This is a genomic window from Ruegeria sp. BHSA191 (assembly GCF_059613325.1).
Genome location: NZ_JBXWSH010000004.1, coordinates 112,859 through 166,356 on the forward strand (window position 1 = coordinate 112,859; position 53,498 = coordinate 166,356).

Annotated in this window: 57 protein-coding genes, 1 tRNA gene and 1 riboswitch (2 of these 59 running past the window's edge); of the genes, 21 read left to right on the plus strand and 37 right to left on the minus strand. The window is 62.4% G+C overall.

From position 1 onward, the window contains the following. From cobG to AC2FNS_RS05890, 5 genes are all read right to left on the minus strand, one after another. On the minus strand, nucleotides 1-564 hold the 5' portion of the coding sequence (gene cobG, locus AC2FNS_RS05870) for a precorrin-3B synthase (protein ID WP_496742097.1). 564 nt of this gene lie to the left of the window's left edge; only the first 564 of its 1,128 coding nucleotides appear in the window; the start codon lies at nucleotides 562-564; the stop codon falls past the left edge of the window. Further along, on the minus strand, nucleotides 561-3,854 hold the full coding sequence (gene cobN / locus AC2FNS_RS05875; RefSeq protein WP_496711737.1) for a cobaltochelatase subunit CobN: 3,294 nt from the start codon (nucleotides 3,852-3,854) through the stop codon (nucleotides 561-563). The genes cobG and cobN overlap by 4 nt, the downstream gene beginning before the upstream one ends. Before the next feature lie 6 nt (nucleotides 3,855-3,860). Further along, entirely contained in the window at nucleotides 3,861-4,916 is a 1,056-nt protein-coding gene (gene cobW, locus AC2FNS_RS05880) for a cobalamin biosynthesis protein CobW (RefSeq protein ID WP_496797391.1), read from the minus strand. Nucleotides 4,917-4,918: 2 nt separating this feature from the next. Further along, the gene (locus AC2FNS_RS05885; protein WP_496797390.1) at nucleotides 4,919-5,302 is read right to left on the minus strand and encodes a DUF1636 family protein; all 384 of its coding nucleotides are present in this window, start codon (nucleotides 5,300-5,302) and stop codon (nucleotides 4,919-4,921) included. A gap of 82 nt (nucleotides 5,303-5,384) precedes the next feature. Next, nucleotides 5,385-5,589: riboswitch (cobalamin riboswitch) on the minus strand. A 72-nt stretch (nucleotides 5,590-5,661) separates the two neighbouring features. Beyond that, nucleotides 5,662-6,537, minus strand: coding sequence for a LysR family transcriptional regulator (locus tag AC2FNS_RS05890; protein ID WP_496797389.1), 876 nt, complete (start codon nucleotides 6,535-6,537; stop codon nucleotides 5,662-5,664). 108 nt (nucleotides 6,538-6,645) lie between these two features. Here AC2FNS_RS05890 and AC2FNS_RS05895 point away from each other — a divergent pair, with 108 nt between their 5' ends. Beyond that, a complete protein-coding gene (locus AC2FNS_RS05895) occupies nucleotides 6,646-7,602 on the plus strand; it encodes an NAD(P)-dependent oxidoreductase (RefSeq protein WP_496680206.1) in 957 nt (318 codons plus the stop codon). A 283-nt stretch (nucleotides 7,603-7,885) separates the two neighbouring features. Here AC2FNS_RS05895 and AC2FNS_RS05900 read toward each other — a convergent pair whose 3' ends face one another. Together AC2FNS_RS05900 and AC2FNS_RS05905 are read right to left on the minus strand one after the other, a co-directional pair. Further along, on the minus strand, nucleotides 7,886-8,977 hold the full coding sequence (locus tag AC2FNS_RS05900) for a hypothetical protein (protein WP_496797387.1): 1,092 nt from the start codon (nucleotides 8,975-8,977) through the stop codon (nucleotides 7,886-7,888). A gap of 225 nt (nucleotides 8,978-9,202) precedes the next feature. Continuing rightward, nucleotides 9,203-9,276 (minus strand) — tRNA-Cys (locus AC2FNS_RS05905). Nucleotides 9,277-9,502: 226 nt separating this feature from the next. Here AC2FNS_RS05905 and AC2FNS_RS05910 point away from each other — a divergent pair. The 3 genes from AC2FNS_RS05910 (at nucleotide 9,503) to AC2FNS_RS05920 (ending at nucleotide 12,554) form a co-directional block, all read left to right on the plus strand. Continuing rightward, nucleotides 9,503-10,156 (plus strand): protein-L-isoaspartate O-methyltransferase family protein, encoded by a 654-nt coding sequence (locus AC2FNS_RS05910; RefSeq protein WP_496711887.1) that lies wholly within the window; start codon nucleotides 9,503-9,505, stop codon nucleotides 10,154-10,156. 95 nt (nucleotides 10,157-10,251) lie between these two features. Continuing rightward, nucleotides 10,252-11,670: a TolC family outer membrane protein gene (locus AC2FNS_RS05915; protein ID WP_496688960.1), complete on the plus strand. Its 1,419-nt coding sequence runs from the start codon at nucleotides 10,252-10,254 to the stop codon at nucleotides 11,668-11,670. 302 nt (nucleotides 11,671-11,972) lie between these two features. Continuing rightward, on the plus strand, nucleotides 11,973-12,554 hold the full coding sequence (locus tag AC2FNS_RS05920; RefSeq protein WP_496711886.1) for a hypothetical protein: 582 nt from the start codon (nucleotides 11,973-11,975) through the stop codon (nucleotides 12,552-12,554). 3 nt (nucleotides 12,555-12,557) lie between these two features. On the opposite strand, the gene AC2FNS_RS05925 is transcribed toward AC2FNS_RS05920, so the two are convergent. Both AC2FNS_RS05925 and AC2FNS_RS05930 read right to left on the minus strand, forming a co-directional pair. Next, entirely contained in the window at nucleotides 12,558-14,015 is a 1,458-nt protein-coding gene (locus tag AC2FNS_RS05925) for a cobyric acid synthase (protein WP_496797386.1), read from the minus strand. 155 nt (nucleotides 14,016-14,170) lie between these two features. After that, nucleotides 14,171-14,491: a DUF6280 family protein gene (locus AC2FNS_RS05930; protein ID WP_005982071.1), complete on the minus strand. Its 321-nt coding sequence runs from the start codon at nucleotides 14,489-14,491 to the stop codon at nucleotides 14,171-14,173. A gap of 216 nt (nucleotides 14,492-14,707) precedes the next feature. On the opposite strand from AC2FNS_RS05930, the gene efp reads away from it, so the two are divergent. Then, nucleotides 14,708-15,271 carry an elongation factor P gene (gene efp, locus AC2FNS_RS05935; RefSeq protein WP_490361604.1) on the plus strand — a complete coding sequence of 188 codons (564 nt, stop codon included), beginning with the start codon at nucleotides 14,708-14,710 and terminating at the stop codon, nucleotides 15,269-15,271. 55 nt (nucleotides 15,272-15,326) lie between these two features. Here the strand turns inward: efp and AC2FNS_RS05940 are convergent, their stop codons facing one another. From AC2FNS_RS05940 to AC2FNS_RS05965, 6 genes are all read right to left on the minus strand, one after another. Next, a complete protein-coding gene (locus AC2FNS_RS05940) occupies nucleotides 15,327-16,271 on the minus strand; it encodes an ABC transporter transmembrane domain-containing protein (RefSeq protein WP_496711884.1) in 945 nt (314 codons plus the stop codon). A gap of 106 nt (nucleotides 16,272-16,377) precedes the next feature. Next, the gene (gene ygfZ, locus AC2FNS_RS05945) at nucleotides 16,378-17,115 is read right to left on the minus strand and encodes a CAF17-like 4Fe-4S cluster assembly/insertion protein YgfZ (RefSeq protein ID WP_496711883.1); all 738 of its coding nucleotides are present in this window, start codon (nucleotides 17,113-17,115) and stop codon (nucleotides 16,378-16,380) included. An 86-nt stretch (nucleotides 17,116-17,201) separates the two neighbouring features. Then, nucleotides 17,202-17,975 carry a hypothetical protein gene (locus AC2FNS_RS05950; protein ID WP_496803798.1) on the minus strand — a complete coding sequence of 258 codons (774 nt, stop codon included), beginning with the start codon at nucleotides 17,973-17,975 and terminating at the stop codon, nucleotides 17,202-17,204. 200 nt (nucleotides 17,976-18,175) lie between these two features. After that, nucleotides 18,176-18,805, minus strand: a complete 630-nt coding sequence (locus AC2FNS_RS05955; RefSeq protein ID WP_496803799.1) for a hypothetical protein — start codon at nucleotides 18,803-18,805, stop codon at nucleotides 18,176-18,178. A 177-nt stretch (nucleotides 18,806-18,982) separates the two neighbouring features. Then, the gene (gene parE, locus AC2FNS_RS05960; RefSeq protein WP_496688946.1) at nucleotides 18,983-20,941 is read right to left on the minus strand and encodes a DNA topoisomerase IV subunit B; all 1,959 of its coding nucleotides are present in this window, start codon (nucleotides 20,939-20,941) and stop codon (nucleotides 18,983-18,985) included. 166 nt (nucleotides 20,942-21,107) lie between these two features. Continuing rightward, the gene (locus tag AC2FNS_RS05965) at nucleotides 21,108-21,986 is read right to left on the minus strand and encodes an alpha/beta fold hydrolase (RefSeq protein WP_496711880.1); all 879 of its coding nucleotides are present in this window, start codon (nucleotides 21,984-21,986) and stop codon (nucleotides 21,108-21,110) included. 133 nt (nucleotides 21,987-22,119) lie between these two features. Here AC2FNS_RS05965 and ppk2 point away from each other — a divergent pair, with 133 nt between their 5' ends. Next, nucleotides 22,120-23,049 carry a polyphosphate kinase 2 gene (gene ppk2 / locus AC2FNS_RS05970; protein ID WP_496711879.1) on the plus strand — a complete coding sequence of 310 codons (930 nt, stop codon included), beginning with the start codon at nucleotides 22,120-22,122 and terminating at the stop codon, nucleotides 23,047-23,049. 92 nt (nucleotides 23,050-23,141) lie between these two features. Then, nucleotides 23,142-24,494: an MATE family efflux transporter gene (locus tag AC2FNS_RS05975; RefSeq protein ID WP_496799534.1), complete on the plus strand. Its 1,353-nt coding sequence runs from the start codon at nucleotides 23,142-23,144 to the stop codon at nucleotides 24,492-24,494. 4 nt (nucleotides 24,495-24,498) lie between these two features. Here AC2FNS_RS05975 and AC2FNS_RS05980 read toward each other — a convergent pair whose 3' ends face one another. Further along, complete coding sequence (locus tag AC2FNS_RS05980) at nucleotides 24,499-24,900, minus strand: hypothetical protein (protein WP_496680225.1); 402 nt, start codon at nucleotides 24,898-24,900, stop codon at nucleotides 24,499-24,501. Between the two features lie 13 nt (nucleotides 24,901-24,913). Next, nucleotides 24,914-26,116 carry a pyridoxal phosphate-dependent aminotransferase gene (locus AC2FNS_RS05985; RefSeq protein ID WP_496688940.1) on the minus strand — a complete coding sequence of 401 codons (1,203 nt, stop codon included), beginning with the start codon at nucleotides 26,114-26,116 and terminating at the stop codon, nucleotides 24,914-24,916. A 91-nt stretch (nucleotides 26,117-26,207) separates the two neighbouring features. On the opposite strand from AC2FNS_RS05985, the gene AC2FNS_RS05990 reads away from it, so the two are divergent. The 3 genes from AC2FNS_RS05990 (at nucleotide 26,208) to AC2FNS_RS06000 (ending at nucleotide 27,427) form a co-directional block, all read left to right on the plus strand. Next, a complete protein-coding gene (locus AC2FNS_RS05990) occupies nucleotides 26,208-26,597 on the plus strand; it encodes a helix-turn-helix domain-containing protein (RefSeq protein ID WP_496680228.1) in 390 nt (129 codons plus the stop codon). Beyond that, entirely contained in the window at nucleotides 26,594-26,851 is a 258-nt protein-coding gene (locus AC2FNS_RS05995) for a succinate dehydrogenase assembly factor 2 (protein ID WP_496680230.1), read from the plus strand. Before AC2FNS_RS05990 ends, AC2FNS_RS05995 begins: the two co-directional genes overlap by 4 nt. A 78-nt stretch (nucleotides 26,852-26,929) precedes the next feature. After that, nucleotides 26,930-27,427, plus strand: a complete 498-nt coding sequence (locus AC2FNS_RS06000) for a MarR family winged helix-turn-helix transcriptional regulator (protein WP_496688938.1) — start codon at nucleotides 26,930-26,932, stop codon at nucleotides 27,425-27,427. On the opposite strand, the gene AC2FNS_RS06005 is transcribed toward AC2FNS_RS06000, so the two are convergent. From AC2FNS_RS06005 to AC2FNS_RS06015, 3 genes are read right to left on the minus strand one after another with little or no spacing between them, the layout of a single operon-like run. Continuing rightward, nucleotides 27,421-28,146 carry a DUF1194 domain-containing protein gene (locus AC2FNS_RS06005; protein ID WP_496688936.1) on the minus strand — a complete coding sequence of 242 codons (726 nt, stop codon included), beginning with the start codon at nucleotides 28,144-28,146 and terminating at the stop codon, nucleotides 27,421-27,423. The genes AC2FNS_RS06000 and AC2FNS_RS06005 overlap by 7 nt on opposite strands. Next, nucleotides 28,143-28,844, minus strand: a complete 702-nt coding sequence (locus AC2FNS_RS06010) for a DUF1194 domain-containing protein (RefSeq protein ID WP_496680236.1) — start codon at nucleotides 28,842-28,844, stop codon at nucleotides 28,143-28,145. The genes AC2FNS_RS06005 and AC2FNS_RS06010 overlap by 4 nt, the downstream gene beginning before the upstream one ends. Next, on the minus strand, nucleotides 28,841-29,269 hold the full coding sequence (locus AC2FNS_RS06015; protein ID WP_496711878.1) for a VOC family protein: 429 nt from the start codon (nucleotides 29,267-29,269) through the stop codon (nucleotides 28,841-28,843). Before AC2FNS_RS06015 ends, AC2FNS_RS06010 begins: the two co-directional genes overlap by 4 nt. 175 nt (nucleotides 29,270-29,444) lie before the next feature. On the opposite strand from AC2FNS_RS06015, the gene thyX reads away from it, so the two are divergent. Beyond that, nucleotides 29,445-30,356 carry an FAD-dependent thymidylate synthase gene (gene thyX / locus AC2FNS_RS06020; RefSeq protein WP_496688932.1) on the plus strand — a complete coding sequence of 304 codons (912 nt, stop codon included), beginning with the start codon at nucleotides 29,445-29,447 and terminating at the stop codon, nucleotides 30,354-30,356. A gap of 156 nt (nucleotides 30,357-30,512) precedes the next feature. Here thyX and AC2FNS_RS06025 read toward each other — a convergent pair whose 3' ends face one another. After that, the gene (locus tag AC2FNS_RS06025; RefSeq protein WP_496680240.1) at nucleotides 30,513-30,719 is read right to left on the minus strand and encodes a cold-shock protein; all 207 of its coding nucleotides are present in this window, start codon (nucleotides 30,717-30,719) and stop codon (nucleotides 30,513-30,515) included. 214 nt (nucleotides 30,720-30,933) lie between these two features. On the opposite strand from AC2FNS_RS06025, the gene AC2FNS_RS06030 reads away from it, so the two are divergent. Both AC2FNS_RS06030 and AC2FNS_RS06035 read left to right on the plus strand, forming a co-directional pair. After that, nucleotides 30,934-31,251: an ArsC/Spx/MgsR family protein gene (locus AC2FNS_RS06030; protein WP_496711877.1), complete on the plus strand. Its 318-nt coding sequence runs from the start codon at nucleotides 30,934-30,936 to the stop codon at nucleotides 31,249-31,251. 42 nt (nucleotides 31,252-31,293) lie between these two features. Then, entirely contained in the window at nucleotides 31,294-31,662 is a 369-nt protein-coding gene (locus tag AC2FNS_RS06035; protein ID WP_496680243.1) for a hypothetical protein, read from the plus strand. 1 nt (nucleotide 31,663) lies between these two features. Here the strand turns inward: AC2FNS_RS06035 and AC2FNS_RS06040 are convergent, their stop codons facing one another. From AC2FNS_RS06040 to thrS, 5 genes are all read right to left on the minus strand, one after another. Beyond that, complete coding sequence (locus AC2FNS_RS06040) at nucleotides 31,664-32,191, minus strand: DoxX family protein (RefSeq protein ID WP_496711876.1); 528 nt, start codon at nucleotides 32,189-32,191, stop codon at nucleotides 31,664-31,666. Beyond that, nucleotides 32,188-32,952, minus strand: coding sequence for an HvfC/BufC family peptide modification chaperone (locus tag AC2FNS_RS06045; RefSeq protein ID WP_496797383.1), 765 nt, complete (start codon nucleotides 32,950-32,952; stop codon nucleotides 32,188-32,190). Before AC2FNS_RS06045 ends, AC2FNS_RS06040 begins: the two co-directional genes overlap by 4 nt. Next, nucleotides 32,949-33,803, minus strand: a complete 855-nt coding sequence (gene bufB, locus AC2FNS_RS06050) for an MNIO family bufferin maturase (protein WP_496680320.1) — start codon at nucleotides 33,801-33,803, stop codon at nucleotides 32,949-32,951. Before bufB ends, AC2FNS_RS06045 begins: the two co-directional genes overlap by 4 nt. A 77-nt stretch (nucleotides 33,804-33,880) precedes the next feature. Beyond that, complete coding sequence (locus AC2FNS_RS06055) at nucleotides 33,881-34,183, minus strand: BufA1 family periplasmic bufferin-type metallophore (protein WP_496680247.1); 303 nt, start codon at nucleotides 34,181-34,183, stop codon at nucleotides 33,881-33,883. 222 nt (nucleotides 34,184-34,405) lie between these two features. After that, nucleotides 34,406-36,364 (minus strand): threonine--tRNA ligase, encoded by a 1,959-nt coding sequence (gene thrS, locus AC2FNS_RS06060; protein ID WP_496711874.1) that lies wholly within the window; start codon nucleotides 36,362-36,364, stop codon nucleotides 34,406-34,408. A gap of 220 nt (nucleotides 36,365-36,584) precedes the next feature. On the opposite strand from thrS, the gene AC2FNS_RS06065 reads away from it, so the two are divergent. The 4 genes from AC2FNS_RS06065 (at nucleotide 36,585) to AC2FNS_RS06080 (ending at nucleotide 39,779) form a co-directional block, all read left to right on the plus strand. Further along, nucleotides 36,585-37,334 (plus strand): alpha/beta fold hydrolase, encoded by a 750-nt coding sequence (locus AC2FNS_RS06065; protein ID WP_496797382.1) that lies wholly within the window; start codon nucleotides 36,585-36,587, stop codon nucleotides 37,332-37,334. Beyond that, nucleotides 37,334-38,326 (plus strand): alpha/beta hydrolase, encoded by a 993-nt coding sequence (locus AC2FNS_RS06070; protein WP_496711872.1) that lies wholly within the window; start codon nucleotides 37,334-37,336, stop codon nucleotides 38,324-38,326. Before AC2FNS_RS06065 ends, AC2FNS_RS06070 begins: the two co-directional genes overlap by 1 nt. 46 nt (nucleotides 38,327-38,372) lie before the next feature. Further along, complete coding sequence (locus tag AC2FNS_RS06075) at nucleotides 38,373-38,987, plus strand: hypothetical protein (protein ID WP_496711892.1); 615 nt, start codon at nucleotides 38,373-38,375, stop codon at nucleotides 38,985-38,987. 81 nt (nucleotides 38,988-39,068) lie between these two features. Beyond that, entirely contained in the window at nucleotides 39,069-39,779 is a 711-nt protein-coding gene (locus tag AC2FNS_RS06080; protein WP_496711871.1) for an alpha/beta fold hydrolase, read from the plus strand. Here the strand turns inward: AC2FNS_RS06080 and AC2FNS_RS06085 are convergent. Together AC2FNS_RS06085 and phaZ are read right to left on the minus strand one after the other, a co-directional pair. Beyond that, nucleotides 39,776-40,363, minus strand: a complete 588-nt coding sequence (locus AC2FNS_RS06085) for a DUF6151 family protein (protein ID WP_496711870.1) — start codon at nucleotides 40,361-40,363, stop codon at nucleotides 39,776-39,778. The two genes, AC2FNS_RS06080 and AC2FNS_RS06085, sit on opposite strands and share 4 nt — an antisense overlap. Beyond that, nucleotides 40,360-41,631 carry a polyhydroxyalkanoate depolymerase gene (gene phaZ / locus AC2FNS_RS06090; RefSeq protein ID WP_496688913.1) on the minus strand — a complete coding sequence of 424 codons (1,272 nt, stop codon included), beginning with the start codon at nucleotides 41,629-41,631 and terminating at the stop codon, nucleotides 40,360-40,362. Before phaZ ends, AC2FNS_RS06085 begins: the two co-directional genes overlap by 4 nt. Nucleotides 41,632-41,742: 111 nt before the next feature. Between phaZ and AC2FNS_RS06095 the strand changes: the two genes are divergently transcribed. The 3 genes from AC2FNS_RS06095 (at nucleotide 41,743) to phaR (ending at nucleotide 44,812) form a co-directional block, all read left to right on the plus strand. After that, entirely contained in the window at nucleotides 41,743-43,545 is a 1,803-nt protein-coding gene (locus tag AC2FNS_RS06095; protein WP_496711869.1) for a PHA/PHB synthase family protein, read from the plus strand. A gap of 130 nt (nucleotides 43,546-43,675) precedes the next feature. Beyond that, nucleotides 43,676-44,122: a phasin, PhaP gene (locus AC2FNS_RS06100; protein ID WP_490361999.1), complete on the plus strand. Its 447-nt coding sequence runs from the start codon at nucleotides 43,676-43,678 to the stop codon at nucleotides 44,120-44,122. A gap of 135 nt (nucleotides 44,123-44,257) precedes the next feature. Next, nucleotides 44,258-44,812, plus strand: coding sequence for a polyhydroxyalkanoate synthesis repressor PhaR (gene phaR, locus AC2FNS_RS06105; protein WP_496680260.1), 555 nt, complete (start codon nucleotides 44,258-44,260; stop codon nucleotides 44,810-44,812). Nucleotides 44,813-44,860: 48 nt separating this feature from the next. Here the strand turns inward: phaR and AC2FNS_RS06110 are convergent, their stop codons facing one another. The 7 genes from AC2FNS_RS06110 to AC2FNS_RS06140 all read right to left on the minus strand — a co-directional run bounded on the left by AC2FNS_RS06110 (nucleotide 44,861) and on the right by AC2FNS_RS06140 (nucleotide 51,547). Continuing rightward, nucleotides 44,861-46,075, minus strand: a complete 1,215-nt coding sequence (locus AC2FNS_RS06110) for a DegT/DnrJ/EryC1/StrS family aminotransferase (protein ID WP_496711868.1) — start codon at nucleotides 46,073-46,075, stop codon at nucleotides 44,861-44,863. A 111-nt stretch (nucleotides 46,076-46,186) separates the two neighbouring features. Then, complete coding sequence (locus AC2FNS_RS06115) at nucleotides 46,187-47,491, minus strand: NAD(P)/FAD-dependent oxidoreductase (RefSeq protein ID WP_496711867.1); 1,305 nt, start codon at nucleotides 47,489-47,491, stop codon at nucleotides 46,187-46,189. Nucleotides 47,492-47,503: 12 nt separating this feature from the next. Beyond that, nucleotides 47,504-48,862, minus strand: a complete 1,359-nt coding sequence (locus AC2FNS_RS06120; protein WP_496711866.1) for a glutamine synthetase family protein — start codon at nucleotides 48,860-48,862, stop codon at nucleotides 47,504-47,506. Continuing rightward, nucleotides 48,862-49,542 carry a type 1 glutamine amidotransferase gene (locus tag AC2FNS_RS06125; RefSeq protein ID WP_496797380.1) on the minus strand — a complete coding sequence of 227 codons (681 nt, stop codon included), beginning with the start codon at nucleotides 49,540-49,542 and terminating at the stop codon, nucleotides 48,862-48,864. Before AC2FNS_RS06125 ends, AC2FNS_RS06120 begins: the two co-directional genes overlap by 1 nt. Before the next feature lie 58 nt (nucleotides 49,543-49,600). Beyond that, nucleotides 49,601-50,920 (minus strand): glutamine synthetase family protein, encoded by a 1,320-nt coding sequence (locus AC2FNS_RS06130; RefSeq protein ID WP_496711865.1) that lies wholly within the window; start codon nucleotides 50,918-50,920, stop codon nucleotides 49,601-49,603. A 65-nt stretch (nucleotides 50,921-50,985) separates the two neighbouring features. Beyond that, nucleotides 50,986-51,210 carry a GDCCVxC domain-containing (seleno)protein gene (locus AC2FNS_RS06135; RefSeq protein WP_496711864.1) on the minus strand — a complete coding sequence of 75 codons (225 nt, stop codon included), beginning with the start codon at nucleotides 51,208-51,210 and terminating at the stop codon, nucleotides 50,986-50,988. Nucleotides 51,211-51,214: 4 nt separating this feature from the next. Beyond that, the gene (locus AC2FNS_RS06140; RefSeq protein WP_496711863.1) at nucleotides 51,215-51,547 is read right to left on the minus strand and encodes a hypothetical protein; all 333 of its coding nucleotides are present in this window, start codon (nucleotides 51,545-51,547) and stop codon (nucleotides 51,215-51,217) included. Between the two features lie 88 nt (nucleotides 51,548-51,635). Between AC2FNS_RS06140 and AC2FNS_RS06145 the strand changes: the two genes are divergently transcribed. Then, entirely contained in the window at nucleotides 51,636-52,025 is a 390-nt protein-coding gene (locus AC2FNS_RS06145) for a MerR family DNA-binding protein (RefSeq protein WP_496711862.1), read from the plus strand. An 11-nt stretch (nucleotides 52,026-52,036) separates the two neighbouring features. Here AC2FNS_RS06145 and AC2FNS_RS06150 read toward each other — a convergent pair whose 3' ends face one another. After that, the gene (locus AC2FNS_RS06150) at nucleotides 52,037-52,843 is read right to left on the minus strand and encodes an ABC transporter permease (protein ID WP_496680269.1); all 807 of its coding nucleotides are present in this window, start codon (nucleotides 52,841-52,843) and stop codon (nucleotides 52,037-52,039) included. Continuing rightward, nucleotides 52,840-53,498 carry the 3' portion of an ABC transporter permease gene (locus AC2FNS_RS06155; protein ID WP_480633320.1) on the minus strand. The gene runs 229 nt beyond the window's last position, so the window shows 659 of its 888 coding nt (coding positions 230-888); the start codon falls outside the window, past its right edge; it ends in the stop codon at nucleotides 52,840-52,842. Before AC2FNS_RS06155 ends, AC2FNS_RS06150 begins: the two co-directional genes overlap by 4 nt.

Below are 53,498 nucleotides of genomic sequence, written 5' to 3' on the forward strand. Positions count from 1 at the left end.
GGCGAACCACTGGGCCAGTTCGATCACGCAGTCGATCGCCGCGTCCTCGGTCACCAAACGGCCGGTCTCGGCCCCGTCGGCGCGCAGGATCAGGCCCGAAGGTCCCCGCTCCAGCCGAATATCGGCCGAGTCCCCGGCCAGCAGCCGCGCCTGGTCGGTATCCACCGCAAAGCCGAACTTGGCGGGCAGGGCGGGCAGGTCGCCCAGCCGGTCGGCCAATGCCTGTGTCAGGCGCGCGGTCAGGTCGCCCGGCTGGTACAGCGGCGACACAAGGATGTTGCGCCGGGTCTCAAGCCCCGGTTCAGGATCCAGAAGGTTCAGCGCCGACAGCTCGGCCAGCAGCGCATGATGGTCCGTCTCGGCCACGCCGCGCAGTTGCAGGTTGGCGCGGTTGGTCAGGTCGATGGTCCCGTTGCCGAACCGAAGGGCCAGATCACACAGCCCCAGCGTCTGCGCGGCGCTCAGCCGGGCCAGACGCGGGCGCACCCGCACGACCAGCCCGTCTCCGGACATCATCGGGCGATGCGCGCCGGGGCACCAGCCCTGAACGACCGGGGCGCTCATCCCAGCCCCTCCAGATCGGCGCGGATCGAGTTGCGGCGGGTGTTCCACAGCCCGGCCTCGTACAGCGCGCGGAACCGATCCTGCATGGCTTGATGGGCCTGCGGATTGGCCTGCTGCAGGAACGCGTCCACCTCGGGGTTGCCGAGGGTCGCATCGTGGTAGAGGTCGAACAGATGCGGGGCGACGCTGCCTGACAAATGCGCGAAAGACGCCATGTGGTCGAGCGTTGCCGCGATCTCGGCCGCACCGCGGAAGCCGTGGCGCTGCATCCCGGCGATCCAGTCAGGATTGGCGGCGCGCGCATGGACCACGCGGCTGATTTCCTCGGGCAGAGTGCGCGCGCGGGGTGTTTCAGGGCGGGTATTGTCCAGGTGGTACAGCTGCGCCTGCCCGCCGGTCAGCTTCTTGGCGGCGGCAAATCCGGCCTCGTGCGTGGCATAGTCGTTTGCCAACAAAAGGTCGGTCTCGGTCAGGTCCTGCAGATGCACGAAGCTGTCGGCCTGCGCCACACGCTGGGTGATCCCGTCGGGGTCGTGGGCGATGTGCTCGCCCTCGAAGGCAAAGGCGCTGGCGTCCAGCCAGGCCTGACCGGCCTGCGCGCGCGCCTCGTCTGTATAGGTTTCCGACAGGTGGGTCATGTTCAGCCCATAGCTGCCCGGCGCCGGGCCATAGACGCGGGCGGTGGGCGGCTGACCCGCATAGGGGTTCCAGTCGGGCGCCTCGTCGCGTTCCGACAGCGCCCGGACCGCCTGTCCGAACAGCGCCGAGAGGGTGGGGAACACGTCGCGGAACAGGCCCGAGACGCGCAGAGTCACGTCCAGCCGGGGGCGCTCCAGATCGGTGATCGGCAGAACCTCGATCCCGCTCACGCGCTCCGACCCCGGATCCCAGACCGGTTTGACGCCCAGCAGGTGCAGCGCCATGGCGAATTCCTCGCCCGCCGTACGCATCGTGGCAGAGCCCCACAGATCGACGATCAGGCCCTTGGGATAGTCGCCTTCCTCCTGAAGGTGGCGGCGCACCAGTTCTTCGGCCAGTTTCACCCCCTGCGCATAGGCCGCGCGGGTCGGGACGGAGCGCGGATCGGTGGTGAACAGGTTGCGGCCCGTGGGCAGCACGTCGGTGCGCCCGCGATAGGGCGAGCCGGACGGCCCGGCCTCGATCCGCTTGCCGGCCAGCGCATCCAGCAGGGCCTGCCGTTCGGCCTGTGCCGACGCGGCAGTGTCGATATTGCCCGCACTCTGCGGCGCGCGGCCAAAGACATGCAGCCCGTCGCCGAACTGGCTTTCTTTGATGTCACAGACGAAACGGTCGATGCGGGTGATCGCCTCGGCGGTGCTGGTGGCCTGATCCAGCCCAAGATCGGCCTCGAGCCCGATGGCGCGGGCCTCGTCACGGATATCGGCCTGCAGCCGGTCGCGCCGCTTGGGGTCCAGCCCGTCGGCGTTCGAGAACTCGTCCAGCAGCGATTCCAACCGCACCATGCGGTCGGGCGTGCTGCTCTGCTTCATCGGCGGCGGGATGTGGCCCAGCGTGACGGCCCCGATCCGGCGCTTGGCCTGCGCGGCTTCGCCCGGATCGTTCACGATGAACGGGTAGATCACCGGCAGATCGCCGATCAGCGCCTCGGGCCAGCATTCCGCCGAGAGCGCCACCGATTTGCCCGGCAGCCATTCCAACGTTCCGTGTGCGCCGATATGAATCAGCGCATCCGTCCCCAACCCGTGCCTCAGCCACAGGTAAAAGGCCACATATCCGTGCCGGGGCGTGCGCGACAGGTCGTGATATTCGTCGTCCCGCAATTCCGGCGTGCCGCGTTCGGGCTGCAGCGCCACCAGCGCCTTGCCGCGCCGAAGCGCGGTGAAGTGGAAGGCCCCATCGGCGCAGGCCGGGTCATCCTCGGGCGCACCCCAGACGGTTTCCAGATCGGCGCGCAACGCTTCTGGCAGTTGCGCAAGTGCGGCGCGGTAGGCCGAGACCGGCCATGAAATCCGGGCGTCCAGCAGCGTGTCGGCAATCGGCTGGGCGGGGGCGGTGTCATACCCCGCGCCCTGCAGGTCGGACAGGATCGCCTCGGCCGAGGCCAGCGCGTCCAGCCCCACCGCATGGGCCATCTGCCAGTCCTTGCCGGGATAGGTGGACAGGACCAGCGCGGGTACCTGTTGCGCCTTTGGTTTCTCGGCCAGCTCCACCCAGGCCATCGCCCGGTCGACGATGGCGGCAATCCGGTCGGGCTCGGGGCGGTGGGCGAAGCGGGAATATTCCAGGTGTGGGTCGCGCTTGCCCGGTTCCTTGAACGAGGCGACACCGGCCGAGATGCGCCCGTCCACCTCGGGCAGCACAACATGCATGGCCAGATCGGCAGGCGACAGGCCGCGCTCGGCCTCAGCCCAGGCCTTGCGGCGCGAAGTGGCCAGAGCGACCTGAAACACCGGCACGCCCGCCTCGTCCAAGGGCGATGTGCCCGACGCGCCCTTGCCCGAAAACGAGGTGGCATTGATGATGGCCGAGGGCGCCATCGCTGGGATGTTCTCAGCCAGCCATTGCGCCGCCGCAGGCGCTTTGAGCGAGGGTGCGAACAGCCCCACCGCCTGATGACCCCGCGCGCGGATTTCCCGGATCAGGGCCGCGACCGGCGCGGTATCGGCCGAAGTCAGGTAGGCGCGGTAGAAGGTTACGACAATGCGCCGGCCTTCGCCTGCGAAGGCGTCCTCGGGCGCGATTACGCCGCGATCCGGGCACCACGCTCCGCATTCGGGCAGGGTCTTGGCCCCCATCACGGGCCCGGCATAGAGCCCCGCCGCCAGCGCCATCTGCGCCAGTGCGGCTTGGGCCGCGACCTCGCCACCGGTGTCGCACAGATGCGCCAGTCGCCGCAGGGTCGAGACCGGCAGGGTCGAATAATCGTCCAGCCGCGTATCCTCGCGCCCGTCGGCGGGCAGCACCGCCAGCGCGATGCCCTTGGCCTGCGCCAGCGCCAGCACCTGCTGCAACCCGTAGGACCAGTAGGGCACGCCGCCGATCAGCCGGATCAGGATGCCCTTGGCGCCCTCCAGCGTCTGCTCGACATAGGTATCGACCGATAGTGGATGTTTCAGCGCCGTCAGGTTCGCCAGCCGCAACGAGGGCATCCGCCCCTCGGGCCCGCCGCCGCGATGCCAGCCGGCCGCGAAAGCACCCAGATCGCTATCCGAAAAGGACAACACCACCAGATCCGCCGGGCTCTGGCCCAGATCGGTCGGGGTCTCGGTTTCTTCGAGCCCGTGGCTTTCGCGGAAGACGACGTGCATTGGTGCTTACTCGGCGGCCTCGGTGACGCCTGTCAGGATGCCACGGATCGCGGATTCGTCGATGTCGTGATGCTCGGCGATGACCACAAGGCGCGAGCGGCGCTCTTCGTCCGGTTTCCACGGGCGGTCATACTGGTGCCGCACCCGCGCGCCGACCGCCTGGACCAGCAGACGCATCGGCTTGCCCTGAACGGCGGCATAGCCCTTGACCCGCAGGATGTTCAGCTCGTTCGCCAGACGTTCGATATTGGCGACCAACTGCGCCGGGTCGGTCTGTTCGGGCAGTTCGACCACGATGCTTTCGAAATCATCATGTTCGTGGTCGTCATGGCCATCGTGATGCGAGGGGCGGGCGTCCATGTCGTCCTCGGCCGCGGCGCCTAGCCCCAGCACCACGCGCACGTCTACCGCACCTTCGGCCACTTCGACCACGGGCAGGGGGCGGGGCGCCTCGGCGGCGATGATCTCGCGCGCTTTGGCCACGCCTTCGGGGCCGGCCAGGTCGGGCTTGGTCAGCAGGATGATGTCGGCGCACGAGATCTGGTCCTCGAACACCTCGGACAGGGGTGTTTCGTGGTCGATCGAGTCATCGGCCATGCGCTGGGCGTCCACCGCCGCGACATTCGGGGCAAAGCGGCCTGCGGCCACGGCCTCGGCATCGGCCAGGGCGATCACGCCGTCCACGGTGATCTTGGAACGGATATCGGGCCAGTCGAACGCCTTGAGCAGCGGTTTCGGCAGGGCCAGACCGCTGGTTTCGATCAGGATGTGATCGGGGCGCGGGTCCAGCGCCATCAGCGCCTCGATCGTGGGGATGAAGTCATCGGCCACGGTGCAGCAGATGCAACCATTGGCCAGTTCCATGATGTTTTCCGCCGGGCATTCGGGGATGGCGCAGCTCTTCAGGATTTCGCCATCGACACCCACATCGCCGAATTCGTTGACCACCACGGCCAGGCGCTTGCCCTGCGGGTTCTGCATCAGGTGGCGGATCAGCGTGGTCTTGCCCGAGCCGAGAAAGCCGGTGATGACGGTGACGGGAAGTTTTTCGAGGGTGCTCATGCTCAGGCTCCAATCGGGGGAATGCGGGCGGCGCAGTTCTTGCGGAAATGTTCGGGGCGGTCACGCCATCTCACAAGGCCATCTTCGGTGGCCAGGTACTTGGTGGCGCCTTCGACGATGATTTCGACATGGTCGGATTCGTTCAGGTTCTCATAGACGAAGGTCCAGCGAGACGGCCCGCCGCGCAAAACGATCGAGCAGCCCTGATCGCAGTTAGACAGGCATTCGACCGGCTTCAGGGTGATGCCTTCGGGCAGGTCGGCTGCGGCCAGCGCCTTGTGCAGCAGCGTGCCGGGGCGCTGGGCGTCATCCTCGATGGGCAGCCCGCGTCGGCAGGTGGTGCAGACCAGCAGTTCGACTGGTGAGGTCTCGGTCACGTCTCTCATCCCCCCTCAATTGGTTGTCGGGGGACGGGGTATGCGCGGGCCACGTTGCCGACATGGGCCCGACACCGGAACACCCCGTCCGGTTTGTCTTCGGGCGTTGGCAGGTCTCCCGGCTTGCGGATGTCAGAGCGGTGCTCTGTCGGATGTCCCGCCTTCCCGGCCTGCGGCCAGTGGCATTTGGGCACCCTCTCCGGTCACGGTCGCGGGGGCGGCTGCGTTTGACGGAAAACCGCTGACGCATTCCCTTTTCATCTGCTTGCACAGACACCAACGCAAGCGACATGCGGCACGGGCAGGGGGGTTGTCAAGCGCGCGGGGCCAAGTGCCTTGCCTCGGATCGAAAAAGCGACTTGCCAGGATCAATCCGCGGCATCGCTGGCCAGGCAGTCGCGCAGCCAGGCCAGGAACAACTGGGCAGGGATGGACGGAGGCGCCGCGCTGACGCTGCGGATCAGGTAATGCGACTGGGCAAAGGGAATCGCCGGCCCCGCAATCCGGATCGGCGCACCCTGGGCGATGGCGTTGCGCGCGAACCGCTCCAGAACGGTGGCGTAGCCCGCGCCGGCCATCACCAGTTGCAGCGCCGTGACGGTCGTATCCGCCGAATGGCGCGCGGGGCGGTCGGGCAGGTCGATGCCCGTGGCCTCGAAGTACCGCGCCCAGTTGTCCTCGTACCCCAGAATGTGGATCAACGGGCCGTTTTGCAGGTCTGGCGACGAGTCCTGCGCCCGGCAGACGGGCACCAGCCGTTCCGAGCACAGTCGGTCCGCCGCAACACCGGGCCAGTCGCCATAGCCCAGCCGGATTTCCACGTCTACATCCGCGGGCGCGGCCGAGTCGTTCCAGATATGTGACACCAGCCGCACCGGGATCTCGGGGTGCTGAGCGCTGAACGCGGGCAGCTCGGCCGCGATCCAGTAGGTCATCGTCGATATCGCCGCCCGGATGGTCAGCGCCTGCCGCGAGGCGGGGCCGAACAAGCTGTTGGTGGAAAGCGCGATATCCGACAGCGCCCGGCGCACGGTCAGCGCATAGGACTGGCCCAGCTCGGTCAGCGACAGGTGTCGCGCGTTGCGGGCAAAAAGCGGCTGCCCGAGGTCCGCCTCGAGTGAGCGGATATGCAGCGATACCGCCGTCTGGGTCAGGCCCAATTCTTGCGCGGCGGTGGTGAAATTCAGGTGGCGGGCGGCGGCCTCGAAGCTACGCAGCCACGCCGGATTGGGCAGGCGGTCCATTTAGCACCAAAATAATTTTTGTATAGATAGCTTTATTATTCGTTTCTTTTGTCGATGGGCAACGGAAATACTCGGGCCAACGAAAACGCGCCTGCGGGAGGGCAGAACATGAAGGTCGGGTTCATCGGTTTGGGCAATGTGGGGGGCAAGCTGTCGGGGTCGCTGCTGCGCAACGGTATCGACCTGACGGTGTACGACCTGAACCCCGATCTTGTGGCGGAATTCGCGGCCAAGGGGGCCAAGGCCGGCGAAAGCCCGGCCCAGATGATGCGCGATTGCGATGCGGTCATCACCTGCCTGCCGTCGCCCGCTGCCTCGGACGCGGTGATGCAGCAGATGCTGCCCGAGGTGAGCCAGGGCAAGATCTGGATGGAGATGTCCACCACCGATGAGGCCGAGGTCAAACGGCTTGGGGCCATGGTGATCGAACGCGGCGGCGCGGCGGTGGACTGCCCGGTTTCGGGCGGGTGCCACCGGGCGGCCACGGGCAATATCTCGATCTTCGCGGGCTGCGACCGGGCCACGTTCGAGCGGATTCTGCCGTTCCTGACGACGATGGGCCGGCGCATCCTGCATACCGGCGATCTGGGCACTGCCTCGGTTCTGAAGGTGTTGACCAACTATCTGGCCACAGCCAACCTGATCACCTGCGCCGAGGCGCTGGTGACCGCCAAGGCCGCCGGGATGGACCTGAACACCACCTACGAGGCGATCAAGATCTCGTCCGGTACGTCCTTCGTGCATGAGACCGAAAGCCAGGTGATCCTGAACGGCTCGCGCGACATTTCCTTCACCATGGACTTGGTGAAAAAGGATATCGGCCTGTTCCAGGAGGTCGCAGACCGCGCCGGCGTGCCGTTGGAGATGAACCCGTTGATGATCAAGATTTTCGACGACGCCATCGCCCGCTATGGCGCGCGCGAGCTGTCGCCCAACGTCATTCGACGGCTCGAGGATGCAACCGGGCTGAGCATTACCGCGCCCGGTTTTCCGGCCGAGATGCAGGACGATGAACCGGAAGAGCCGGGGTACGAGGTGATTCCGCAAGGCCGAAGCACGGTCTGAACCGACGGTCAGCAAAACGGCGGCCTTCGGGGGGCGTCTTGCGTGAAACCCAAGGTGGCGGTGTCCCCTTGCGCGGCCAAGAACAGTTCGAGCTGGATTTCGACCAATCGGAAGGCAGCGACGCGGAACCAAGTCGGAGCAGTGGAGGCGAGTACCTGTTTTGAAATCGAACCCACTCTGAACTAATGGGTAGTAAAAACCGATACTTAAGCGAATCCCGCATTCTTCGTAACCAAGAAATGTTGCGGGATTTGGTTGCGAACTCTCTCACAACCAAATCGCCTTAACCTTCATCATCTTTTAGTTTTGGTATCCCGAGAATTGGGTCATCATTAGGCTCTGGGAAGATCAACTGGTTTTGCGTTTCCAACAATTGATCGTAGATTTCGGCTTCACTCTCATCAACGGTTTCGTCCGCGTCATCTTCCTCTGTTTCGCTGGGTGGCGCTATCCTCAGTTCGATAGTCAGGCCCCGCTCCATTTTCGCCAACAGAGAGTTAAGTGCCCAAGTCAGTTGCCCTTTTAACTCTCCCTGTTGAGCTTTGGTAGCTTTACCCTCCTTAAGAAGAGATACCACCTTCTTCTCGACTTCTAGTTTGATGGTTTTTTCAATCTTTTTGTCGAAGAACTCCTCGATCTCCTTTGGCGTAAAGGCCTCGATCTGCGCGGTTTCAGCTCGAGTTTTTCTGATTTGCTCGACAGAATACCAGACGCCGATTCCCCAAGTTACGACGCCCCCGAACATGAGAGCTATTTCCTTTGCCATGATAAGGAAAAACAGTGGGTCTGTAGTCGAAATGCTGCCGACAGAAGCTTTTTGATATTGGCCTGTAGCAGTAACAGAAAAGAAGCGAACCATATTTCGGATGTCTGTAAGCTCTCCCAGCATACTTTCGAACTCATTTTCAAAGATTGCGCGCGGTATCTGGAATCCTACTTCGGTCGTACCTTCCGTCGGAGTTGGATAACCGAAACCGAAAAACTTGAGATTTGAGGCAAACTGATTGAGTTGCTGAAAGGTTTGAGTGCGATCAGACGATCGCTTTTGGACGAATTCTCGAGCAACACTTGGCGTCATCGCATTTTCTTGAATTTTTCTGGATATCTCGTCAGCCAGTTCTTGGTCGAAAGTGTCGAACGAAATTTCTAGAACGCGCTCATAGTCTTGCGGAGTGAACTCTGAAACGAATTCTTCGAGTGATTGGCGCAGAGCGGTCAGTTTCTCTGATACTGCGCGCTGGTGCTCCGCGTTCTGTGGTTGGTTCACTAGGTTGTTTAGTGCTCCGTCAAGTTCTTGAAAGCAGCTCTGGGTCGCTACTTGGCTTTCCACTCTCAAAATTTTGTCGACGATTTCACTAAGCTTGTCAGTATTCATTTCGGTCCCGATAGAAACAGATGGATGCAATGGGCATGAAGAAAACAGGAATGGCGCGCAACGTAAAGTGGAAGGAAAGTAGCTAGAATACAGTGTTGCGGGAAATGTTGCGGGATTTTGGGTTTCGCCGCAAGTAAGTTGCTCGAATACTTAATTTAAGCATCTGAAAAGATTAGGTAAATTGTTCTTGACGGGCAGTTTTATGTCAGTGAATTTGACGTTTTCTGGAGGCGAGTACCGGAATCGAACCGGTGTACACGGATTTGCAATCCGCTGCGTCACCACTCCGCCAACTCGCCTTTTCAAGCAATATCAATTACTTGCCGTGGTGCAGCAGCGGTTCTAGCAGCTTTCCCGCGCGGCGTCCAGAGGGCGCGCAAAGAATCTGCACGGGAAATGGCCGTCACCGGTATTCGAGACGCAACGCCAATTGTCGCGGGCCGGAATTTGCGTGCAAGGGCCGTTGCCGGGGCGCGTGCATTGTGGCAAAAGCCATCCGAACCAGGGAAATGATTGAGCGGTCACATGACGGATTTCGCAGCCCGACGCCAAACGATGGTCGATACCCAGATTCGGCCGTCCGATGTCACAAAGTTTCCGATTATCGATGCCATGCTGAAAATCCGGCGGGAAGATTTCGTGCCGGATTCCCAGCGCGAGGTGGCCTATGTCGGCGATTTGATCGATCTGGGGGGCGGTCGGTGCCTGCTGGAGCCGCGGACCCTGGCCAAAATGCTGGACGCGCTGAATATTTCCAATGACGAGGTCGTGCTGGATATCGGTCCGGCCTATGGCTATTCGACGGCCGTCGCCGCGCGCATGGCGCAACTGGTGGTGGGCGTCGAGGAAGACGAGTCAACGGCCGCCGAGGCGCAGGCCAATCTCAGCCAGGCCGATATCGACAATGCAATCATCCATGTCGGCCCATTGGTGCAAGGGGCCGCCGAGCATGGCCCCTATGACGTGATCATGGTTCAGGGCGGGGTTGAACGGGTTCCGGACGCGTTGCTGGAACAGCTCAAGGAACATGGCCGCATTGCCTGCCTGTTCGTTGATGGCAATCTGGGCACCGTCCGGATCGGTCGCAAGGTCGGCGGGCGCGTGACTTGGCGCCACGCGTTCAATGCCGCGGCGCCGGTCTTGCCGGGATTTGCGAAAGAACGGGCATTTTCGCTATAGTTCGGAAACACTTTTCCGTTCCCTATTGATTAGTTGAGAATCTGGCCGCAAACTGTTCCGAAATCAGAACAAATTTTGGTTTACGGGGTTGGATTATGCGTGGGACATCAGCAGCGAAACTGATCAAGGGTTTGGTGTTTTCAGCCTGCCTTGCACTGAATGTAGCGTCCGAGCGGACGGCTTGGGCAGACAACCTGACCGATGCGTTCATCGGGGCCTACAACTCCAGCGGCCTGCTGGAGCAGAACCGCGCGCTGTTGCGGGCCGCTGATGAAGACGTCGCGATCGCGCTTTCGGCCCTGCGCCCGATCATCAACTGGACCGTTCGGGTCAGTCAGGATTACACCAAGAACCGGATCAGAACGACGGTAACATCGGTCGAACCCTCGCGATTCTTTTCGGGGATAACGCTCAGCCAACTGCTGTACGACGGCGGCGCATCCTTGCTGGGCAAGCAGTCGGCGCAGGAAACCGTTCTGGCGACCCGGCAGGCGCTGATCGATATCGAGCAGCAGGTGCTGTTCCGGGCCGCAACGGCCTATCTGGGTGTTTTGCTGGAAGAAGAGCGGGTCCGAATCCGCCAAAACAACGTGAACCTGTCGGGTGAGGAGCTTCGCGCGACCCAGGACCGCTTCGAGGTGGGTGAAGTGACCCGCACGGATGTGGCCCTGTCCGAGTCGCAACTGGCCAGTTCGCAGGCCGATCTCGCCGATGCGCGCGGCAACCTCAGCACGGCGCAGGCTGAATATGTGAATGCGGTGGGCAAGACTCCGGGTCGCACGGCGGGGCAGCCCAGTCTGCCGGCACTGCCGCGATCTGCGGACGAGGCGATCAGCCTGGCCATGCGGAACCACCCGGCCATCCTGTCCGCACAGCATCAGGTGCGCGCCCTCGATCTGGTGGTTCAGCAGCAACGCGCGGGTCTTGGCCCGAATGTCAGCCTGAATGCCGATGTCGGGATTACCGAGAGCTACGACAACGACGACTACACCAACGACGCGTCGATCTCTCTGAATCTGAACCAGCCCATCTATGCGGGCGGCCGTCTGGCGGCAAACGTTCGCCGCGCCATGGCGCAGCGGGATGCCGCGCGGGCCAATCTGCTGAACGTGCAGAAAGACATCACGCAGGGGGTGACCAACGCCTATGTCCGCTTCCAGACCGCGACGGCCAGCCTGCGCGCGTCCGAAGAGCGGGTCCGGGCCTCTCAGGTCGCCTTTGACGGCATCCGCGAAGAGGCCACCTTGGGCGCGCGCACCACGCTGGATGTTCTGACCGCACAGCAAGACCTGCTGGATGCGCAACTGGCCGAGATCGCATCGCGGACCGAACGCTCGCTGGCGGCCTACCAGTTGCTTCAGGCGCAGGGGCTTTTGACCGCCGAACGTCTTGGTTTGGCCGTCCAGATCTATGACCCGACGCTATACTACAACCTGGTCAAGAAAGCGCCGGCGCAGATCAGCAAGCAAAGCCGGGATCTGGATCGTGTGCTCAAGGCGTTGCGTCGCGAGTGATCGCGCGCACTATCTGTTGTTCCGCACCGATTGTTTGGTTACACTTGATCAAAAGGCCAGATCGGTAGAGAGCCATGTCGGATAGCAGTGTCACAGCAGGTGTCGAGGACGTTTTAGCGTCGATCAAGCGACTTGTCGGCGATCAGGGGCGCAAGGCTGAGCCAGGCGCCGGCTCCCGGCCGAAACCGGGGCGGCTGGTTTTGTCCCAGTCGCTGCGAGTCTCGGACGCACCCGATCCGCCTTCGCAGAGTGGGACCGGGTTGTCGAGCCTTGCACGGGACTTCTCGGTTGACGCCTTTCTGATGAAGGACGCCGAGTTCGCGAGCATTCATCCCGCAAACCAGAAGCCCGAGCCGATGGTTCTCAGTGCGTCCGACCGGGTCTATCCGACCGCCACCGAAACGACGGCAGAAAAGGCTGGCGCTCTGCCAAAAGAGAATCAGACCGGTCCACGGGATCTTGCCGGCAGTCTGAGTGCCAAGATTGAAGCCTTGGAGGCGGCAATCGCTCGGACAGAAGATCAATGGGAACCCGATGGAAACAGTGGCGACGAATATGCGGGAACCCGCACTCGGCGCATCCACTGGGATTTCGAAGCCGGCGGGGGCGCCACAATGGCAGCCGAGACCGAACGCGACGAGTCTTTGCAAGCGCAGCAGCCGCAGACGACTGCGCAATTCGTGCGGGATCGCGGGGCGGTCGAGCCCGTCGCGACCGATGCAGAGGCCACCGCGACGATGGAGGTCGATGAACTGAAGGCGTTGATCGCCCAGGTCGTGCGCGAAGAACTGCAAGGCGCACTGGGCGAGCGGATCACCCGAAACATTCGCAAGCTGGTCCGGCGCGAAATCAACCGCGCATTGGATGCAAGAGAGCTCGAGTAGTCCTCAGCCGCGCTGCGGTTTCGCCGCCATGGACAGCAGAAGATCCAGATCCATGTGCTTTTCAAGGTGATCGGCCAGGGCATCGAGGGTCTGTTCGACGCCGTCCTCATAGGCCAGGTGCGATTTGACGCCCAACTGCCGCAGATAGCGCGCCCGAAAGGCATCCGAGGAAAATACCCCATGCAGATAGCTGCCGCGGACCCGGTCGCTGGCGTTGGCTGCGCCTTCGGCACGGCCCTCGACCTCGAGCCAGGCGCGTGCGCAATCGGGGCCGTCGGTGCGCCCCATGTGGATTTCATATCCGCTGACGGGTTCGCCGCCGGGCCGTGCTTTGGCCCTGCGCAGGCGGACTTGCTTGTCCTTGGCCATGACCGTTTCGACATCCAGCAGGCCCAGGCCTTCGACCGTACCCGGCCGCCCGTCGACGCCGTCGGGGTCCGAGATGGTCTTTCCCAGCATCTGATAACCGCCGCACAGGCCCAGAACATGGCCGCCGCGGCGCACATGCGCGTACAGGTCGATATCCCAACCCTGACGGCGCAAGAATGCAAGATCGCCGATGGTGGATTTGCTGCCCGGCAGCAGCACCAGATCGGCATCGCCAGGCAGGGCGCGGCCGGCGGGAACGATTTCGACCGTGACACCGGGTTCGGCTGACAGCGGATCGAGATCGTCGAAATTCGCCATCCGCTCAAGCTGTGGCACGGCCACTTTGACCGCTCCGCCCGGGGCCGAACGGATGTCCATCATGTCCTCGGCGGGCAGTTTCCACGCGTCGTCGAACCAGGGCACCACGCCCAGACAGGGCCACCCGGTGCGGGCCACGATGTCATCGCGGCCATCATCGAACAGGCTGACGTCTCCCTTGAAGCGATTGACCGCAAAGCCCCGGATCATCGCCAGATCGCCCGCTTCCAGAACCGCCTGCGTTCCCACGATCTGCGCGATCACGCCGCCCCGGTGGATGTCGCCCACCAGGATCACGGGAACACCGGCGGCACAGGCAAAGCCCATATTGGCGATGTCGCCACTCCGCAGATTGGTCTCGGCCGGGCTGCCCGCGCCTTCCACCAGAACCAGATCGGCATCGGCGCACAGTCTGTCAAAGCTCTCAAGCGCGGCGGCCAGCAAGCGCGACTTGTCCTTGCGGTAATCCTTGGCCCGCATAGTTCCGGCGCGCTGGCCCTGTACGATGACCTGGGCGCCGGTGTCGGTCTCTGGCTTCAGCAAGATCGGATTCATGTCGGTATGTGGGGCGCGGCCTGCGGCGCGGGCTTGAAGGGCCTGTGCGCGGCCGATTTCGCCGCCGTCTTCGGTGACGGCCGCGTTGTTCGACATGTTCTGCGGCTTGAACGGCGCCACCCGAAGGCCGCGCCGGGCAAAGGCCCGCGCCATGCCGGCCACCAGAACCGATTTCCCGACATTGCTGCCGGTGCCTTGAATCATGATCGCGCGCACCATTCATGCCTCCTGCGGTTGGTGGCAGATGATCGTATTTGAGCGGCCAAGGAAAGCGCGGAACGGGCGAATGGCGCGCTGAATCCGACATCAGGTGTCCGGGCAACAAAAAAGCGCGCCGCAATCGCGGGCGCGCCTTTTTGAGATACCGCAAAGCCTCAGGCGGCTTCGGCCTGCTGTGCAGCGTTGCGACGCTCGCTTTCTTCGCGCGACAGGGCAACCGAGGTCCGCACACCGCGGCCCACGAATTCCATCAGGCCTTTGACGACACGTTCGTTCGGGTCGATACCGGCACAGGTCAGCACCTCACGACCATCGCGCGAGCGGGCCCAGCGGGCAATCTGTTCCGGGCCGTTGCCGTATTTCTTGTCATCGGCAATGGCGTCGTCCAGGGCAGCCAGTACAACAGCCGCGAAAAGTTTGCGGGCACGGTTGCCTTGTTCATTGTTAAAGGCGGTGCCGTCAACGAAATCTCTCATCTCGTCTTCCTTGTTCTTGCTCTTGTAATTTTCGGCGTGGCGGTCCTTATGACCGATTTAGTGCGATTCGGATACACCTATTTTGCATGGTTGCGTTGCGTCATTTGCATAGCTCTCTGCGGGTGCAGCACTAGGTTTCGTTGTCTTGCATGGAATGTTCCCGCCAGATATAGGGACGGCAACGAACGCATCAACCTTGTGTGAAGGATTTATCTCATGCCCAAGATCAACGGGAACGAAATTCGTCCGGGCAACGTGCTGGAGCACAACGGCGGCCTGTGGGCAGCGGTCAAGGTCGAGCATGTCAAACCCGGCAAGGGCGGCGCCTTTGCTCAGGTCGAACTGCGCAACCTGCGCAACGGCACCAAGCTGAACGAACGGTTCCGCTCGGCGGACAAGGTCGAGCGGGTGCGGCTGGAACAGAAGGACCAGCAATTCCTGTACGAGAACGACGGCATGCTGGTATTCATGGATGCCGAAACCTATGAACAGATTGAATTGCCTGCCGATTTGCTGGGCGAGCGCCGGCCGTTTCTACAGGACGGCATGACCATCGTCGTCGAATTTTATGAAAACGAGGCGTTGAACGCGACGCTGCCGCAAAAGGTCACTTGCAAGGTCGTCGAGACCGAGCCGGTCGTCAAGGGCCAGACAGCGGCGAACTCGTTCAAGCCGGCGGTTCTGGACAATGGCGTCAAGGTCATGGTTCCGCCCTTTATCGCGCAGGACGAGATGATCGTGGTGAATACCGAAACCATGGAATATTCCGAGCGCGCGTAACGTCGCGTCACGGATACGGATCAGGGCCGCGCCGGAAGACCCGGGGCGGCCTGTTTCATGCCCGTGCATCGGGCTGGCTGTATCGCTCGCGGTCGGGGCCGAACAGTTCCAGCATCAGTTCGAATTTGATGCGATTGGCGCTGACCTGCCGATAGAAGGCGATCAGGAACGCGGTGGGGCCCTGGATGCGGGCCAGCCCGCTGGTGGCCGCCACCACGGTGCCCACGTCGGTTTTTCCGTTCAGGACAAGCCACCCCCCCAGCATCAGTACGGCCACCGTACCTGCGCCGTTGATCACGCTCAGGGCAAATTTGGCGGACAGTTTCCACAAAAACATGCGGCGCCGCGTCTCATAGATGGCGTCGAACTGGTCGTGGATGTCCTGGGTGACCCGTTGCAGGTCGTCGCTGGTCAGATGGTCGGTGGCGTTTCGCAGGATGCGCACCCGCTCGGCGACGAAGCGGTTTACCTTGCGTTGGGAAATCAGCACGATGGCGATCTGCGGTGCGATCATCGACAAGGCGATCAGACCCAGCCAGGGCTGGGTGGACGAAATGTAGGCGATCACACTGACCAATGTGCCGATCTGCACGACCGGATCGGTGAAGGCGCCGCCGGCAAATTTGCCAAGCTCTTCGGCCTCGGCGGAAATGGCCGTTGTCAGCGTGCCTTTCCCGACATCCTCGTCGGCCTCGTCAACATCTTTTGCGCGCGCCAGAAGCAATCGGCGGATCCGGCGGATCATGTCCTCGCCCAGCGTGCCAGCGCGATATCCAAGCAACCATTTCAGGGCGAGGCTCAGCAGGATGACGCCCATCATGCCGGCACTCATCCAGATCAGTTGGGCCTTTTCGACCGCATCCGAGGTCAGGTGGTTGATGATGTCACGCTGAAATTCCAGCGGCGCAGCGGCCAGCGCAGCAACTGCAAGAGACAGCAGGATCAGTATGACCTGCCGCTTGGCGCTGGCGCGCCAGATGGTTGCGTACAGTCTCAGCATCCCTCGGCCCGTTCAATTCGTGCCTGCCTGTTCTACTCCGGGTACCGCACCGGAGGAATGCCCTGCGCAAGCCCCGTGCAGGGTCGTGCCGGTTGAGCAACAGAGGTCAGTCGATCAGCCACAGCCGCGCATCCGCGGCCTGCATGTCCGCGCCTGCGCGGTCCAGCCGCAGATGAGCGATGGCCTTGCCCCGCGATTGAGTGAACAGGGTGCCCGCCGGTTTGCCTTCGGACGTGATCTGAGTGCCGACCGGGGCGGCGCCTTCGATTCCAACCACCTGCAATCCCTTGCGCAGCTGGGTCTTGTGCTTCATGCGGGCGGTGACTTCCTGTCCGACATAGCAGCCTTTTTTGAAATCCACCCCGTGCAGCCGCTCGAACCCGGCCTCGAGGATATAGGTGTCGGGTGTCAGTTCGATCCCGCTTTCGGGAATGCAATGGGCGACTCGGATCGCGTCCCAGTCGGTTCCGTCATCGGCCTCGGCGGCGGGCGAATAGGCGCGCCATCCCAAATCCGGATGACGCGGGTCGGACAGGGCGCCTTGGGGCGCCGGGCCGGTTCCGCGCTGCAGATGCAGGTCGGTTTCGCCGATCGTCACGTCCGCGCGCAGTTTGTACATGCTCAGCCGTTTGATCAGCATGTCTGCCAGATCCTCGGCCACGTCCAGCAGCACGCCGTCGCCATCGCGTTTCAGGAAAAAGTCCGCGATGTATTTTCCCTGCGGCGTCAGCAACGCGGCATAGACCAGCCCGTTGTCCAGCCCGCGGATGTCATTGGTGACCAGACCTTGCAGAAAGCTGTCGGTATCCGCGCCGGTCAGGCGCACAATGCGGCGGGTGCTCATCTTTGGGTCCTCGTGCAATCGGTGCGGCTGTTCATATAAGCGAATGGACCGGCAAGGCCAGAGGTTTCGCTACGGGGCGCATGCGGTCAGGCACCCAGGCTGCTGCGCAGCTCGACCACCGATTTTCCAAGACGGAACGGGGCGGCAAAACTGACAAGGCACAGCGCGATGATCTGCAGAACCAGAATATGCGCGTTGGCCTGCAGGTATTCCCATTCATCCTTCAGCTTCCCCACCTGTTCGATCAGGTCGTCATAGCTTTGGGCCAGAATGATGTAGTCGCCGGCGATTGCCGGAACCTTGCGGCGCATGTTGTCGATCGCCTCCTGAGTTTTGTCGTCAAGCGTGGTAAAGACGAGGAACTGCTCGATGTCGAAGGCATCGGCCCGGTCGGCCTTTTCGTGCATCTCGTCCATCTGCGCGCGGCTGCGACCGCCCAGCAGGAAATGCAGGCCCTGCAGTGGCGCGACCTCGTTGGTGACCGCGATGAACAGGGGCAGGTCGGCATTGTTGGCGGTCGAGGCCGACAGGAACTCGACCTTTTCGCACAGCACGGCGGTGTCGGGGTCATAGGCCGGGTCGCAGAAGCGCAGCCGGAACCGCGCGGCGTCGCGGTCAAAGGCCCGAGAGGCGGCATAGGCCACGTCGATCTGCCGATCCAGGCGCGAACTGTCGGCGGTATAGAGCCCCGCCAGCACCGCCACCAGCGCGCCCAGCCCGCCCAGCACGACCCAGACCAGATCGGCCAGCTTCCACGCCCGGTGTCCGGCGGGTTTGCGGAACAGAAAGGCGGTGCCCACCAGCCCGGCGGCAAAGAACAGCAACAGCAACAGAAGCTGGTGGTCAGTGATGAAACTCATGCCGGGAGTTTAAGGGGTCGGGGAGCGCAGGCAATGGGGCTCACGAAGATGTAGGGTGGGGTGATTTGGGGGCCGGGCACTCCCATCGGCAGCGCGGGGTTTGTGGTCGAGGTAGGGTGGGGTTTTACCCCACCGTTGCGAGGTGATTTGTCGGAGGGGAGGTGGGTTGGAAGCCCACCCTACGGGTTGCTACCCTACGGTTAGCTTGGTTTGAACAATGCAACGATGGCGGCGCAAGCAATCACCGCCGTCAACCAAACCAGCCTTCTGTTATGTTTGACTTGGTCGTTGTGACGTTGTTGTTCCACCTCGAACTGGGCAATTGTCCTGAGTGACTGGGGTTCCACTCGATAGCTTGAGTTGTCGTTCAGCGAAAGGTCGTTGGAGTCTACAAGTGATTTCAAGATAAGTTCAAACCGTGCAAATGCACTCGTAAACGCCGGGTGGCCCAACGCTCGTTGGCCGTGGATACGCTGGAACAAGTCCCAAGCGCTGATTCCTCCGTCTCCCAGAAAATTCAACGGGTCGTCCTCGACACCTCCGAGATATACTTCGACGAGCTCTTTTAGAACTTCAATTCTATCACTGCGAAAGCGAAGTCTGGAATTGAACCTTTTCTGCGACCACCATTCTTTCAGCAGAACGCGATATCGCAAGAGCGTAAATAGACCCCAAAAATAATCTACAGCACCATCATATCGGGTTCGAAGCTGCCGAAAATGGTGAGTTATCTCCAGCGTCATGTTTTGAAGCTCGGAAATTTCTAGTTCGACTTCTTCCTCGTAGCGCTGACCATTCCAACGAAGTCCGCTAATTGAAGATTGGGTCATATCTAACACAAAAACATCCTGAGGCTGTTCTGCCTCCGACTTCAAAACAACTGAGAAAAAGTTGATGTTTGGCCAATTCTCCCGCTCTAGCGAAAACCTCTGGGGTGTCGGTTTCCGAAGAGCGCTACGGATCGCACACCTTTTTAATATTGAATTCATAGGCTTATCGCTTGCGGATCAAACATCCAACTCCTCCACGAACCGCGCGTTCTCCTGGATGTACTGGAACCGCAGTTCGGGTTTCTTGCCCATCAGGCGCTCGACCAGGTCTCCGGTCTCGCCGGGTTCGTCCTCGTCGATGGTCACGCGGATCAGTTTGCGCGACTTGGGGTCCATCGTGGTCTCTTTCAGGTCCTTGGCGTCCATCTCGCCCAGACCCTTGAAGCGGCTGACGTCGATCTTGCCCTTGCCGCCCAGGCCTTTCTCCAGCCACATGTCGCGTTCGGCCTCGTCCAGGCAATAGACGCGCTTGGCGCCCTGGGTCAGGCGGTAAAGCGGCGGGCAGGCCAGGTACAGGTGGCCCGCGTCGATCATCGGGCGCATCTGGGTGAAGAAGAAGGTCATCAACAGCGAGGCGATATGCGCGCCGTCCACGTCGGCGTCGGTCATGATGATGACCTTGTCATAGCGCAGATCGTCCAGGTTGAACTTGCTGCCCAGCCCGACGCCCAGCGCCTGCGTCAGGTCGTTGATCTCGGCGTTCGAGCCCAGTTTCGAGCTGGCCGCGCCCAGCACGTTCAGGATCTTCCCGCGTAGGGGCAGCAGGGCCTGGGTCTTGCGGTCGCGGGCCATCTTGGCCGAACCACCGGCCGAGTCGCCCTCGACGATGAACAACTCGGTGCCCTCGCGGTTGGTGGCCGAGCAATCGACCAGCTTGCCGGGCAGGCGCAGTTTCTTGGTGGCGGTCTTGCGGGCGGTTTCCTTTTCCTGCCGGCGGCGCAGGCGTTCCTCGGCCCGCAGGATCAGGAAGTCGAGGATGGCGCCGGCCGATTTGGTGTCGGCGGCCAGCCAGTTGTCGAAATGGTCGCGGACCGAGTTTTCGACCAGCCGCTGCGCCTCGACCGTGGCGAGGCGGTCCTTGGTCTGGCCGACGAATTCCGGCTCGCGAATGAAGCACGAGACCAGCGCGCAGCCCCCGGTGATGAGGTCTTCGCGGGTGATCTGGGCGGCCTTCTTGTTGTTGATCAGCTCGCCGTAAGCCTTGATGCCCTTGAGGATCGCGGCCCAGAAGCCGGCGACATGGGTGCCGCCCTCGGGCGTCGGCACGGTGTTGCAGTAGGACTGGATGAACCCGTCGCGCGAGGGCGTCCAGTTGATCGCCCATTCGACCTTGCCGGGGGTGCCGAACTTCTCGTTGAAATCGACGGTTCCGGCGAAGGGCTGGTCGGCATAGGTCGAGGAGCCGTTCATCGTCTCCTTGAGGTAGTCCGACAGGCCGCCGGGGAAGTGGAAGGTGGCCTCGGTGGGGGTTTCGCCGTCGTCGATGGCGGATTTCCAGCGAATCTCGACGCCCGAGAACAGGTAGGCCTTGGAGCGGATCGACTTGAACAGGCGCGCGGGTTTGAACCGGTGGTGGCCGAAGATCTGGTCGTCGGCGTGGAAGGTGACGGTGGTGCCGCGCCGGTTGGGGGCGGCGCCGACTTTCTCGACCGGGCCCAGCGGGATGCCGCGCGAGAATCGCTGTTCATACAGTTCCTTGTTGCGGGCCACCTGCACGACCATCGAATCCGACAGCGCGTTGACCACCGAGGCGCCCACGCCGTGCAGGCCGCCCGAGGTCTGGTAGGCCTTGCCCGAGAACTTGCCGCCCGCGTGCAGGGTGCAGAGGATCACCTCGAGCGCGGATTTGTCGGGGAATTTCGGGTGCGGGTCGATCGGGATGCCGCGGCCGTTGTCGCGGATGGTGACCGCGTAATCCTCGTGCAGTTCCACCTCGATCCGGTTGGCGTGGCCGGCGACGGCTTCGTCCATCGAGTTGTCGAGGATCTCGGCCACCATGTGGTGCAGCGCCCGTTCGTCGGTGCCGCCGATATACATGCCCGGTCGCTTGCGGACGGGCTCCAAACCTTCGAGGACCTCGATCGAGGAGGCGTCGTAGGTGGTGGCGGATTCGGGCGTCAACAGGTCGTCGGGCATGGGGGCTGCTCTTGTTCTTGGGTTTGGGCCCATTATGGCAGGTGATGTGGGTCTGGGAAAGAGGGGGGCGAGGTGTTGTGGGTAAAGTCGGGGGCGGGCGTTGTGCGAGCGAGGGGCGCTGCCCCTCGCGCTCCCCGGGATATTTGAGGCCAGATGAAGGGTCGGGTCAGGTCTTGTCGGCCCAGTCGAGGATGGCTTGCGCGACCTTCTGGGGGTGCTGGTGGTGCAGCCAGTGGTCGGCGCCGGGGATGGTGACGCGGGTGAGGTCGGGGGCGAAATCCTCGAGCCCTTCGGTGGTTTCCGGCAGCAGGGCCTTGTCCTCGGGGCCCCAGATCAGCAGGTGCGGGCAGGTTACGCGCAGCCGCTCGGTCGGCAGTTGCGGTGGGTCGGCCAGCGGCTTGCCGGGGTCGGCGACCTGCAGGGGCGAGGCGCGGTACCAGTTCAGCATGGCGTCGAGGCGGCCGGGGCGGGCCCATTCCGTGCGATAGGATTGCATCTGGTCGGGCGTCAGCCAGTCGGTGCCCATGCCGTGCCGGAAGAACTGTTCGAGTTTGGCGAAATTGTCCGCGGACAGCCAGTCGGCCGAGTTGGGTGCGCGGAGCTGGTTGATGTATTGCGAGGCTTGGGATTGCGCGCCGCCCTTGGCCATCTCGCGCTGGAAGGGGTAGGGGTGGACGCCATTGGCGATGATCAGGCGGCTGACGAGTCCAGGGCGGAACATTGCGAGGCCGTATGCCACCGAGGCGCCCCAGTCGTGGCCCAGAACGGTGATCGGCGCGCCGATCTGTTCGATCAGGGCGGCCATGTCCGAGACGAGCTGTGAGAGGACGTAATGCTCGGTGCCTTCGGGCGCCCAGCTTTGGCCATAGCCGCGCTGGTCGGGGGCGATGCAGTGGAAATGGTCCGCCAGGTGCGGGGCAAGGTCGGACCAGGCACCCCCGTATTCCGGGAAGCCGTGCAGCATCAGCAATGGTGGAAGGTCTGCATTGCCCCAGCGACGGACGAAGAACGGCTGGCCGTTCAGGTCGAGATATTCGGTTTTCATGCACAATTCCTGGGTGATGCCGCTCGGCACAGCATTTTCGGACCTGAGAGCGAAGTCAACTTGATACGGATCAACGCGAAAAAGATGCAAATTTGCTAGGTGTTTCGGTGAACAGCAAAACCGGAGTGATCGCATGGATGCAGTGACCCAGCAGAAACCGAACTCAACGCCCGAGGCCGCCGCGGCCAAGCCAAAGGCGGATCCGGAGGCGCCGACCCGCGAAAAGATCCGGCAGGCTTTCGAAAGCGGCGAATACCCCTATCGCACCAAGCTGTCCCGCTCGGTCTATGAAAAGCAAAAGGCCCAATTGCAGGCCGAGTTGCTGAAGGTGCAGCTGTGGGCGCAGGAGACCGGGCAGAAGTTCGTTCTGCTGTTCGAGGGTCGTGATGCCGCCGGAAAGGGCGGCACGATCAAGCGGTTCATGGAGCATCTGAACCCACGTCAGGCCCGCGTGGTCGCGCTGAACAAACCGACCTGGGAGGAGAAGGGCCAGTGGTATTATCAGCGCTACATTCAGGAATTGCCCACCGTCGGCGAAATGGTGTTCTATGATCGATCCTGGTACAACCGGGCTGGAGTCGAGCGGGTGATGGGGTTCTGCACCCCCAACGAATACCTCGAGTTCATGCGCCAGACGCCCGAGTTGGAGCGCATGTTGGTGCGGTCCGGGATCCAATTTTACAAGTATTGGTTCTCGGTCACGCGGGACGAACAGCTTCGCCGTTTCAAGAGCCGCGAGACCGACCCGCTGAAGCAGTGGAAGCTGTCGCCCATCGACAAGGCCAGTCTGGACAAATGGGACGACTACACCGAGGCGAAAGAGGCAATGTTCTTCTATACCGACACCGCCGACGCGCCCTGGACCATCGTCAAGTCGAACGACAAGAAACGCGCCCGGCTGAACTGCATGCGGCATTTCCTGTCGACGCTGGATTATCCGGACAAGGATCATGACGTCGTGGGCCAGCCCGATCCGTTGATCGTGGGTCAGGCGCATCATGTGGTCCACCGGTCGGATCACATCCTGGGCACGGCCCTGCATCCTGATGCCCGGGCGAGCTGATCGGCGGGCAGCTGGTCTCGGATCGAGATTTTCCAGATGAGCCCTTGCCCCGTGTCGGGGCCGGGCATAAGGCTGGCGGGATGAGCAAGGTGATGACTTATCCTGCCCATGTCCGGGCGATTGCGGTGCTGGGGCTGCCCTTGATCGGTGGTCATCTGGCCCAGTTTGCCATCGGCCTGACCGATACGATCATGTTGGGCCGGTACGATGTCGAGGCGCTGGCCGCGGTGACGCTGGCCGGCAGTTTCTATTTCGTGCTGTTCCTGTTCGGGGGCGGATTCGGCTTGGCGGTGATGCCGATGGTTGCCACCTCGGCTGCCGAGGAGGATGAAACCAGCATTCGCCGCAGCACCCGCATGGGTCTGTGGTTGTCGCTGCTGTATGGCATGCTGGTGATGCCGCTGCTGTGGTGGTCCTACCCGATTCTGATCGCCACGGATCAGGATCCGCAAGTGGCGCAGACCGCGTCCGAGTATCTGCGGGTCGCGGGCTGGGGTCTGTTTCCGGCGCTGGTGGTGATGGTGCTGAAATCCTATCTGGCCGCGCTCGAGCGCACGCAGATCGTGCTGTGGATCACCGTCGCGGCGGCAGTGGTCAACGGCCTGACCAACTATGCGCTGATCTTCGGCAACTGGGGCGCGCCGGAACTGGGCGTGATGGGGGCGGCGATCGCTTCGGTGGTGACGCAGACCGTGTCCCTGGTGGCGGTCATCATCTACGCGGTCAAGGTCCTGCCGGAACACAGTCTGTTCCAGCGGTTCTGGCGCCCGGACTGGGAGATGTTCTTCAGCGTGCTGAAGCTTGGCGTGCCGATTGGTCTGACCCTTCTGGCAGAGGTGTCGCTGTTTGCGACCTCGGCCTTCATGATGGGCTGGATCGGGCAGGTGCCGCTGGCGGCGCATGGGATCGCGCTGAACCTGGCCTCGGCCACCTTTATGGTGCATCTGGGCCTGTCCAACGCGGCGACGATCCGCGCCGGCAATGCGCTGGGCCGCAAGGATCGCGCGCATCTGGAAAAAGGCGCAATCGCGGTCACGGGCATGTCGCTGGTGGTTTCGGTGATGACGATCATCCTGTTCCTGACCTGCGCCGAGCCGCTGATCTCGGTATTCGTCGAATCGGACGACCCGCAGCGCCCGCAGATCCTGGCGATCGGGGCCGGGCTGTTGGCTATGGCCGCGCTGTTCCAACTGGTGGATGGGGCGCAGGTAATCGCGCTGGGCCTGCTGCGCGGGCTGCAGGACGCCAAGGTGCCGATGGTGATGGCCGGGCTCAGCTATTGGGTCGTGGGGATCCCTGCTTCGTACTATTTCGGCTTCATCCGCGGGATGGACGGTATCGGGGTCTGGTTGGGGCTGGTGCTGGGGCTGGCTTCGGCCGCCGTCCTGCTGATGACACGGTTCTGGACGCGCTCGGTCAAGGCGGTGGGCGTGCCGGCCGAATAGCCTCTCAGCTCTTGGGCTGGCGGTCGGCCTTCTTGCGCACCAAGACCGAACGCAAGTCATGCATCGCCAGCAGCAGCCGGTCGGTGACCTGTTCCAACTGGTTGTCAGTCGCCTTGGACTGGGCCCATTGCGCCGTCAGGTTCAGATGGTCGATGGTTCGGTGGATGTCGTCGATGTCACGCTGCGCCAACAGCGCCTTGCGGTCCTCCATCCAGCGGGCGATCTCGGCCTTGTCGGCCTCGGTCAGAGTGCGCTGGCCGTGTGGCTTGACCTCGCCATTGCGGATGTTGACGACCGCGATCTGATCCATCTCGATCCGGCGCTGTCGGTTTTCCGTGTCGATCCGATAGACTGCGGCGCCGTTCTCGCGGACGCGGAAATAGTATTCGGGCAGGGTCGCGGACATGGGGGTCTCGGGGTTATTTCAGGGAAGCGCAGAACCGCTGGATGCGGGTGCAGGCCTCGGTCAAGGCCTCGTCCGAGGTCGCGTAGCTGACGCGGAAATTCGGCGACAGGCCGAAAGCCGCGCCAAACACCACGGCCACATCGGCCTCTTCCAGCAAGGCCGTGGCAAAGGCCTCGTCGCTGTCGATGACCGTCCCGGCGGGCGTGGTCTTGCCGATCAGCCCGGCGATCGAGGGGTAGACGTAGAACGCGCCCTCGGGGGTGGGGCAGGTGATGCCCTCGATCTGGTTCAGCATGTCCACGACCAGATCGCGGCGGCGTTTGAACATCCCGTTATTCGGCGCAAGAAATTCCTGCGTGCCGTTCAGTGCCTCGACCGCGGCCCACTGGCTGATCGAACAGGGGTTCGACGTGGATTGCGACTGGATCTTGCGCATGGCCGCGATCAACTCGACGGGGCCCGCGGCATAGCCGATGCGCCAGCCGGTCATGGCATAGGCCTTGGACACGCCGTTGCAGGTGAGCGTGCGATCATAGAGCCCCGGTTCGACCTGCGCGGGCGTGCAGAACTGAAACCCGTCATAGGCCAGATGTTCGTACATGTCGTCGGACATGACCCAGACATGTGGGTGACGCATCAGAACATCAGTCAGTGCCTTGAGCTCGTCCCACGAATAGCCCGCGCCGGTGGGGTTCGAGGGCGAGTTGAAGATGAACCACTTGGTCTTGGGCGTGATCGCGGCCTCGAGCTGTTCGGCGGTCAGCTTGAAGCGGTTTTCCAGCGTGGTTTCCACCGGCACCGGGGTGCCCCCAGCCAGCAGCACCATGTCGGGATAGCTGACCCAGTAAGGGGCGGGGATGATCACCTCGTCGCCCGGGTTCAGCGTGGCCATCAGCGCGTTGTAGAGCGTCTGCTTGCCGCCCGTGCCGACCGAGACCTGCGCGGGCGTGTAGTCCAGCCCATTGTCGCGCTTGAATTTGGCGCAGATGGCCTGTTTCAACTCGGGGATGCCGTCGGGGGCGGTGTATTTGGTCTTGCCCGCGGCGATGGCGGCGACGGCGGCGTCCTTGATGTTCTGCGGGGTGTCGAAATCGGGCTCGCCCGCGCTCAGGCCGATGACGTCGCGCCCGGCGGCCCGCAACTCGGCGGCCTTGGCCGTCATGGCGATGGTGGGCGAAGGTTTGACGCGCGACAGTGTCGCAGACAGAAAGCTCATGGACGGCCCCGTTTGTATGTTGGTCCCGACTGTCATAGGGTGCGCCCGAAACACGATCAAGCGATATGCATTTGCAGAACTGGAGAGTTTGATGAGCGACGAAACCGACTGGTTCGGACCCGAGGCGGCGACGTTCGGAGATCGTCTGGCCGGCGCACGCGAAGCCGCCGGCATGACCCAAGCCCAACTGGCGCGGCGATTGGGTGTCAAGAAGGCCACCGTGGTCGGGTGGGAAAACGACATGTCCGAGCCGCGGGCCAACAAGCTGTCGATGATGGCGGGCATGTTGAACGTGTCGATCATGTGGTTGCTGACCGGCGAAGGCGAGGGCGCGGGCGTGCCCGATCTTGTAGAAGGAGATGCCGAGCTGGCTCCGCTGGTTGCCGAGCTGCGTGCGATCCGCGGTGAGATGCGCGCCAGTTCCGAGCGGCTAGCGCGGGTGGAAAAGGCCTTGCGTTTGAAGCTGGAGAAAGGCGAATGACCGAAACGCGCGAAACCCGGATCAAACGGATGAAGATGCGGTCGATGCGACGTGGCATCAAAGAGATGGACATCATCCTGCAGGCCTATGCCGAGCGCAATCTGGATGCGATGGACGATGCTGGGCTGGACCGGTACGACGCGCTGTTGCATGAGAACGATCAGGATCTCTATCAGTGGGTCACCGGACAGGTTGCGCCGCCCGCTCCGTTTGAGGATTTGATCTCGGAAATCGCGCAAACCTTTCAAAAATGAGGAAAATCCGGATTTAACCGATTATTCGGGATTTCGCGCCAAAGTTTCGAGAACAGCGCGACTGAATCGGAGGATCGGATGAGTTTGGAAATGCAGGTCTCCGCGCCGGGGGCCAAGGGGTTCATGTCCAGCTATCTGGAGGCGCTGGCCCTGGTCGAACGCCTGCATCGGCTGCTGCTGGATGTCATCAAGGACGAGTTCGAGCGGGTCGGTGTGCTGGAGATCAACGCCGTACAGGCTCTACTGTTGTTCAACATCGGCGATCACGAGGTGACGGCGGGTGAACTCAAAAGCCGCGGCTATTACCAAGGCAGCAATGTCAGCTACAACCTCAAGAAACTGGTCGAGATGGGGTATATGCACCATCAGCGTTGCGAGATCGATCGGCGCTCGGTCCGGGTTCGGCTGACCGAACGCGGGCGCGAGATTCGCGATATCGTGGCCGACCTGTTTGCACGCCACGCGGACGGGCTGCAGAGCAAAGGTGTCTTGGGCGCGGACGGAATCGAAGACATCACCAGCGCGCTGCGCCGGGTTGAGCGGTACTGGACGGACCAGATCCGCTATATCTACTGATCGGTGGCGGGCAGGCCCTGCGACATCACCAGCGCGTCAAGCTCGCGGATCAGCTTACGGGTCATGGCGTCCTCGTAGGCTTCGAACCCCAGCGCCGTTTCTACGAACGCGCCGGGGCCCAGGATGACCCAGGCATTGTAATAGGCTGAAAGCTCTCCGATCTGGACAAAGCGAGCGTCGCCGTTGCCGGGATCGTCGGCGCCGATCACCAAACCGTTGATCGTGAGGCCAGCGCTGCGCAGCGCTGACTTGGCCGTTCGCGGATGTGGGCCGACATTGTGCTTGCCGTCCCCCGACAGATCAAGCGTGCGCTTCCAGCAATCCGCTTGCCCAGCCAGAAGCCCGGCGCCGAACTGCATCGCAGCCCCCACCGCGGTGCCTTGTGGCGCCGACGAGCGGCGGGTGGCTTTCAGGCGTTCGGCGATGGCCTGCAGGTCAGACGAACTGCGCAGAGTGGTCCAGTCGATGAGCACGCGTTGAAAGCTGGTTTCGCTCCATTCGAAGACGGCAAGCCGGATCGGTGTGCTCGGGTCCGACAGGATGAGGTCTTGCACTTCGGGCCGCTGCAGGGCTGCCGCCAGCCCGTCCAGTTGCAATCGGTACTCACGGCTGTCGACCGAGCCCGAAACATCCAGCCCCAGCGCCAGTGCCTGTCGGCATTGGGCGGCAAGCGGGGTCGCGACCAGGCACATCAACAACGCCAGCGCTCGGACGATCATCGGACGGCCCTCTCCAGCGCGCCGATCTGCAGGCTGGTCAACTCGCGCTCCAGTTTGCGGCGCATGGCGCGTTCGAAGTCCTCGAATCCCTGGGCGATTTCCAGAAAGGCTCCGGGGCCGTGCAGGACGTTGTTTTCAAAGAACGGAATCAGGAACAGCTCGCCTTCGAAATCTGCGGCGTTGATGACCAACCCGTTGACCGTGACGTTTTCAAAGGGGAAATGGCGATAGGCGATCTGCGGGCCGTAGCCGTCATTGTTCGATCCGTCCCCCGACAGATCAATGGTCTGGAACAGGCAGGGCGGGGCTTGGCGCATCAAGGTTGCACCGTACCCCAGCGCGTGGCCCATGGCTGTGGCGGACCCGGCATCGGAGCGGGTGGAACGACCGATGCGCCGGGCCACATCGAGCAGATCGGCCCGGGTTTCGATCATCTGCCAGGGCAGGATGACATGCTGCGTGTTTCGCCCGCTCCACTCATAGGCGGCCAAGGCCACGGGCATGGGCGACGAAAAGAACGCCCGTTCAACCTCGGGCGCAACCAGAGCGGCGGCCAAGCCCTGACGCTGCAGCGCGTCCTCGGTTGCATCGACCGATACCGAGATGTCGAGTGCAAGCAGCAGTGCCAGGCGGCATTGCTCGGCCTGAACGGGGCCGGCCAAGGCGGCCAACCCCAGGGCTGTCAACCAGCGGATCACCAGTGGCCGGTGTTTTCCATGCTGACCCAGGGCTCGGCCGGGGGCAGCGGTTCGCCGCTCTGCAACAGTTCGATCGAGATGTTGTCCGGCGAGCGCACAAAGGCCATGCGCCCGTCGCGCGGCGGGCGGTTGATGACGACGCCGTTGTCGGCGAGGTGCTGGCAGGTTTCATAGATATTGTCGACGCCATAGGCGATGTGCCCGAAATGGCGGCTGTCGCTGGGCAGACCATCATCGCCGTCCCAGTTGTAGGTCAGTTCAATCGGTGCGTCCTCCTGCCCCGGAGGCGCCATGAAGATCAACGAGAACCGCCCCTCTTCGCTGTCATAACGGCGGGTTTCCTGCAACCCCAGCAGCTTGTAGAACGCCATGGATTTGTCCAGGTCCTTCACCCGAACCATCGTGTGGAGGTATTTCAGCCCCATCGTGTTTTCCTTTTTTCAAGATGATCTGCGTCAGCTTAGCGCGCTGTCTGTGGGTGTCGAGGGGCGGGCAGGGCTCCATCCGAAAAATGCACAAGGCGCCGTACATATCGCGGTTTCGATGCCAGTGCTGCCGATATATAGTGTTAGACGACTCAATGCTGGAGAGGGAAATTTCATGCCGCTGTCTGCCGAACAACTGGCCGAAATCGAAGAACAACGCGCCCAAACGCAGCCGACCCGTCGAGTCGTGGCGCCCGGCATGGAAGAGCATCTGTACACCGCACACTCGGTTCTGGACCACGGTTTCGTGCGGGTGATCGACTATATGGGCGACGACGCGGCGATCTGCCAGGCGGCGCGGGTCTCGTACGGCAAGGGCACCAAATCGGTGCAGAATGACGAGGGGTTGATCCGCTATCTGATGCGGCACTGGCACTCGACCCCGTTCGAGATGTGCGAGGTCAAGCTGCATGTCAAACTGCCGGTCTTCGTAGCACGACAGTGGATCCGGCACCGCACGGCGAATGTAAATGAATACTCCGCCCGCTATTCGATCCTTGACCGGGAATTCTACATTCCCGCGCCGGATCAATTGGCGGCGCAGTCGGCGGTCAACAATCAGGGCCGGGGAGAGGCGTTGCAGGGTGAAGAAGCTGCCCGCGTGCTGGACATTCTCAAGGCCGACAGCGCCCGCTGCTACGACAATTACGAAGCGATGATCAGCCAGGACGGCCAGCAGGGGCTGGCGCGCGAACTGGCGCGGATGAACCTGCCGGCCAACATCTACACGCAGTGGTACTGGAAGGTGGACTTGCATAACTTGTTCCATTTCCTGCGGTTGCGGGCCGACCCGCATGCGCAATACGAAATCCGGGTCTATGCCGAAACCATGTGCAAAATCGTGGCTGACTGGGTTCCGTTCGCCTACAAGGCGTTCGAGGACTACCGCCTGGGTGCGGTCAACTTGTCAGCGCAGATGGTCGAAGCACTGCGGCGCATGCTGCAAGGTGAGGCGGTGACACAGGAGAACTCGGGCATGACCGCGCGCGAGTGGCGGGAGTTCGAGGCGGTGATCCGCAACACCTAGCCACGCAGCCTGTCTGGGCAACGTCATGACCGCTTCTCAAACAGCCGACCCGGTCAAAAACCGGCACAGGGGATAGGGGGCGGTAGGGGAGCGGTCAACGGCCCGCAAATTGGCCGTCGACCTTGTTTCAGGGCGCCGCCCGGACGGGCGGACCGATTACATGGGCTTCAAATCACCCGCCATTTGGCGGCCGTCGCGTCCGTCCTGCAACTCGTACGAGACTTTCTGATTGTCGGCGAGTCCGGTCAGGCCGGATCGTTCTACGGCCGAGATATGAACAAACACATCCTTGCCACCCTCATCAGGGGCAATAAAACCATAGCCTTTGGTCGTATTGAACCACTTCACGGTGCCGGTAGGCATAATTCCGTGTCTCCTTCTCCTTGCGCGTCACCCTGCAAAATGACAGGGCATAGTCAAAGCGACCACCAATCGACGCAGTTCCGAGCGAACGAGACGGCGTAAATTATGTGTTTCGCCTTTTTCAACATTGCACGGTGCGGTAAAAAATCAAGGAATACTGGGCCAGGCACTGCGTTTTGCCCGAAATTGGATCAAAAACCAAAGAGGACCGGCCATGCGCCTTTATGGTCTCAAGACCTGTGACACTTGCCGCAAGGCGTTGAAATCGCTTCCGGATGCCGAGTTTGTAGATGTGCGCTCGCAAGGCGTGCCGGCCGATGTACTGGCGCGGGCATTTGCGCGTTTCGGCGACACCTTGCTCAACACCCGTTCAACGACCTGGCGCGGATTGGACGCGACCGCGCGCGCGCGTCCGGTTCTGGAACTGCTGGCTGACCACCCCACGCTGATGAAGCGGCCGCTGATCGAAAACGGGGCCGAGATGTATCTGGGCTGGACCCCGCAGACCCAAGCCGGCCTTGGCATTGTCTGAAAGGGTGCCTATCTGTCACGACGCAACAGCAAGGAAGACAGCATGCGAAACGCAGCCATGATCCTGGGGGTCATCGCCGGGCTGGTCGGAATGATCGTCGGGTTTTTCGGATACGGGTTCGTCGAATTGGTGGATCGCTATGGCGAGATTGAAGGTCTGGCCGAGCAGGTGGAGAACCCGGAACTGATCAAGACGGCCTCGATCTTTGCGCCGATGCTGGCGATTGCCGGGGGCGCGATGGCGCACGCCCGGGCTTTGGTGGCGGGGGTCTTGCTGCTGATTTCCGCGGCGGGAATGTACTACGCCTTTGGCTTTGGCGTGTTCACCATGTTCCCGATTGCCTTCGCCGGCGTCGCGGGGCTGCTTGGGATCGCCGCGGGCAAGCCGGACGAACCCAAGGCGCATTTCTAGGTCATTTCAGGCGCAGAACCCGATCGAGCGAGAGCGGGCCCGCGCCGTTGATCACGATAACCACGAACAGGAAGGTCCACATAACCCGCTGATCCATCAGGGTGATGGTGTTGTCGAACAGACTGCCCAGCTTGACCCCATGCCCGGTGACATCGGTGAATGTCTGCACCCAGACGAACCCGATCATGCCCAGGGCGGCAAGGCGAGTGAACAGCCCCACCAGCAGCAATGCTGGCAGGATGAACTCGGCCCACGTGCCGGCGACGGCAACGGGCCAGGTAAAGAACCCAAGCTGCGAGCTGTCATAGCCGACGGCCTCCATCGCCTTGGGGAAGATCTGCACATAGGCCCCGTCCGAAGGGAAAAGGAACCCAAAAAAGCCGCTGCCCAGCTTGGTCATGGCCGAGTTCCAGTAATAGACCAGAAGAACCGCAGCAAAGGTCAGCCGCGCCACTGTCGGCGTCAGCCAGTTCGAGGCGTGGTCCAGCTTACCGAATGCGGAATTGTGCAGAGAAATCAGGGCAGTCATGTTTCCGGCCTTTCGATGGTGACAGAAGTGATCGCATTGCCCTGCAGCAGCAGTGCCAGGGTGGCACCCAGGTCGAATGCGGGCGTCCGAGCGGTGGTTGCCTCGAAGGCCTGGCCAATGGTCCGGCCGGCCTGAATGGCGGTGATCCAGTCGAGCCCGCCGGGGGGCAGCAGGTGCGGCGACGGGTCGAATTCAGGGCGCGTGATCAGCACGTCCTGCGCACCGGGCTCGGGCGTTGGCGCGCCGTCTTCGGTGTTGAACAACCAGATGGCGTAAATGGGCCAGTCGGACCGGATCAGCTGCATGGCCGGGGCAATGCCCAGCCGGGCCTGCATCAAGTCCTGAGGCGGCAGGGTGGCCAGCACGTCGGGCGCGATCGGCTGGCTGTCGGCGGCGTGGTACGACCGGCGCAGGGCGAGCTCCAGCCGCGCCACGTCAGGCAGATAGCCCAGATGCGCCAGTTGCTTGGTGTCGGCGAGAAATTCGGGGAAGCTCTCGCCATAGAACATCATCAGCGGGGAGGTCGGCGGGTGCTGACGCAGATAGATCCCGGCCAGACCGTCCATGTTCTGCGGACCCAGCAGCTTGGTTATGACCGGAAATGCCTGGTGCATTGCTTCGGTCAGCGACACGGCTACGTTGTTGCGATAGACGCTGAAGCGGCGTCCGGCGGGGCGGGCCTGGTAGTCCAGCAACCCGTCGGGCACGGGGGCTGCCGGGTCCAGCAAGGCCGCCCGGAATTCCGATTGCGAAACGCTCATGCCGGGATCCGGTCCAGCGCGGATTGCGCGCGTTCAGCCTCGGCGCGCAGGGTGGGCCAGTCGGGCACGTCATTGTCCCATTCGATCAGCACGGGTTTGGGGCCTGATTGGTCGAGCACATAATCCAGCAAAGCCCAAACCGGGTCGACGACGGCGCGGCCGTGGCTGTCGATCAGCAGGGGTTGCCCATGGTCGTCCTCGTCCTCGTCGTGGCCACCCAGGTGGATCTCGCCAACCTGGTCCACAGGGTAGGCGTCGATATAGGCCTGCGGGCTGTAATTCAGATTGGTGGCCGAGACGAAAACATTGTTGACGTCCAGCAGCAGGCCACATCCGGTCCGGCGTGCGACCTCGCGCAAGAAGTCGGGTTCAGACCACGTGCTTTCGGCAAAAGCGAGATAGCTGGACGGGTTTTCCAGCAGCATCTGCCGGCCCACCGTCTCTTGTACCTGATCGATATGATCGCAGATGCGCGCCAGTGTGGCGTCTGTATAGGGCAGGGGCAGCAGATCGTTCAGGAACTGGCTGTCATGGGTGGACCATGCCAGATGTTCTGAAAAGCTGGCCGGGTTCAGCCAGCCCACAAGGTGTTTCAATCGGTCCAGGTGCTCGGCGTCCAGCGGTCCTTCGCCGCCGATCGACAGGCCCACGCCATGCACCGAGATGGGAAACCGTTCGGCAAGGTGACGCAGTTGCGCCAGGGGGCGACCGCCGTCGCCCATGTAGTTTTCGGCGTGAATTTCCAGCCAGCCGACTGGACCGGGCTGCGCCAGAAGGTCGGCAAAGTGCTGAGGCTTGTAGCCAACACCGGGCGCGGCGGGCAAATGGTTTACTTTACGGGCGTCATCCAACAAGGGCCTGATCCTTTCCGGCAAAAAAGAGGGCGGGCAATTTGAAAACGCCCGCCCTTGTAAACCGTCAGGCAGTCTTATGCGGGCAGGTCACGCTCGAGCGGTTCCAGTGAGCCCTTGCGGGGTGTTCCGTCCGCAGCTTTGGGCAGTTCGATATCGGTGCAGGTGCCTGCATCGACCAGCGTCCAGGCATTGCCCTGGTAATCGACGGTCGAGGTGCCGGCGCAAGTGGTGCCCGGACCAGCGGCACAGTCATTCTGACCGGCCTTCGAGATGCCATAGCACTTTTCCTTGGCCTGTGCGGCTGCGGTGGTGGCAGTGCCGGCAACGGCTGCTGCAACGGCGCTTGCGATTACGAGGGTTTTGGCGGTGTTCGACATCTCAGGTAATCCTTTTCGTGATTGCGTATGTCTGCTTGTGACATTGACAAAGGTAACGGCTGACACCTCTCTGTTGAATTCACGAGCCCGTGTCTCACGGCTGTGTCAGGGAACGTTAATGCCCCTTGCAAGTTAACGCACTGTAATAAATTAGGAAATCCATAAATGTTTCAGTCCGGCCCCGTGCTGGGGGCCGGATTTTCTGCAAGGCGGAGCCGATTGTTACAGAAGATCGGGCGGCGTGGCCGCGCGCGCCAGCTCTTTTGTTACATCCTCGAGCGACTGGACACGGGTCTGCTTCTCGCCCAGGCGGCGGACGCTGACGGTACGCTCTTCGACCTCGCGGTGGCCCACGGCCAGGATCACCGGGACCTTGCCGACCGAATGCTCGCGGACCTTGTAGTTGATCTTCTCGTTGCGGATGTCGGCCTCGGCGCGGACACCGGCGGCCTTGAGCGCGTCCACCACCTCGTGCACGTAGTCGTCGGCCTCGGAGGTGATCGAGGCGACAACGACCTGCCGGGGCGCCAGCCAGAAGGGCAGCTTGCCGGCGTGTTCCTCGATCAGGATGCCGATGAACCGTTCGAACGAGCCCAGCGTCGCGCGGTGCAGCATGACCGGGCGGTGTTTGGCGCCGTCGGCGCCGATATAGGTGGCGTCCAGCCGCTCGGGCAGCACGAAATCGACCTGGAAGGTGCCGCACTGCCAGTCGCGGCCGATGGCGTCGGTCAGGACGAATTCCAGTTTCGGACCATAGAAGGCGCCTTCGCCGGGGTTCAACTCGGGTTCGATCCCGGCTGCGCGGGTGGCGGACAGAAGCGCCTCTTCGGCCTTGTCCCAGACTTCGTCCGAGCCGGCGCGGGTTTCGGGGCGGTCCGAGAATTTCACCGAGAAGTTCTCGAAGCCCAGGTCCTTGTAGATCACGCTGAGGAAGCGGATGAACTCGGCGGTCTCGGATTCGATCTGGTCCTCGGTGGCGAAGATATGCGCGTCGTCCTGCGTGAAGCCGCGCACGCGCATGATGCCGTGCAGGGCGCCCGAGGGTTCATACCGGTTGCACGAGCCGAACTCGGCCATGCGCAGCGGCAGGTCGCGATATGATTTCAGACCCTGCTTGAAGATTTCCACGTGGCAGGGACAGTTCATCGGTTTGAGCGCGTTCACGGCCTTTTCGCGGGCGTGTTCCTCGTCGACTTCGACGATGAACATGTTCTCCTGGTACTTGTCCCAGTGGCCCGAGCGTTCCCACAGCTTACGGTCGACCACCTGCGGGGTGTTGACCTCGACATAGCCGCCGCGGCGTTGCTGGCGGCGCATGTAGTCCTGCAACTGGGTGTAGATCGTCCAGCCGTTGGGGTGCCAGAAGATCTGGCCCGGGGCCTCTTCCTGCATGTGGAACAGGTCCATCTCGCGGCCCAGCTTGCGGTGGTCGCGTTTGGCGGCCTCTTCCAGCATGTGCAGGTGCGCCTTGAGCTTTTCCTTGCCGGTGAAGGCCACGCCATAGATACGCTGCAGCATCGGGCGGTTGCTGTCGCCGCGCCAGTAGGCGCCGGCGATGGACATCAGCTTGAACGCGTCGCCGGGCAGTTGGCCGGTATGCTGCAGGTGCGGGCCGCGGCAGAGATCCTGCCAGTGGCCGTGCCAGTACATGCGCACCGGCTCGTCACCGGGGATCGCCTCGACCAGCTCCACCTTGTAGGGCTCGTTGTTGGCCTTGTAGAATTCGATGGCGCGCTCGCGCTCCCAGATCTCGGTGGTCACGGGGTCGCGCTTGTTGATGATCTCTTTCATCTTTTTCTCGATGAGGCCGAGATCTTCGGGTGTGAACGGCTCTTCGCGGTCGAAGTCGTAGTACCAGCCGTTTTCGATGACCGGGCCGATGGTGACCTTGGTCGCGGGCCAGATTTCCTGCACCGCGCGGGCCATCACGTGGGCAAAGTCGTGGCGGATCAGTTCGTTGGCCTGGGCCTCGTCCTTCATCGTGTGGATGGCGATTTCGGCATCCTGTTCGATGGGCCACTGCAGGTCCCAGTGCTGGCCGTTGACGGTGGCCGAGATGGCCTTTTTCGCCAGCGAGGTGGAGATGTCGGCAGCGACCTCGGCCGGCGTGACGCCTGCCGCGTAGGATCGGGAATTGCCATCTGGGAAGATAAGAGAGACGGATTTTGAATCCAGGGCCATGATCTGGCTCTCCTCGTCGGTTTGGCGCCCACAGAACGCCCGGTTGCGGGTTATGGTGTCGGGCCCGTGTGGCAGGTGGTGGTGTCTGTGTCAAGGGTGAGGGGCGAGGGGCGCTGCCCCTCGCGCTCCCCGGGATATTTGAGGCCAGATGAAGAGGGGGGCGGGGAATTGCACTTGGGCGCGGCGCGTGCATGATGCTGGAAAAGCAAGTGAGGGTTTCATGGCAGCGACGACATTTCTGGAAACGCCGCAGGGGCGGCGGCTGGCCTATCACAAGAGCGAAGGGGTGGGGCCCACGGTCGTTTTTCTGGGTGGTCTGAAGTCGGACATGGAGGGCACCAAGGCGGTGCATCTGGAGGACTGGGCGCGGGCGCGTGGGCAGGCCTATCTGCGGTTCGACTACTCCGGGCATGGCGAAAGTTCCGGCCGGTTCGAGGAGGGCTGTATCGGGGATTGGCACGAGGACACGGTTGCGGCGGTTTCAGCGCTGACCAAGGGGCCACTGATCGTAGTGGGTTCGTCCATGGGCGGGTGGCAGGCGCTATTGCTGGCCAAGGCCATGCCCGAGCGGATCGCCGGCATGGTCACGATCGCGGCGGCGCCGGATTTCACCGAGGACGGTTATTGGGCCTCGTTCAGCGACGAACAGAAACAGGCGCTGGAGACGGTGGGGCATGTTGAGTTGCCCTCGGATTACATGGAGCCCTACATCATCACCAAGCGGATGATCGAGGATGGCCGGACGCGGCTGGTGTTGCGGTCGCCATTGAACCTGCCGTTTCCGGTGCGGTTCCTGCAGGGCACGGCTGATACGGCGGTTTCGGTCGACACCGCTGTACTGTTGCTCGACCATGCCAGCGGGCCGGACATGCGGCTGTTGCTGGTCAAGGATGCGGATCACCGGTTCTCGGACGGGCCGTGCCTGGGGCTGATCGAGGATGCGGTTCGCGACGTGATGGGGGCCAGTTGATGTGGCGGCTGGGGCGGTTTCTCGGGCGGGCCTTGCTGGCGTTGGTGGTGGTCGGCGGGCTGATCTACTGGTTCGGCCCGCGCGAAGAGGTAGATCTGCACCCGCGGTTCGATCCGCGCAAGTTCGGCGAGGGGGTTCAGGTCTATTTCGAAAGCATCGAGTCCGCCTATGACGACATCGTGCCGGGTGTCGAAAAGCGAGTCATCTGGCAGGACGGATTCAAGGAACGGCGCACGCCTTATTCGGTGCTCTATGTGCACGGGTTCTCGGCCTCGTCCGAGGAAATCCGCCCGGTGCCCGACAGGATCGCCGACGCGCTGGGGGCCAATCTGGTCTATACGCGCCTGCAGGGGCACGGGCGCGGGTCGGATGCGATGGCCGAGGGGACGGCCTCGGGCTGGATGCGGGACATGGCCGAAGGTCTGGCCGCCGCCCGCGCCGTGGGCGAGGAGGTCATCGTGATCTCGACCTCGACCGGGGGGACCCTGGCGGCAGCCGCGGCGTTGGACCCCGAGCTGAGCAAGGACGTGGTCGGGATGGTGTTCATATCGCCCAATTTCGGGGTGCAGGCGGCCGGATCCTGGATACCGTCACTGCCTTGGGCGCGCAGTTGGCTGCCGTTGCTGATGGGGGAAACCCGCGACGTGTCGGGCGACGATGCCGAACGGAACACGTACTGGACGTTGGTCTATCCGTGGGAGGCCGTGGTACCGATGTCGGTGCTGGTCGACCGGGTGCGGGCGCTGGATTTCTCCAGGGCGTTGGTGCCGGCGCTGTTCTGGTTTTCGGATGAGGACAAGATCGTGCGCCCGGACCTAACGCGCAAAGTCGCCGCCGCATGGGGCGTGCCTGCAACCGTGCACACAGTGACAATGGGGCCGGGTGACGACCCTTATTCGCATGTGGTTGCGGGGCGGCTGACCTCGCCCGGGCAGGACGCGGCCACGGTGCAGGGTATTCTGGACTGGCTCGGGGCGCTGGGGGTCGAATAGGCCATTGGCCAGCGGACAGAGGTGGAGAATGCGCAAGCCGGGCAGCATGTGGAGCCTTGAGACGCTGGGCCGGGTGCGGCTGTCGCGGCATTTCTTCTTGCGCGATTTCCTGTATTCCGAAATCGGGAATTTTCACGCCCGGCCGAACATTCCCGAGGATCCCGACCTTGCAATCGAAACGGGGCGGGCGTTGTGCGAAACCTTGCTGGACCCGCTCGAGGAGACCTTTGGCCGGGTTGCCGTGCGCTCGGGCTATCGCTCGCCCTCGCTGAACCGCTTCGGCAACGAGAACAAGCTGAACTGCGCCCGCAACGATCATCCGTTGGAATGCCACATCTGGGACCGGGGACGGGGGGATGCGCGGATCGCGGGGGCGTCGGTAGTGATCCCATGGTTCGCGGACCGGTACGCGCAGGGCCGCGATTGGCGCGATCTGGCGTGGTGGATGCACGATCATCTGGATTATTCCGAGATCTGGTTCTTTCCCAAGCTTTGCGCGTTCAACCTCGTGTGGCGGCCCGTTCCGCTGCGCCGGATCGACAGTTACATCGCTCCGCGCGGCAGCCTGTTGCGGGCCGGAGCGGAGCCGGACGAGCCACCCGACGCACGGCGTGCGCGGTATGCCGATTTCCCGCCGTTCCGGGGTATCTGCTACCCGTGATTTTTGGCCTTGCCCGGCGATGCGCAACCTTTCATCCTGACGAAAACGCCGACGCATTCGGCAGACAAAAGGAGGCCCCGCGTGATCGAGCCGCTGGTGCTTTTGCCCGGTCTGATGTGTGATGCCCGACTGTTTCAGCCGCAGATCGCCCAGTTGTCGCGGGATCGGGCGGTGACGGTCGCGCCCATCGGCGGCGGGGATCGGATCGAGGAAATCGCCTCGGGGTTACTGGACCAGTTGCCTCACCGCTTTGCGCTAGCCGGGCTGAGCATGGGCGGCGTTGTCGCGCTGGAATTGGTGCGGCGGGCGCCCGACCGGGTGACGCGGCTGTGCTTGATGGCCACCGATGCGCAGGCCGACACCCCCCAGATCGCCGCGAACCGCGAAGAGTTGATCGTTGGGGCGCAGGCCGGACGCCTGCAGGAAGTGATGCGCAAGGTCATCGGAACCAACATCTTGGCGCCGGGGCCGCAGCGCCTCCCCATACTGGACGACATGCTGCAGATGGCGACCGAACTGGGGCCGGACCTGTTCGTGCGCCAGATGCGCGCGCTTCAACGGCGCCCGGATCAGCAGGGTACCATGCGCCGGATCAAGGTGCCGACGCTGGTTTTGTGCGGGGCGCATGACACGCTGACGCCGGTGCGCAAGCACAGCTTTATGGCCGAACTGATCCCCGAAGCCGTCTTGCACGTTGTGAATGACTCCGGGCATCTGCCCACGCTTGAGGCGCCCGAGGAAACGACTGCCGCGCTGATCGACTGGTTGAATATTCCGTTGCGGATTTTCTAGTCGTAGAGGGCCGCGCGTTCTTTGCGGGTGATCACATGCGGCAGCGCGACCGGTTCGCCTGTCTCGGTATCGAAAAACGGGGTCTGCCGCCAACGACCGGATAGGCGCGCGCCCAGCACGCGCCGGATCATGCCCAGAACGGCCGGGCCCGGTTTTTCATGTTTCCACTTGCCGTTGCTCTGCGGAACATAAGCGCGGGTCTTTACCGAACCCAGCGGTTCAGGGTCGGCAAACCGGGCCACGTCAAAGCCGGCAAACGGAAGTTTCGGGCTGCTGGTGGTGGTAGCCAGCGGGGCGTTGCAGCATTTAGCGTACCAGCGAAACAACCCTTTGGGGCCAAGGCGCATCACCGCTAGGTTCTCGGCCCCCTTGGAGATGTGTATGTATTCTGGAGACATCTGGAATATGTCCACCGGGCCGGGCGCGGGATCGGGCTGGCCGAAAAAGAGCTGCCCGGCCCGGCAATCGGGGCAATAGCAGACGACATGGGTGCCCGTGGCCAAGCCTTTGGCGCTGACCTCGCCGCTCAGCCCGCCGCAGGTGCAGGCGAAGGTCAGCGACGTGGCTTTGGCGCCGGTTATCACGCGACCTTGTTGCTGTTGGCGGCGCGGCGTTTCGGCTTGCGGCTGTTTTCGTTCATGAACTCAATGACCAGCGGGCGGATGTTGTCGCGCCAGCTGCGCCCGGCGAAGATGCCGTAATGCCCGGCGCCGGGTTCGACATGGCTGGCCTTCTTGCTGTCGGGCAGGCCGGTGCACAGATCCAGCGCCGCGATGCACTGGCCGGGCGCCGAGATGTCGTCATTGGCGCCTTCCACCGTTTTGACCGCTACATCGGTGATTTTGCCGATATCCACCTTGTGGCCATCCACGACGAACTCGTTCCGCGCGATTTCGCGGTTCTTGAAAACACGCTCGACTGTGGAAAGGTAGAATTCGGCGGTCATGTCCATCACGGCGAGATATTCATCATAAAACCGGTTGTGGGCGTCGTGGTCCGATGCTTCGTCACGCATCACGCGGTGGATCTGGTCCGAGAAAGCCTTGCCATGGCGCTCGGCATTCATCGACATGAAAGATGCCAGCTGCAACAGGCCGGGATAAACCATCCGGCCGACGCCTTTGTATTTAAAGCCCACGCGCTGGATCATCGTTTCCTCAAGCTGGCCCATGGTCACGCGGCGGCCGAAATCGGTGACTTCGGTCGGCGTGGCGTCAGGATCGACGGGGCCGCCGATCAAGGTCAGGGTGCTGGGCTGCGCCTTGGGGTCCTTCTCGGCGAGGTAGGCGGTGGCGGCCAAGGTCAGCGGCGCGGGTTGGCAGACGGCCACCACATGGGTGTCGGGCCCGAGCTCCTTCATGAAATCGACAAGGTAGAGGGTGTAGTCCTCGATATCGAACTTGCCTTCGGACACGGGGATGTCGCGCGCGTTATGCCAATCGGTGATGTAGACTTCGCAATTGACAAGCAGGCTTTTGACGGTCGAGCGCAGCAGCGTGGCGTAGTGCCCCGACATCGGCGCAACCAAAAGCACCTTGCGCGGTTGCTCTTCGCGGCCATTCACGCGAAAGTGGATGAGATCGCCGAAGGGGCGTTCAAGCACGGAGGTGACTTCCACCAGATGATCTTTGCCGTCCTCGCAGGTAAATGTTCGGATGCCCCAGTCGGGCTTGGCGACCATGCGTTTGAAGGTGCGTTCCGTGACTTCACCCCAGGCCGCCATCCAGTTGAACACCGGATTGGGAACCATCGCAAAGGCGGGGTAGGAGGCAAATGTGCTTGCGGTTGCACCAAGCCATTGATTGGTGTTCCGCATCGACTCCATCAGGTCGTAGGTCATCATATAGCGCATGGATTTGGCCTCCTGAATGTCAGCCTGAAAGTTCGGACCATTCGCCGCTTTGCCCCCCGGTTCCCACGACGATATTCTGCACAGCAGCGAGGTTAGGGGGGATTTGTTTAAATGACAACAAGCGAAGGCAAGATGCCGGAAATGACCGACGAACACCTTGAACGGCTTCAAGAAAACATGATGAAAGTCGAGGCGCTGTCGAAGCGACTGGTCGAGGTTATGGCGTCCAGAAAACCTCATAATCCCGCGCTGGATGTCCCGAATCACGAAGTTTTGGCAAAGGCGGCAACGGCTTACTGGACCGAGGCGCTGCAGAACCCGGCCAAGCTGCTGGAACAGCAGATCGAATACTGGGGCAAGTCCGTTTTGAATTTTGCTGCAGCGCAGCAAGCGTTGCTGAACGGAGACGACGACGTGGAAACCGGCGCGCCGCGTGACAAGCGGTTTGCGAATCCGCTGTGGGACAAGAACCCCTATTTCCGTCTGGTGCTTCAGCAATACCTGACCAATGCCGAGGCGATCGCACAGGCCGTCGATTCCGTCGAGGATCTGGACGAAAAAGACAAGCGACGCCTGCGCTTCATGGCGCAGCAGATCGTCGACATGATGTCGCCCACCAATTTCCTGCCGACCAACCCAGACGCCCTGCAAAAGGCGATCGAGACCGACGGCCAGTCGTTGATTCAGGGGCTTGAGAACCTGGTGGCCGATCTCGAGGCCAATGACGGCGCGCTGGTGGTGAAACTGGCCGACGAAAAAGCATTCGAGGTGGGGGGCAACCTGGCAACCACACCGGGCCAGGTAGTGTATCGCAACCGGATGATGGAGTTGATCCAATATGCGCCGGCCACCGAAACGGTGCACGAGATCCCGATCGTTCTGTTCCCGCCGTGGATCAATAAGTTCTACATTCTGGACATGAAACCCGAAAACAGCCTGATCAAATGGATCACCGAGCAGGGTTATACCCTGTTCGTGGTTAGTTGGGTCAATCCCGATGCCAGCTATGCCGAAACCGGCATGGAGGACTATATTCAGGACGGCTACCTGACCGCGATCGAAGAGGCTAAGAAGATCTGCAAGGTCAAGCAAGTGAACGCTGTCGGCTATTGCATTGCGGGCACCACGCTGGGCCTGACTTTGTCGCTGCTGAAACAGCGGGGTGACAAATCGATAAAATCCGCAACCTTCTTTACCGCGCTGACGGATTTTTCCGATCAGGGCGAGTTCACGCCGTTCCTGCAGGAGGACTTCATTGAAGAGATCGAAGAGGAGGTGAACCGCATCGGCGTTTTGCGGTCATGGATCATGGCGCGGACCATGTCCTTTCTGCGGGCGCGTGATCTGGTCTATGCCCCTGCGGTGCGCAGTTACATGATGGGGGAAACGCCGCCGGCATTCGACCTGCTGTATTGGAACGGCGATGGGGCCAACCTGCCGGCCAAGATGGTGGTGCAGTATCTGCGGGGCCTGTGTCAGCGCAACGAGTTCGTCACCGACGGGTTCGAGTTGATGGGCCACAAGCTGCATGTGCGCGACGTTGATGTGCCGCTGATGGCAATCACCTGCGAGACCGACCACATCGCCGCTTGGAAGGATTGCTACCGGGGGGTCCAGCAGATGGGGTCTCGGTCGAAGAGCTTCGTGGTGTCCGAATCCGGCCATATCGCGGGCATCGTGAACCCGCCCAGCAAGAAGAAATACGGTCACTACACCAATGACGACCTGAAGGCGGATGCCGACACATGGATGAAAGAAGCCTCCTTCCACGAGGGCTCGTGGTGGCCGCGCTGGGAGGCGTGGTTGAAAAAGCGTTCAGGCAAGCAGGTTCCCGCGCGTACGCCTGCTGATTCGGACCATCCACCGCTGGCCCCGGCGCCCGGCACCTATGTCGTGGCCAAGCCAAAGGTCTGATTTCATTCTGAAACCTAAAATATTTCTGCGACGCAGCAAAAAATGCTTGAAATGCTGCGTTGCGGCATTCATATTGTCCTCAAGCTGAAGAACCCGGGGTGGGCCCGGACTGGCTGAAAGGATTAGACCAATGGCAAAGACCCAAGACTTTACCGCAACCCTGAAGGAAATGATGGGTGCTTTCCCGGTGGATACCACCGCAATGGAAAATGCGTTCAAATCGACCGCGACCCTGAACGAGAAACTGTCCGGCGTTGCGCTGGAAGCCGCCGAGAAATCGGCCGAGATCTCGAGCAAGTGGACCAAGGACACCCTGGCCAAGCTGGCAGAGATGTCGAAAGCCAAGGCCGAGCCGGCTGACTACGCAAAAGCCGCAACCGACTTCGCCAGCGCTTCGGCCGAAGTCGCGGCTGAGAACCTGGCCGCTTTCGCTGAAATCGCCAAGAAGCTGCAGTCGGAAACCGTCGAGCTTCTGATGGCTGCCGGCAAGGAAGCCGCGGAAGAAACCACCGCAGCCGTCAAGAAAGCCACCAACGAAGTGACCGCTGCCGCTAAGAAAGCAACGGCGGCCAAGTAAGCAAGACCCGCGAAACGCACCCATCCCTCCCAACCGGTGCAATCGCTAGGGGCAGGTCCTGTGACCTGCCCTTTCTTTTTGTGCTGCGGTCGCATAACCTCTGCTGCAACGCATCATCCTTGGGGAGGGCAAACGGTGTCGGACAAAGAAAAACCTCTGCTGATCAAGCGCTATGCCAGCCGTCGGCTGTATAACACCGAGACCAGTGACTATGTCACGCTCGAGGACATCGCGGGATTTATCCGCGACGGGCGCGAGGTGCAGATCATCGACCTGAAGACCGGGGATGACCTGACCCGCCAGTATCTGCTTCAGATCATTGCCGAACATGAAAGCCGCGGCGAAAACGTGCTGCCGGTGAACGTGCTGAACGATCTGGTGCGCAGCTACATGCTGCCGGGCGGGGGCATGATGCCGCAATTCCTGCAATCCAGCTTTGAGATGCTTCGCGAAAGTCAGACCAAAATGATGGAGAACATGAACGCCATGAACCCCATGAGCAACATGCCGGGGTTCGAGGCGCTTCAGGCGCAGCAGCAGGCGTTTCTGAAGGCCATGACAGGCGGTTTGTCAGGCGGATGGTCGGGGCCTGAAAAGGACGAGAACGCCAAGCCCGAGTCCAAAGAAGACTTGGACGACATCAAGAAACAACTGGCCGAGCTGCAGCAGAAACTGTCCAAGCTCAGCTGATACCAGACAGGCCCGGATGACCCGGGCCTTTGGTCTCTGGCGTTGAGCTCAGGTGCCGAAGGCCACTTCGGGCGCGGTAACCTCGCCGACCGAGGCCAGGATGATGTCGGCGATTACATCCAGTTCCGCGCGGGTCAGGCGCACGGGAAGGCGCACATCACAGGCCGACATCAGCATTGCGCGCGTTCGAGGCAGCTCGACCTGCTCGGGCAGAAACTGCCAATTCCAGAAGGCGCGGGCATTGTCCTCGCTCAGACCAAAGACCTGCACCTTGACGCCACGGCCCTCGGCTGCAGCGGCAAATGCCTTGATCTGGTCTTTGTTCAGGTCGACCAGGTTGAATTGGATCGAATCCGGCGCACGTCGTTCCGGTGTCAGCGGGTCGGGTACGTGAATATGCGGCGAGCTGTTCAGGCGCTGCGCCACATAGTCGTGGTTGGCCAGCCCGTCGCGCACCCGCCGCGCCAATTCGGGCAACTGCGGCCGGATCACTGCCGCGCTGAGGTTGCTCATACGCAGATTGTAAAGCGGCAGCTTGTTCTGCCATCGGGCAAAAGCCTGCTCCAGATCGGGCGTATTCTGGCCATGCGGGCCTTTGTGTTTCTTCCAATTGTGCTCGTAGGCGCCCGACATGATCACGGCGCGGGCGACGAGGTCGGCGTCGTCGGTGACAAGGATGCCGCCTTCGCCCGCGTTGATCATCTTGTAGGACTGGAACGAGAAACAGCCCACCTTGCCGATTGTGCCGATGTTGCGGCCATGCCAGGTCGTGCCCAGCGAATGGGCCGCGTCCTCTATCACCGGGATGTCGCGCATGTCGCACAGCGCCATGATCGCGTCCATGTCCGAGGTATGGCCGCGCATGTGGCTGATGATAGCCGCCTGAACGCCGTCGAGCTTGGCCGCGAAATCGTCGATGTCGATGCGGTAATTTTCACCCACCTCGCACAGGACCGGAACGCAGTCGGCATGCACCACCGACGAGGGCACCGCCGCAAAGGTAAAGCCGGGGATCAGCACCCGCGCGTCCCGCGGCAGCCCCAGCGCCTTGAGCGACAGGAACAGTGCGGCCGAACAGGACGACACAGCCAGCGCGTATTTGCTGCCGAGCAATTCGGCGAACTCTGACTCGAGCAGGGCAACCGGCGCGTCCTGCGGCGCGGTATAGCGGAACAGGTCCCCGGATTGCATCAGGGATTCGATCGCGTCTTTGGCAGCGGCAGGGATGGGTTCGGCGTCGTGGACGTTGGGTGGCAGCGTCATATTTGAAAATTCCAAAGGTTATCTGTGGAAAAGATAAAATGAAAGATCGCGCAAACCAAGCTTTCATTCGCCTGTTGGGCGAAATTTCACCGAACTGTCACAAGTCTCGGGTCAAAGGGCCAGCCGATCACGCAGGGCATACCATGTCATTGCCAGCACCAGCAGAGGGCTGCGCAGGGCCGAGCCGCCGGGAAAAGGCAGAGCGGGCACGCGGGCCATCGTGTCGAACCCTTCGGTCTGACCCTGGATGGCCAGCGCCATCAACTGACCGGCATGGGTTGCAGTGCCGACCCCGTGACCGGAATAGCCCGAGGCAGACAGGATGTTCGGCGCCAGGCGTGTCAGGTAGGGCATCCGCCGCATTGTGATGGCCAGCGTGCCGCCCCAGGCATAGTCGATCCGAACGTCGCGCAGATGCGGAAAGATCTCGGTCATCGGTTTGCGGACTTTGGCGGCGATGTCGGATGGAAAGCGATAGCCATAGCTCTCGCCACCGCCGAACAACAGCCGCCCATCGGCGCTGAGCCGGAAATAGTTCACCACGAATTTCGTGTCGGCAACCGCCACATCCTGCGTCAGAACCTTTGCAGTCTCGGCGCCCAGAGGTTCTGTTGCGGCGATGAAATTGTTGATCGGCATGACCCGCGCCGCGACCTTGCGGTTCAGGTTGCCCAGATAGCCATTGCAGGCCAGAACCAGATGGTCGGCCGTGACCGAACCCTGTTCGGTGCGAACGGTGACGCGCGGGCCTTCTTCGATGCCCAGAACCTCGGTGTTTTCGTGCAGCATCAGACCGGCGGCCAAGGCGGCCTCGGCCAGGCCAAGCGCAAAGTTCAGCGGGTGCAGATGGGCCGCGCCCCTGTCCAGATAGCCGCCCGCATAGGCCGGCGAGGGGCAGAGCGCGCGCCCAGCTTCGGCATCCAGAAGCTCGATCTGGTCATAGCCATAGGCGGTTTTCAGGTGCTTGGCGTGGGCGTGCAATTCGCCCCGTTCGCCGTCGCTGAAGCCTAGCGTGGCGATGCCCGGTTTCAGGTCGCAATCGATGCCGTGGCGTTCGATCAAGGATTTGACCAGCGTCTTGGCGTCTTCGGCCAGATCCCACAGCTTGGCCGCGTTGTCGCGCCCGACCAGTTTTTCCAGATCTTCCTGATCCATGCGCTGGGCGCTGCCCAGTTGCCCGCCGTTGCGCCCCGAGGCGCCGAAACCCACGCGATGCGCCTCAAGCAAGACCACCCTGAACCCGGCCTCGGCCAGATGCAGCGCAGTCGACAGACCCGTATACCCTCCACCGACGATGCACACGTCGGCTGTGACATCGCCGCGCAGCGACTCGGTTGGGGTTCGCGGGTGCGCGGTGGCGGCATACCAGCTGGGCGGGTAAGTGCCGCGTTTGTCATTGCTGTACAGCAGATTCATGGCGCACATGGCTCAGACGTTCAGCAGCAGGTGTTCACGCTCCCACGGCGAAATCACCTGCAGGAATTCCTCGTACTCGGCGCGTTTCACGATGCTGTAGACGCGGGCGAACTCGGGGCCCAGAACCTGATGCAGGGCGTCGGCCTCGTCGAACAGATCCAGCGCGTTGCCCATGACCTGCGGGATGTCGCCGTCACCTTCGTAGGCGTCGCCATAGAACTGACGGCGCGGCCGGTCCTGATTGACAAGACCAAGATAGCCGCAGGCCAGAGATACGGCGATGCCCAGATAGGGGTTGCAGTCCATCCCGGCAATGCGGTTTTCCACCCGGCGGCTGTCGGGACCCGACAGCGGCACGCGGATCCCCGTGGTGCGGTTGTCGCGCGCCCATTCCAGGTTGATCGGGGCGGCGTGGTCCTTGACGTAGCGTCGGTACGAGTTGACGTAGGGTGCCATCACCGCCAGCCCGGCGGGCAGGTGCAGTTGCAGACCGGCGATGAAGTTGTAGAACGCGTCCGTCTCGCCGCCCTGAGGCCCCGAGAACAGGTTCTTGCCCGTCTCCATGTCGATGATCGAGTGATGGATATGCATGGCCGATCCCGGCTCATCCTCGATCGGTTTGGCCATGAAGGTGGCAAAGCAGTTGTGGCGCAGCGCAGCCTCGCGGATGAGGCGTTTGAAATAGAACACCTCGTCGGCCAGCTTGACCGGGTCGCCGTGGCGCAGGTTGATCTCAAGCTGACCAGCGCCGCCCTCCTGGGTGATGCCGTCGATCTCGAACCCTTGCGCCTCGGCGAAATCGTAGATGTCGTCGATCACGGGGCCGAATTCATCGACCGCGGTCATGGAATAGGCCTGCCGCGCGGCAGCCGGGCGGCCCGAGCGGCCCATCATCGGCTCGATCCCCTTGGCCGGGTCCACGTTGCGGGCAACCAGAAAGAACTCCATCTCGGGCGCGACAACCGGTTTCCACCCTTTGTCCTTGTACAGCTGGACCACGCGTTTCAGCACGTTGCGCGGGCTGAACGGAATCGGATCGCCGTCGCGGTCGTAGGCGTCATGGATCACCTGCAACGTCCAGTCGCCCGTCCACGGTGCCGCGGTGGCGGTGGAAAAATCGGGCTTGAGGATCATGTCGCGCTCTATGAAACCATCCTCGCCTGCGGCTTCGCCCCAGTCTCCGGTTATGGTCTGGTAGAAGATGCTGTCTGGCAGATGGAAATAGGACTGCTTGGCAAATTTCGAGGCCGGAACCGCCTTGCCCCGGGCAATGCCGGGCAGGTCCGAGATGATGCATTCTACCTCGTCCAGCCGGTGTCCTTCGATGTAATCGCGCGCCGCCTGTGGCAGCTGCTCTGTCCATTCGGCCATCAGGCCCTCTCTTTCTTCAGGAAATCGGCCATCAGGCGGCCGATCCGTTCGTTGTCATCGGGGGCGGCTTCGCGGGTCTTCGCGTCTTTCATCAGCGCATCGGGCACCACACCCTTGCCGCGCGTTTCCATCAGCCCCTGGATGAAGTCGTTGGAATATTCCGGGTGGGCCTGCACGGTCCAGATCGTGTCGCCATAGGCCAGCATCGCGTTTTCGCAGAACGGGTTGCTGCCCAGCAGGTGCGCGCTTTCGGGGCGTTGCGTGACCTGATCCTGATGCCAGGCGTTCAGGCTGACGGTTTCGCCGTCATAGTCGTATTCGGTTCGCCCTATGGCCCAGCCGCCTTTGAATTTCTCGACCTTGCCGCCCAAGGCCTGCGCGATGATCTGGTGGCCGAAACAGACGCCGATCAGGGGTTTGCCGGCCGCCTGGATCTGTCGGATCAGCTCTTCGAGCGGCGGTATCCACGGATGATCCTCATAGGCACCGTGACGCGACCCGGTGATCAGCCAGCCATCGGCATCATCGGGATCATCGGGAAATTCGCCATCAACCACGGCATAGGTCACGAATTCAAAACCGTCGCCATCCAGCAGGGTGCGGAACATGGCGTCATAGTCGCCGAATTTCTTCTCCAGCGGTTCGGGCGCGTGGCCGGTCTGCAAAATGCCGATTTTCATGAGTCACCAAATTTGATCAAATTTAATCTAGCTGAGTCCCGCCGAACGGGCAAGGGGGTCAGACGGCCTCGAGATAACTGAGCCAGTGCTGATCTGCCGGGATCTGCTCGAAGCGCGCGATCTCCTGCCGCTTGGTCATGGCCATGTTGCGGATCAGATCAGCGGGAAAGATGCGCGCGACGATCGGGTCGGTCTCGAACGCAGTCACGGCCGTGTCCCAGTCAGCGGCCAATTGCGGCAGGCCGTCGATGTCGTAAGCGTTGCCGGTGATCGGGGCTGGGGGTTGCAGGCCGTCCTCGATGCCCACGAGGGCCGCGCCCAGAACCGCAGCCAGCATCAGATAGGGGTTGATGTCGCCGCCGGCCACGCGGTGCTCGATCCGGCGGGCGGCGGGCGCACCGCCCGGAATGCGGATCGCGGCGGTCCGGTTTTCATAGGCCCAGGCCGCGCCTGTGGGGGCATGGGCTCCGGGCACGAGCCGCGTGTAAGAATTGCCATGCGGAGCAAAAATCAGCGTGCTGCCGGGCATGGCGGCCAGACAGCCGGCGACGGCAGAGCGCAGGATTTCGGTCCCTTCACGCCCGCCATTGTCAAAGACGTTGCGGCCCTGGCCATCAAGCACCGAGAAGTGCACATGCATTCCGTTCCCCGCATCATCGGCATAGGGTTTGGCCATGAAGGTCGCGGTAAAGCCGTGCTTGCGAGCCAGCCCACGGGTCAGTGCCTTGAAAAGCCACGTATCATCGGCGCAGCGCATGGCGTCCTGATGGTTCAGGTTGATCTCGAACTGGCCGATGCCGCTCTCGGAAATTGCCGTCTGGGCGGGGATCCCCATTTCGGCGCACCCGTCATAAAGCTCGGTGAAGAAGGCGTCGAAGGCGTCCATTTCGGCCATTGACAGCACCGCCTCGCCGCGCAGCCGACGGCCAGTGACCGGGTTATGTGGGGGCTTTGGATGCGCATCCGAGGAATCAAGCAGGGTGAATTCCAACTCGGTCGCGGCAACAACTTTCCACCCGCGCTGGGCATAGCGCGACAGGACCGCGGCCAGCGCATGGCGGGGATCGCCGGCAAACGGCGTGTCGTGATCGTCGAACAGACACATCGGCACCAGCGCCGTGGGTGTAGTCAGCCAGGGCATCGGCACCGGCCCGCGCTCGGTCGGGCGCAGCACGCCATCGGCGTCGCCGGTTTCAAACACCAGCGGGCTGCCCTCGATATCGGCGCCCCACAGATCGACGTTCAGCGCCGAAAACGGCATGCGCACCGCGCCGCTGCCCAGCTTGTCGGCGTAAGACGGGGGCACGCGTTTGCCGCGCATCTGGCCGTTCAGGTCACATGCGGCGACGCGAAATGTGTGCAGGGCGGCAAGGTCCATCCGGGGCTCCGTAGCTGTGCTTCGGCAAACCTAGTCGAGCTTTTTGCCCTTGTCACGATATTTGATCAAATTATCCGACGGCAGCTGTCGCCCTGCTGAATGGGCGGGCAGGCCACGGTTCCGTACGAGCAGTAGACACAGCAATCGCCCGGCTTGGGTTTCAGTACGGTGTGACAGGCGCTGCATTCATAGAACCACTGGCAGGCGTCGGTGGGCATGGTCTCGGACTGGGCGTGGCCGCAGACCGGGCAGGTCAGGGTGCTTTCAAGCGTTACGGTCTTGTCTGTCATTGTCTCACATCGGCTGGATCAGAAATACGTTGATGCGGGCCTCGTGGAACACGACAACCCAGGCGACGGCAGTCATCGCGGTGCTGGCCGCCAAGCCCCATTCCAGATGGCGCACAGCATTGCGCCGACAGGCCACCAGCCACGCAGTCGCGATCAGTGCCGTCGAGGCCGCCTGAACATGGTAGCTGACCGCCATGATCTGGCCAAAGACGGCCAGCCAACTGCCGCCAAGGCCCAGCAACATCATCGTCATCGGCAGCATGCAGCACGCGCCCACACTAAGGGCCGACAGGGATCCGGCGAAGCTGAGGCCGAGAAATCCGCGCATCTTGTTCATCCGTTATTCAAGGCCTGCGGCATTGCCGCATCGCGTGGGCAGAGGTCTAAATCCTGTAGTCACTACAGGATCAAGCGAAAGAGGTCACGTGATTGCGATCGGCGAAGCGGCCCGTCAAAGCGGCGTGGGGATTGAGAACATCCGGTATTACGAGCGCGAAGGCATCGTGCCGCGCCCGGCGCGGGCCACCAACAATCGGCGGCTGTATTCCGCGCAGGATGTTGGGCGGTTGCGGTTTCTGAAACGCTGCCGTGACCTGGGGGTTTCGCTGGGCGACGCAAAGGCCTTGCTGGACCTGCCCGAGGGCGGCGCGGCCGATTGCGCCGAGGTCAACGCATTGGCGCAACGTCACATGGAAAGCGTACGCCGCAAGATCGCCGAGTTGCAACGGTTGCAAGCCGCCCTGGACGAACTGACCGCCAATTGCGCCGAAGGGTCGGTGGACTGCCGGATGCTGGGCCGGTTGCGGATGGCCTGAACCCCGGCGCCTCAGCGCGCCAGGTTCAGGCGGAACCGCATCTTGGCCTTGCGCGCCACCGGCAGGTGCCGGTTCAGCCGCTTGTTGATCAGGCCGAACATGCCCACGATCACCAGCGTCAGCAGGATGAAGTAGAACGCCAAGATCGGGTAGGGGACGAACGGGTTGAACGTCTTGTCAGCGAAATAGCTGGCATAATACAGCGCATCCCCCCGTTGCTGCCAGGCCGGGAAGGCCGAGAAGAAGACCAGCGTTGTGGCATGGAACAGGAAAATCGCCTCGTTCGTGTAGGCGGGCCAGGCCAGCCGCAGCATGGTGGGCCACACGATCCGGCGGAAGCGCGACCAACCCGACATGCCATAGGCATCGGCGGCCTCGATATCACCCTTGGGGATCGACCGCAGCGCGCCATAGAAGATCTCGCCCGAATAGGCGGCGGTGTTCAGGAACAGCACGATCAGCGCCCCCAGCCAGGCCGAGGTGAAGGCGTCGAACATAGGGTAGGTCTTCTTGAGCGACAGGAACAGGAAGTAGGCAAAGAAGAACTGGATGAACAACGGCGAACCGCGGAAGATGAAGATGAACCACTCGGACGGTTTTCGCAGCCACTTGCGGCTGGACGCCTTGCCCAGAGCCACGGCCGTGGCCAGGAAGAACCCGGTGGCCAGCGCCATCACGCCGAAATAGATGTTCCAGATCATCCCCGAACCGATCAGGGTGAACTGTTCGCATAGGGTGAAATCGCTGCGCGGCAGCAGGCGCTCGCCGATGCCGATCGAGCGCAGGCCGTAATCTTGGATGGTCTGCAGGCAGCTCATGCGGTGGTCTCCTTACGCAGCAGCTCTCCGCCCGAGGTCGCCTGGCCATGCGACAGGCGGCGCATCAGCCGTTCAAGGCCAATCTCGGAAACGCGGGTCATGCCAAGGTAAAAAACCAGCAGGAACAGGAAGTACCACATGCGCCAGTCGCCATGCGGATAGGCGGTGAATTTCGAGGTCTTGGTGCCGCCCAACTCGCGCGCCCAATAGACGATGTCCTCGACCCCCAGCAGGAACAGCAGGGGCGTGGCCTTGATCAGCACCATCCACAGGTTCGACAGGCCGGGCAGAGCATAGACCCACATCTGCGGCACGAGAATGCGCCAGAAGGTCTGGCGGCGGGTCATGCCATAGGCCTCGGCGGTTTCAAGCTGCGCCAGCGGCACGGCGCGCATGCCGCCGAACAGCACGTTGGCGGCGAAGGCGCCGAAAACGATCGAAAAGGTGATGACGGCCAGGAAAAAGCCGTAGGTTTCGTGCACCCATTCTGGTGCGGTGCCCAGCGGCAGCTTGGCGGCGGGGCAGACGAGGAAATCGTTGCCCTGACGGATCGGATCGGTCCAGTCGGGGCACAGCACCTGGTGCCGCATCCATTCGAACCCCTGGTCCAGGGCGATCACGAAGAACAGGAAAAACGCAATGTCGGGCACCCCGC

Excerpts from the sequence above, each read along its gene's own strand:
- AC2FNS_RS05900 (WP_496797387.1), bottom strand. The coding sequence starts at position 8,977 with ATGAATACTGACAAGCTTAGTGAAATCGTCGACAAAATTTTGAGAGTG.
- AC2FNS_RS06115 (WP_496711867.1), bottom strand. The coding sequence starts at position 47,491 with ATGAATCTGCTGTACAGCAATGACAAACGCGGCACTTACCCGCCCAGC.
- AC2FNS_RS05955 (WP_496803799.1), bottom strand. The coding sequence starts at position 18,805 with ATGACCCAATCTTCAATTAGCGGACTTCGTTGGAATGGTCAGCGCTAC.
- ygfZ (WP_496711883.1), bottom strand. The coding sequence starts at position 17,115 with ATGAGCACCCGCCGCATTGTGCGCCTGACCGGCGCGGATACCGACAGC.
- AC2FNS_RS05980 (WP_496680225.1), bottom strand. The coding sequence starts at position 24,900 with ATGTCCGCGACCCTGCCCGAATACTATTTCCGCGTCCGCGAGAACGGC.
- AC2FNS_RS06065 (WP_496797382.1), top strand. The coding sequence starts at position 36,585 with ATGGCAGCGACGACATTTCTGGAAACGCCGCAGGGGCGGCGGCTGGCC.
- cobN (WP_496711737.1), bottom strand. The coding sequence starts at position 3,854 with ATGCACGTCGTCTTCCGCGAAAGCCACGGGCTCGAAGAAACCGAGACC.
- AC2FNS_RS06040 (WP_496711876.1), bottom strand. The coding sequence starts at position 32,191 with ATGACTGCCCTGATTTCTCTGCACAATTCCGCATTCGGTAAGCTGGAC.
- AC2FNS_RS05930 (WP_005982071.1), bottom strand. The coding sequence starts at position 14,491 with ATGAGAGATTTCGTTGACGGCACCGCCTTTAACAATGAACAAGGCAAC.
- AC2FNS_RS06075 (WP_496711892.1), top strand. The coding sequence starts at position 38,373 with ATGTGGAGCCTTGAGACGCTGGGCCGGGTGCGGCTGTCGCGGCATTTC.
- AC2FNS_RS05915 (WP_496688960.1), top strand. The coding sequence starts at position 10,252 with ATGCGTGGGACATCAGCAGCGAAACTGATCAAGGGTTTGGTGTTTTCA.
- AC2FNS_RS06100 (WP_490361999.1), top strand. The coding sequence starts at position 43,676 with ATGGCAAAGACCCAAGACTTTACCGCAACCCTGAAGGAAATGATGGGT.
- AC2FNS_RS06000 (WP_496688938.1), top strand. The coding sequence starts at position 26,930 with ATGAGTTTGGAAATGCAGGTCTCCGCGCCGGGGGCCAAGGGGTTCATG.
- AC2FNS_RS05990 (WP_496680228.1), top strand. The coding sequence starts at position 26,208 with ATGAGCGACGAAACCGACTGGTTCGGACCCGAGGCGGCGACGTTCGGA.
- AC2FNS_RS06025 (WP_496680240.1), bottom strand. The coding sequence starts at position 30,719 with ATGCCTACCGGCACCGTGAAGTGGTTCAATACGACCAAAGGCTATGGT.
- AC2FNS_RS06055 (WP_496680247.1), bottom strand. The coding sequence starts at position 34,183 with ATGTCGAACACCGCCAAAACCCTCGTAATCGCAAGCGCCGTTGCAGCA.
- AC2FNS_RS06120 (WP_496711866.1), bottom strand. The coding sequence starts at position 48,862 with ATGGCCGAATGGACAGAGCAGCTGCCACAGGCGGCGCGCGATTACATC.
- AC2FNS_RS05920 (WP_496711886.1), top strand. The coding sequence starts at position 11,973 with ATGAAGGACGCCGAGTTCGCGAGCATTCATCCCGCAAACCAGAAGCCC.
- AC2FNS_RS05940 (WP_496711884.1), bottom strand. The coding sequence starts at position 16,271 with ATGCTGAGACTGTACGCAACCATCTGGCGCGCCAGCGCCAAGCGGCAG.
- AC2FNS_RS06130 (WP_496711865.1), bottom strand. The coding sequence starts at position 50,920 with ATGGACCTTGCCGCCCTGCACACATTTCGCGTCGCCGCATGTGACCTG.
- AC2FNS_RS06150 (WP_496680269.1), bottom strand. The coding sequence starts at position 52,843 with ATGAGCTGCCTGCAGACCATCCAAGATTACGGCCTGCGCTCGATCGGC.
- AC2FNS_RS06015 (WP_496711878.1), bottom strand. The coding sequence starts at position 29,269 with ATGGGGCTGAAATACCTCCACACGATGGTTCGGGTGAAGGACCTGGAC.
- AC2FNS_RS06125 (WP_496797380.1), bottom strand. The coding sequence starts at position 49,542 with ATGAAAATCGGCATTTTGCAGACCGGCCACGCGCCCGAACCGCTGGAG.
- AC2FNS_RS06030 (WP_496711877.1), top strand. The coding sequence starts at position 30,934 with ATGCGCCTTTATGGTCTCAAGACCTGTGACACTTGCCGCAAGGCGTTG.
- thrS (WP_496711874.1), bottom strand. The coding sequence starts at position 36,364 with ATGGCCCTGGATTCAAAATCCGTCTCTCTTATCTTCCCAGATGGCAAT.
- AC2FNS_RS05885 (WP_496797390.1), bottom strand. The coding sequence starts at position 5,302 with ATGAGAGACGTGACCGAGACCTCACCAGTCGAACTGCTGGTCTGCACC.
- ppk2 (WP_496711879.1), top strand. The coding sequence starts at position 22,120 with ATGGATGCAGTGACCCAGCAGAAACCGAACTCAACGCCCGAGGCCGCC.
- AC2FNS_RS06110 (WP_496711868.1), bottom strand. The coding sequence starts at position 46,075 with ATGACGCTGCCACCCAACGTCCACGACGCCGAACCCATCCCTGCCGCT.
- AC2FNS_RS06045 (WP_496797383.1), bottom strand. The coding sequence starts at position 32,952 with ATGAGCGTTTCGCAATCGGAATTCCGGGCGGCCTTGCTGGACCCGGCA.
- AC2FNS_RS05890 (WP_496797389.1), bottom strand. The coding sequence starts at position 6,537 with ATGGACCGCCTGCCCAATCCGGCGTGGCTGCGTAGCTTCGAGGCCGCC.
- thyX (WP_496688932.1), top strand. The coding sequence starts at position 29,445 with ATGCCGCTGTCTGCCGAACAACTGGCCGAAATCGAAGAACAACGCGCC.
- AC2FNS_RS05895 (WP_496680206.1), top strand. The coding sequence starts at position 6,646 with ATGAAGGTCGGGTTCATCGGTTTGGGCAATGTGGGGGGCAAGCTGTCG.
- AC2FNS_RS05925 (WP_496797386.1), bottom strand. The coding sequence starts at position 14,015 with ATGGTGCGCGCGATCATGATTCAAGGCACCGGCAGCAATGTCGGGAAA.
- AC2FNS_RS06140 (WP_496711863.1), bottom strand. The coding sequence starts at position 51,547 with ATGAACAAGATGCGCGGATTTCTCGGCCTCAGCTTCGCCGGATCCCTG.
- AC2FNS_RS05950 (WP_496803798.1), bottom strand. The coding sequence starts at position 17,975 with ATGAGTTTCATCACTGACCACCAGCTTCTGTTGCTGTTGCTGTTCTTT.
- AC2FNS_RS05995 (WP_496680230.1), top strand. The coding sequence starts at position 26,594 with ATGACCGAAACGCGCGAAACCCGGATCAAACGGATGAAGATGCGGTCG.
- efp (WP_490361604.1), top strand. The coding sequence starts at position 14,708 with ATGCCCAAGATCAACGGGAACGAAATTCGTCCGGGCAACGTGCTGGAG.
- AC2FNS_RS06070 (WP_496711872.1), top strand. The coding sequence starts at position 37,334 with ATGTGGCGGCTGGGGCGGTTTCTCGGGCGGGCCTTGCTGGCGTTGGTG.
- AC2FNS_RS06135 (WP_496711864.1), bottom strand. The coding sequence starts at position 51,210 with ATGACAGACAAGACCGTAACGCTTGAAAGCACCCTGACCTGCCCGGTC.
- AC2FNS_RS05910 (WP_496711887.1), top strand. The coding sequence starts at position 9,503 with ATGACGGATTTCGCAGCCCGACGCCAAACGATGGTCGATACCCAGATT.
- AC2FNS_RS05975 (WP_496799534.1), top strand. The coding sequence starts at position 23,142 with ATGACTTATCCTGCCCATGTCCGGGCGATTGCGGTGCTGGGGCTGCCC.
- AC2FNS_RS06095 (WP_496711869.1), top strand. The coding sequence starts at position 41,743 with ATGACAACAAGCGAAGGCAAGATGCCGGAAATGACCGACGAACACCTT.
- AC2FNS_RS05985 (WP_496688940.1), bottom strand. The coding sequence starts at position 26,116 with ATGAGCTTTCTGTCTGCGACACTGTCGCGCGTCAAACCTTCGCCCACC.
- AC2FNS_RS05965 (WP_496711880.1), bottom strand. The coding sequence starts at position 21,986 with ATGAAAACCGAATATCTCGACCTGAACGGCCAGCCGTTCTTCGTCCGT.
- AC2FNS_RS06035 (WP_496680243.1), top strand. The coding sequence starts at position 31,294 with ATGCGAAACGCAGCCATGATCCTGGGGGTCATCGCCGGGCTGGTCGGA.
- AC2FNS_RS06005 (WP_496688936.1), bottom strand. The coding sequence starts at position 28,146 with ATGATCGTCCGAGCGCTGGCGTTGTTGATGTGCCTGGTCGCGACCCCG.
- phaZ (WP_496688913.1), bottom strand. The coding sequence starts at position 41,631 with ATGCGCTATATGATGACCTACGACCTGATGGAGTCGATGCGGAACACC.
- cobW (WP_496797391.1), bottom strand. The coding sequence starts at position 4,916 with ATGAGCACCCTCGAAAAACTTCCCGTCACCGTCATCACCGGCTTTCTC.
- parE (WP_496688946.1), bottom strand. The coding sequence starts at position 20,941 with ATGCCCGACGACCTGTTGACGCCCGAATCCGCCACCACCTACGACGCC.